General features: G+C 72.7%; 57 protein-coding genes (2 of these 57 only partly in view). 28 read left to right on the top strand and 29 right to left on the bottom strand.

Annotated elements, in window-relative coordinates; translation table 11 throughout:
- On the top strand, positions 1 to 1035 hold the 3' portion of the coding sequence (locus GE115_RS05290) for a YhgE/Pip domain-containing protein (RefSeq protein WP_153683718.1). 474 nt of this gene lie to the left of the window's left edge; 1035 of the gene's 1509 nt are visible here — the last part of the coding sequence; its start codon lies beyond the left edge, outside the window; it ends in the stop codon at positions 1033 to 1035.
- A 161-nt stretch (positions 1036 to 1196) separates the two neighbouring features.
- On the opposite strand, the gene GE115_RS05295 is transcribed toward GE115_RS05290, so the two are convergent.
- The 5 genes from GE115_RS05295 to kynA form a co-directional block, all read right to left on the bottom strand.
- Positions 1197 to 1667 (bottom strand): hypothetical protein, encoded by a 471-nt coding sequence (locus GE115_RS05295; protein ID WP_153683719.1) that lies wholly within the window; start codon positions 1665 to 1667, stop codon positions 1197 to 1199.
- A 243-nt stretch (positions 1668 to 1910) separates the two neighbouring features.
- The gene (locus GE115_RS05300) at positions 1911 to 3491 is read right to left on the bottom strand and encodes an HNH endonuclease signature motif containing protein (protein WP_153683720.1); all 1581 of its coding nucleotides are present in this window, start codon (positions 3489 to 3491) and stop codon (positions 1911 to 1913) included.
- A gap of 95 nt (positions 3492 to 3586) precedes the next feature.
- Entirely contained in the window at positions 3587 to 4846 is a 1260-nt protein-coding gene (locus tag GE115_RS05305; RefSeq protein WP_153683721.1) for a kynureninase, read from the bottom strand.
- On the bottom strand, positions 4843 to 6210 hold the full coding sequence (locus GE115_RS05310) for an amidohydrolase family protein (protein ID WP_153683722.1): 1368 nt from the start codon (positions 6208 to 6210) through the stop codon (positions 4843 to 4845). The genes GE115_RS05305 and GE115_RS05310 overlap by 4 nt, the downstream gene beginning before the upstream one ends.
- A gap of 3 nt (positions 6211 to 6213) precedes the next feature.
- Positions 6214 to 7080, bottom strand: coding sequence for a tryptophan 2,3-dioxygenase (gene kynA, locus GE115_RS05315; protein ID WP_312854919.1), 867 nt, complete (start codon positions 7078 to 7080; stop codon positions 6214 to 6216).
- Between the two features lie 294 nt (positions 7081 to 7374).
- On the opposite strand from kynA, the gene GE115_RS05320 reads away from it, so the two are divergent.
- Positions 7375 to 8010, top strand: a complete 636-nt coding sequence (locus tag GE115_RS05320; RefSeq protein ID WP_153683723.1) for a TetR/AcrR family transcriptional regulator — start codon at positions 7375 to 7377, stop codon at positions 8008 to 8010.
- On the opposite strand, the gene GE115_RS05325 is transcribed toward GE115_RS05320, so the two are convergent.
- From GE115_RS05325 to purD, 3 genes are all read right to left on the bottom strand, one after another.
- Positions 8011 to 8925 (bottom strand): VOC family protein, encoded by a 915-nt coding sequence (locus GE115_RS05325; protein ID WP_153683931.1) that lies wholly within the window; start codon positions 8923 to 8925, stop codon positions 8011 to 8013.
- Positions 8926 to 9095: 170 nt separating this feature from the next.
- Positions 9096 to 10040 (bottom strand): phosphoribosylaminoimidazolesuccinocarboxamide synthase, encoded by a 945-nt coding sequence (locus GE115_RS05330; RefSeq protein ID WP_312854920.1) that lies wholly within the window; start codon positions 10038 to 10040, stop codon positions 9096 to 9098.
- Positions 10041 to 10222: 182 nt separating this feature from the next.
- Positions 10223 to 11551, bottom strand: coding sequence for a phosphoribosylamine--glycine ligase (gene purD / locus GE115_RS05335; RefSeq protein WP_312854921.1), 1329 nt, complete (start codon positions 11549 to 11551; stop codon positions 10223 to 10225).
- A gap of 93 nt (positions 11552 to 11644) precedes the next feature.
- On the opposite strand from purD, the gene GE115_RS05340 reads away from it, so the two are divergent.
- Complete coding sequence (locus GE115_RS05340; protein WP_153683724.1) at positions 11645 to 12019, top strand: sterol carrier family protein; 375 nt, start codon at positions 11645 to 11647, stop codon at positions 12017 to 12019.
- Here GE115_RS05340 and GE115_RS05345 read toward each other — a convergent pair.
- Entirely contained in the window at positions 12016 to 12756 is a 741-nt protein-coding gene (locus GE115_RS05345; protein WP_216648759.1) for an SDR family NAD(P)-dependent oxidoreductase, read from the bottom strand. The genes GE115_RS05340 and GE115_RS05345 overlap by 4 nt on opposite strands.
- Before the next feature lie 83 nt (positions 12757 to 12839).
- Between GE115_RS05345 and GE115_RS05350 the strand changes: the two genes are divergently transcribed.
- Positions 12840 to 13274, top strand: a complete 435-nt coding sequence (locus GE115_RS05350) for a hypothetical protein (protein ID WP_153683726.1) — start codon at positions 12840 to 12842, stop codon at positions 13272 to 13274.
- Between the two features lie 25 nt (positions 13275 to 13299).
- Here the strand turns inward: GE115_RS05350 and GE115_RS05355 are convergent, their stop codons facing one another.
- The 3 genes from GE115_RS05355 to GE115_RS05365 all read right to left on the bottom strand — a co-directional run bounded on the left by GE115_RS05355 (position 13300) and on the right by GE115_RS05365 (position 16364).
- Positions 13300 to 14193, bottom strand: coding sequence for an alpha/beta fold hydrolase (locus tag GE115_RS05355; protein WP_153683727.1), 894 nt, complete (start codon positions 14191 to 14193; stop codon positions 13300 to 13302).
- Between the two features lie 42 nt (positions 14194 to 14235).
- Positions 14236 to 15693, bottom strand: coding sequence for an amidophosphoribosyltransferase (gene purF, locus GE115_RS05360; RefSeq protein WP_153683728.1), 1458 nt, complete (start codon positions 15691 to 15693; stop codon positions 14236 to 14238).
- 140 nt (positions 15694 to 15833) lie between these two features.
- On the bottom strand, positions 15834 to 16364 hold the full coding sequence (locus GE115_RS05365) for a carboxymuconolactone decarboxylase family protein (RefSeq protein WP_153683729.1): 531 nt from the start codon (positions 16362 to 16364) through the stop codon (positions 15834 to 15836).
- 46 nt (positions 16365 to 16410) lie between these two features.
- Here GE115_RS05365 and pdxR point away from each other — a divergent pair, with 46 nt between their 5' ends.
- The gene (pdxR, locus tag GE115_RS05370) at positions 16411 to 17892 is read left to right on the top strand and encodes a MocR-like pyridoxine biosynthesis transcription factor PdxR (protein ID WP_153683730.1); all 1482 of its coding nucleotides are present in this window, start codon (positions 16411 to 16413) and stop codon (positions 17890 to 17892) included.
- Positions 17893 to 17905: 13 nt separating this feature from the next.
- Here the strand turns inward: pdxR and GE115_RS05375 are convergent, their stop codons facing one another.
- The 3 genes from GE115_RS05375 to pdhA are packed head-to-tail and all read right to left on the bottom strand — an operon-like array spanning position 17906 to position 21582.
- Positions 17906 to 19390, bottom strand: a complete 1485-nt coding sequence (locus tag GE115_RS05375) for a dihydrolipoamide acetyltransferase family protein (RefSeq protein ID WP_153683731.1) — start codon at positions 19388 to 19390, stop codon at positions 17906 to 17908.
- Positions 19391 to 20452 carry an alpha-ketoacid dehydrogenase subunit beta gene (locus GE115_RS05380; protein WP_153683732.1) on the bottom strand — a complete coding sequence of 354 codons (1062 nt, stop codon included), beginning with the start codon at positions 20450 to 20452 and terminating at the stop codon, positions 19391 to 19393.
- A complete protein-coding gene (gene pdhA, locus GE115_RS05385; protein WP_312854922.1) occupies positions 20449 to 21582 on the bottom strand; it encodes a pyruvate dehydrogenase (acetyl-transferring) E1 component subunit alpha in 1134 nt (377 codons plus the stop codon). The genes GE115_RS05380 and pdhA overlap by 4 nt, the downstream gene beginning before the upstream one ends.
- 155 nt (positions 21583 to 21737) lie before the next feature.
- Here pdhA and GE115_RS05390 point away from each other — a divergent pair, with 155 nt between their 5' ends.
- Positions 21738 to 22175: an Lrp/AsnC family transcriptional regulator gene (locus GE115_RS05390; RefSeq protein WP_153683733.1), complete on the top strand. Its 438-nt coding sequence runs from the start codon at positions 21738 to 21740 to the stop codon at positions 22173 to 22175.
- Between the two features lie 31 nt (positions 22176 to 22206).
- Here the strand turns inward: GE115_RS05390 and GE115_RS05395 are convergent, their stop codons facing one another.
- Both GE115_RS05395 and GE115_RS05400 read right to left on the bottom strand, forming a co-directional pair.
- A complete protein-coding gene (locus GE115_RS05395; RefSeq protein ID WP_153683734.1) occupies positions 22207 to 22641 on the bottom strand; it encodes a hotdog fold thioesterase in 435 nt (144 codons plus the stop codon).
- Between the two features lie 113 nt (positions 22642 to 22754).
- Complete coding sequence (locus tag GE115_RS05400; RefSeq protein ID WP_153683735.1) at positions 22755 to 23366, bottom strand: zinc-binding alcohol dehydrogenase; 612 nt, start codon at positions 23364 to 23366, stop codon at positions 22755 to 22757.
- 89 nt (positions 23367 to 23455) lie between these two features.
- On the opposite strand from GE115_RS05400, the gene purM reads away from it, so the two are divergent.
- The gene (gene purM / locus GE115_RS05405) at positions 23456 to 24559 is read left to right on the top strand and encodes a phosphoribosylformylglycinamidine cyclo-ligase (protein WP_312854923.1); all 1104 of its coding nucleotides are present in this window, start codon (positions 23456 to 23458) and stop codon (positions 24557 to 24559) included.
- A 5-nt stretch (positions 24560 to 24564) separates the two neighbouring features.
- Positions 24565 to 25353: an LLM class flavin-dependent oxidoreductase gene (locus GE115_RS05410; protein ID WP_312854924.1), complete on the top strand. Its 789-nt coding sequence runs from the start codon at positions 24565 to 24567 to the stop codon at positions 25351 to 25353.
- On the opposite strand, the gene GE115_RS05415 is transcribed toward GE115_RS05410, so the two are convergent.
- Positions 25350 to 25541, bottom strand: coding sequence for a hypothetical protein (locus GE115_RS05415; protein WP_153683736.1), 192 nt, complete (start codon positions 25539 to 25541; stop codon positions 25350 to 25352). The two genes, GE115_RS05410 and GE115_RS05415, sit on opposite strands and share 4 nt — an antisense overlap.
- 60 nt (positions 25542 to 25601) lie before the next feature.
- The gene (locus tag GE115_RS05420; RefSeq protein ID WP_153683737.1) at positions 25602 to 25802 is read right to left on the bottom strand and encodes a DUF3073 domain-containing protein; all 201 of its coding nucleotides are present in this window, start codon (positions 25800 to 25802) and stop codon (positions 25602 to 25604) included.
- Between the two features lie 146 nt (positions 25803 to 25948).
- On the opposite strand from GE115_RS05420, the gene GE115_RS05425 reads away from it, so the two are divergent.
- Positions 25949 to 27130, top strand: coding sequence for an NAD(P)-binding domain-containing protein (locus GE115_RS05425; RefSeq protein ID WP_312854925.1), 1182 nt, complete (start codon positions 25949 to 25951; stop codon positions 27128 to 27130).
- Here GE115_RS05425 and GE115_RS05430 read toward each other — a convergent pair.
- On the bottom strand, positions 27114 to 28004 hold the full coding sequence (locus tag GE115_RS05430; RefSeq protein WP_312854926.1) for an EamA family transporter: 891 nt from the start codon (positions 28002 to 28004) through the stop codon (positions 27114 to 27116). The genes GE115_RS05425 and GE115_RS05430 overlap by 17 nt on opposite strands.
- A gap of 172 nt (positions 28005 to 28176) precedes the next feature.
- On the opposite strand from GE115_RS05430, the gene GE115_RS05435 reads away from it, so the two are divergent.
- The 15 genes from GE115_RS05435 to GE115_RS05505 all read left to right on the top strand — a co-directional run bounded on the left by GE115_RS05435 (position 28177) and on the right by GE115_RS05505 (position 45974).
- Positions 28177 to 30222: a glycoside hydrolase family 127 protein gene (locus GE115_RS05435; RefSeq protein WP_153683738.1), complete on the top strand. Its 2046-nt coding sequence runs from the start codon at positions 28177 to 28179 to the stop codon at positions 30220 to 30222.
- A gap of 46 nt (positions 30223 to 30268) precedes the next feature.
- A complete protein-coding gene (locus GE115_RS05440) occupies positions 30269 to 31966 on the top strand; it encodes an ABC transporter substrate-binding protein (RefSeq protein ID WP_153683739.1) in 1698 nt (565 codons plus the stop codon).
- Between the two features lie 4 nt (positions 31967 to 31970).
- Entirely contained in the window at positions 31971 to 32930 is a 960-nt protein-coding gene (locus GE115_RS05445; protein WP_153683740.1) for an ABC transporter permease, read from the top strand.
- Complete coding sequence (locus GE115_RS05450; protein WP_153683741.1) at positions 32930 to 33925, top strand: ABC transporter permease; 996 nt, start codon at positions 32930 to 32932, stop codon at positions 33923 to 33925. The genes GE115_RS05445 and GE115_RS05450 overlap by 1 nt, the downstream gene beginning before the upstream one ends.
- The gene (locus GE115_RS05455) at positions 33922 to 34785 is read left to right on the top strand and encodes an ABC transporter ATP-binding protein (RefSeq protein WP_153683742.1); all 864 of its coding nucleotides are present in this window, start codon (positions 33922 to 33924) and stop codon (positions 34783 to 34785) included. The genes GE115_RS05450 and GE115_RS05455 overlap by 4 nt, the downstream gene beginning before the upstream one ends.
- Positions 34782 to 35690 (top strand): ABC transporter ATP-binding protein, encoded by a 909-nt coding sequence (locus tag GE115_RS05460; protein ID WP_153683743.1) that lies wholly within the window; start codon positions 34782 to 34784, stop codon positions 35688 to 35690. The genes GE115_RS05455 and GE115_RS05460 overlap by 4 nt, the downstream gene beginning before the upstream one ends.
- On the top strand, positions 35687 to 37108 hold the full coding sequence (locus GE115_RS05465) for an alpha/beta fold hydrolase (RefSeq protein ID WP_153683744.1): 1422 nt from the start codon (positions 35687 to 35689) through the stop codon (positions 37106 to 37108). The genes GE115_RS05460 and GE115_RS05465 overlap by 4 nt, the downstream gene beginning before the upstream one ends.
- On the top strand, positions 37105 to 38586 hold the full coding sequence (locus GE115_RS05470; protein ID WP_246190548.1) for an aminopeptidase P family protein: 1482 nt from the start codon (positions 37105 to 37107) through the stop codon (positions 38584 to 38586). The genes GE115_RS05465 and GE115_RS05470 overlap by 4 nt, the downstream gene beginning before the upstream one ends.
- Before the next feature lie 64 nt (positions 38587 to 38650).
- Positions 38651 to 39319, top strand: coding sequence for a GntR family transcriptional regulator (locus GE115_RS05475; RefSeq protein ID WP_153683745.1), 669 nt, complete (start codon positions 38651 to 38653; stop codon positions 39317 to 39319).
- A gap of 107 nt (positions 39320 to 39426) precedes the next feature.
- Positions 39427 to 40614 (top strand): NAD(P)/FAD-dependent oxidoreductase, encoded by a 1188-nt coding sequence (locus GE115_RS05480; protein ID WP_153683746.1) that lies wholly within the window; start codon positions 39427 to 39429, stop codon positions 40612 to 40614.
- A complete protein-coding gene (locus GE115_RS05485; RefSeq protein WP_153683747.1) occupies positions 40611 to 40934 on the top strand; it encodes a (2Fe-2S)-binding protein in 324 nt (107 codons plus the stop codon). The genes GE115_RS05480 and GE115_RS05485 overlap by 4 nt, the downstream gene beginning before the upstream one ends.
- Positions 40931 to 42442 (top strand): FAD-dependent oxidoreductase, encoded by a 1512-nt coding sequence (locus GE115_RS19075; RefSeq protein WP_153683748.1) that lies wholly within the window; start codon positions 40931 to 40933, stop codon positions 42440 to 42442. The genes GE115_RS05485 and GE115_RS19075 overlap by 4 nt, the downstream gene beginning before the upstream one ends.
- Positions 42439 to 43371, top strand: a complete 933-nt coding sequence (locus tag GE115_RS05495) for a dihydrodipicolinate synthase family protein (protein ID WP_153683749.1) — start codon at positions 42439 to 42441, stop codon at positions 43369 to 43371. The genes GE115_RS19075 and GE115_RS05495 overlap by 4 nt, the downstream gene beginning before the upstream one ends.
- 32 nt (positions 43372 to 43403) lie before the next feature.
- Positions 43404 to 44405 carry a proline racemase family protein gene (locus GE115_RS05500; protein ID WP_153683750.1) on the top strand — a complete coding sequence of 334 codons (1002 nt, stop codon included), beginning with the start codon at positions 43404 to 43406 and terminating at the stop codon, positions 44403 to 44405.
- Positions 44406 to 44441: 36 nt separating this feature from the next.
- Positions 44442 to 45974 carry an aldehyde dehydrogenase (NADP(+)) gene (locus GE115_RS05505; protein ID WP_153683751.1) on the top strand — a complete coding sequence of 511 codons (1533 nt, stop codon included), beginning with the start codon at positions 44442 to 44444 and terminating at the stop codon, positions 45972 to 45974.
- Between the two features lie 29 nt (positions 45975 to 46003).
- Here the strand turns inward: GE115_RS05505 and GE115_RS05510 are convergent, their stop codons facing one another.
- The 3 genes from GE115_RS05510 to GE115_RS05520 are packed head-to-tail and all read right to left on the bottom strand — an operon-like array spanning position 46004 to position 48870.
- Entirely contained in the window at positions 46004 to 48139 is a 2136-nt protein-coding gene (locus GE115_RS05510) for an APC family permease (protein ID WP_376765697.1), read from the bottom strand.
- Between the two features lie 45 nt (positions 48140 to 48184).
- Positions 48185 to 48577, bottom strand: coding sequence for a VOC family protein (locus GE115_RS05515; protein ID WP_153683939.1), 393 nt, complete (start codon positions 48575 to 48577; stop codon positions 48185 to 48187).
- Between the two features lie 5 nt (positions 48578 to 48582).
- The gene (locus GE115_RS05520) at positions 48583 to 48870 is read right to left on the bottom strand and encodes an ArsR/SmtB family transcription factor (RefSeq protein WP_153683752.1); all 288 of its coding nucleotides are present in this window, start codon (positions 48868 to 48870) and stop codon (positions 48583 to 48585) included.
- Between the two features lie 60 nt (positions 48871 to 48930).
- Between GE115_RS05520 and GE115_RS05525 the strand changes: the two genes are divergently transcribed.
- Both GE115_RS05525 and GE115_RS05530 read left to right on the top strand, forming a co-directional pair.
- On the top strand, positions 48931 to 49632 hold the full coding sequence (locus tag GE115_RS05525; RefSeq protein WP_153683753.1) for a copper resistance CopC family protein: 702 nt from the start codon (positions 48931 to 48933) through the stop codon (positions 49630 to 49632).
- Positions 49629 to 49976 carry a hypothetical protein gene (locus tag GE115_RS05530; RefSeq protein ID WP_153683754.1) on the top strand — a complete coding sequence of 116 codons (348 nt, stop codon included), beginning with the start codon at positions 49629 to 49631 and terminating at the stop codon, positions 49974 to 49976. Before GE115_RS05525 ends, GE115_RS05530 begins: the two co-directional genes overlap by 4 nt.
- A gap of 53 nt (positions 49977 to 50029) precedes the next feature.
- On the opposite strand, the gene crcB is transcribed toward GE115_RS05530, so the two are convergent.
- The 5 genes from crcB to GE115_RS05555 are packed head-to-tail and all read right to left on the bottom strand — an operon-like array spanning position 50030 to position 53069.
- Positions 50030 to 50410, bottom strand: a complete 381-nt coding sequence (crcB, locus tag GE115_RS05535; RefSeq protein ID WP_216648760.1) for a fluoride efflux transporter CrcB — start codon at positions 50408 to 50410, stop codon at positions 50030 to 50032.
- On the bottom strand, positions 50407 to 50838 hold the full coding sequence (locus GE115_RS05540; protein ID WP_153683755.1) for a fluoride efflux transporter FluC: 432 nt from the start codon (positions 50836 to 50838) through the stop codon (positions 50407 to 50409). The genes crcB and GE115_RS05540 overlap by 4 nt, the downstream gene beginning before the upstream one ends.
- A 43-nt stretch (positions 50839 to 50881) precedes the next feature.
- Complete coding sequence (locus tag GE115_RS05545; RefSeq protein ID WP_153683756.1) at positions 50882 to 51397, bottom strand: GNAT family N-acetyltransferase; 516 nt, start codon at positions 51395 to 51397, stop codon at positions 50882 to 50884.
- 41 nt (positions 51398 to 51438) lie between these two features.
- Positions 51439 to 52164 (bottom strand): PadR family transcriptional regulator, encoded by a 726-nt coding sequence (locus GE115_RS05550; protein WP_153683757.1) that lies wholly within the window; start codon positions 52162 to 52164, stop codon positions 51439 to 51441.
- A complete protein-coding gene (locus GE115_RS05555) occupies positions 52161 to 53069 on the bottom strand; it encodes a DUF4097 family beta strand repeat-containing protein (protein ID WP_246190549.1) in 909 nt (302 codons plus the stop codon). The genes GE115_RS05550 and GE115_RS05555 overlap by 4 nt, the downstream gene beginning before the upstream one ends.
- 194 nt (positions 53070 to 53263) lie before the next feature.
- Between GE115_RS05555 and GE115_RS05560 the strand changes: the two genes are divergently transcribed.
- Positions 53264 to 54022, top strand: coding sequence for a MerR family transcriptional regulator (locus GE115_RS05560; RefSeq protein ID WP_153683941.1), 759 nt, complete (start codon positions 53264 to 53266; stop codon positions 54020 to 54022).
- Between the two features lie 119 nt (positions 54023 to 54141).
- Here the strand turns inward: GE115_RS05560 and yczE are convergent, their stop codons facing one another.
- A complete protein-coding gene (gene yczE, locus GE115_RS05565; RefSeq protein WP_172979716.1) occupies positions 54142 to 54840 on the bottom strand; it encodes a membrane protein YczE in 699 nt (232 codons plus the stop codon).
- 63 nt (positions 54841 to 54903) lie between these two features.
- Between yczE and yczR the strand changes: the two genes are divergently transcribed.
- On the top strand, positions 54904 to 54949 hold the start of the coding sequence (yczR, locus tag GE115_RS05570; RefSeq protein ID WP_153683759.1) for a MocR-like transcription factor YczR. It continues 1412 nt past the right edge of the window; the window shows 46 of its 1458 coding nt (coding positions 1-46); it begins with the start codon at positions 54904 to 54906; its stop codon lies beyond the right edge, outside the window.

Raw genomic sequence — 54949 nt, forward strand, 5'->3', positions numbered from 1 at the left:
GAGAAGGCGTCGGCGGCGGCCGCCGGAGCCGCGACGCTGGCGCAGAAGAGCACGTCGCTCGCCGCCGGCGTCGGTGGGGCGCACGCGTACGCCTCCGGCACCCACGCGGGCGCCGCGGAACTCTCCACCAAGCTCTCGGCGGCCGTCACCGGCCAGGTGACCGCGCTCGCCGCATCGGAGGCCGCGATCGCCGCGGCCGCCGCCCAGGCGCCGGTCAATGCGAAGTCTCTGGCCGATGCACTCGACAAGCTGGCTTCGGACGCTCCCGACGATGCGGGCCTCCAGCAGCTGAAGGCGCTCTCGGCCGGCGTCAGCGCCCAGATGGACGCGCTCGCGACCTACGCGGGGAGCGCCCCCAAGCTCGCGCAGGGCCTCATCGACGCGAACGCCGGTGCCGGTCGCCTGGCCGCGACGACGAAGGTCATGGTCGGGGGCGACGGCAAGGACTGGCCCGGCACCGCCTACCTGGCCGGTGAGTCGACGGGCGCCCCCGCGCTCGCCGCGGGTGTCGGCGCACTCAGCCAGGGCCTCGCCCAGCTCCGCGACGGCGCGGGAACGCTCTCGTCGAGCACGCAGTCGCTCGCCGCCGGCGCGGGTTCACTCGCCTCGGGCACGCAGTCGCTCGCGACGGGCGCGGCGAGCCTGGACTCGGGCACGCAGGGTCTCGTGGCCGGCGCCACCCGCCTGAGCGACGGCGCGCAGAACCTCGCGGGCGGCACCTCGACCCTCTCGAGCGGTGCGAGCACCCTCGCAACCGGCGTCACGAAGCTGTCCGACGGAGCCTCCGAGCTCGCCGACGGGTCGACGCAGCTCGTGAGCGGATCGTCGCAGCTCGCCGAGGGGTCGAGCGCGCTCGCCGAGGGCACGACCGAGCTCGTCGCCGGCGCCGGTCAGCTCGAGGCGGGTGCCGAAGGCGTGGTGCCTTCGCTCGTGCCCTGGATCCTCGGGGTCGTGCTCGCCGGGGTCATCGCGATCGGCCTGTGGATCGGCCACCGCGTGAACCACCGTTCGCGCATGAGCGTCGCGACCGCGTAGTCGCCGATCGCAACGGCCGCGCCGCACGGGTGACGCGGGAGACTCCGGGCGGGTACCCCCTGTACCTGCCCGGAGTCGTCGTGCCCGGCGCCGGTCGTCGCGACCGGCGCCGGTGGTCGTGCTGCGCCCCGCGTCCCGCGCCCCGCGTCTCGCGGATTCGGTCAGCGGCGGGTGATCGCCCGAAGGATGAGGCCCACGGCGACCGCTGCGGCGGCGCCGACGGCGATCACGAGGCCCGGATTCTCCCGGTACTTCTCCTTCACGTAGCCGACCCCCTCATCGACGAGCCCGCGGCCCGACTCGTAGGCCTGCTGCGCTTGGGCCTGGGCCGCGTCGAGCACCTCGGCGCCAGCCTGCCTGGCCTGCTCCGCGGCGCTCTTCAGGTCGTCGAGGACGTCGTCGACCGTTTCCTTCGTGTCGTCGACCGCCTCGGTCGCGGCATCCTTCGCGGTGCCCATCGCCGAATCGGCGGCACCGTGCACGCGCTTCGCGGCGCGGTCGGCGTTCTCCGCGGCCTGGGCCGCGGCCGCCTGCACGTCGTCCGTCGCGCGAGCGGCGGCATCCTTCACCTGGTCGGCTGCGTCGCGCGCAGCGTTCGTCGCATCCGAGGTCGTGCGGTTCGTGTCCGTCATCATGTCCTCCCGGCGTTCGTGGACGGGGAGCGGCCGATGGGCGCGCTCACCCGTCGGGTGATGCGGCCATGCTACGTCCGGGTCACGGCGAACCGCCGATCGAGGTGGTGGGGTTGTCAGGGGCCCTCACGGGTGGTACCGGCGGCAGACGGCTCGCCTCCCGTTCGTCGTGGAGCGGCGGCGGGCCGCAGAGAACGGTGATGCGGGCTCCTCCCACTCGTCGTCGGAGACAGCGCGGATACGTCAGAACGGTGGCGCGAGCTGGGGGAGAGGTTCGGCAGCTCCGGAGGTCTTGGCTCCACCCGCTCGGATGCGCACCGCCGGGTCGCTTCGATGTCGGCGCCCGCTCGGTGATCGCCATTCGAGGACGCCGTCGCCGAGCTGGCGCACCGACCATGAGGTCTCGTGTTTCAGGTGATGGTGCTGCGGGCAGAGGCTCGCGAGGTTGTCGTGCGCGGTTCGCCCGCCGTCGGCCCAGTCGAGGGTGTGGTCGAGCTCGCAGGCTCGGGCATTGCGGTTGCAGCCGGGGAACCGGCAGGTCTCGTCACGCAGCCGAACCCATTTCGCGAGGTCGGCGGGCGGACGATAGGAACGACGGTCGACGTCGAGGACCGCGCCGGTCACGGGGTGGGTGAGGATCCGCAGGAACGACGGCGCGTGCGCGGCGATGCGGCGTGCGCTCTCGGCATCGATCGGACCATAGCCCTCGAGATACCCCGGCTCGTCGCCGCCGAGGAGCGTCATGACGGGGACGGTGACCGCCACCGTCGGCGAGATCGGCACCGGTGCGGTCGCGTCGGCGCGGCCCGCCTCTGCGGACACCCCGAGCAGGAGATCGACCGCCACGTCGGCGCGCAACTGCTCGAGCGTGCGGTCGGATGTTGCGGCACCGGCACCGGCACCGGCACCGGCCTCAGCACCGACGCCGGCACCGACTGCAGCGCCGACGTCCGCGCCAGCCCCCGCTCCGGCTGCGGTGCTGGCCGCATCGGCAGCGTCGCCGCGGCCCTGGCGGTCGGCATCGCCTTCGCCCGCGGCGCCACGATTGCCGATGCCGTCGGCGGCAACGGCAGGGTGGCGAAGCGAGCGGGCCGACTGGTCGAGGCGACGGTGGATCAACAGCGCCTCGGTCACAGGCAGGAAGAGATGCAGCCACGCCATGCCGTCGGCAGCTGGCTCGAGTTCGACGCGGCGCTCGCCGGTTGCGGCACGGTGCCGTTCGGCAGCCGTCTCGGCCAGCAGCTCTTCGCGCAGCCGCCGGGCGCGACGCCGGAGCGTCGCCGCCGGGACGGTCTCGGAGAGGGCGGCCAGCTCGCCGTCGAGCTCGGCCACGATCGCCTCGTCGTCGACCCCCTCGATCGCCTCGATGATGACGCGAGCGTGCGCCATGGCGAACGCGCCGGACCGCATCGCCGCGAGCGTTCGGGGGAGCTGCGTCGTCAGCACCCACGCATCGGACGCGAACCGCTGCATGGTGCGCTCGGGGATGCGCATGGCGGTGGCGAACTCGGCGATGACGGCGCGGATCGCCAGGTCGCGACGTCGTTCGCCCGAGACGCGCGGCGAGGTGAACGCTTCGGCGGCGGCCACGGCGTGGTCCATCGCCAGGCGCAGCACGTGGATCTGGACGGAGGCGTGCATGGCCGCGATGCGCTGCGCGCTCGCCGCAGCATCGACCAGTCGCGACAGCGTGTCTTGGGCGCGCGCGTACGGCGAGCGATCGTCGGGGCCGGAGCCGGAGCCCGAGGCATCCAGCGAGGTCGAACGGAACGCGAGCGGCGCGGCGATGGTCTCGAAGGGGGTTGCCGCTGCCGCCGTGGTCATGCCATCATTCTAGCGACATTCGAACGTATGTTCGAGTGTTTTCCCCAATGGAAGTGGTTTTCCCCAGCGAAAGGAGGGCCATCGGTGCCGAACCGCTACCCGAGCCCTGCCCGTTCGGCCAGTATGCCGCGCAGCACCTCGACCGTCGCCGTGAAGCCGCGGTGCACCTCCTCGAAGCTCGTCGAGAGCGGCGAGAGCCCGATGCGCAGTCCGCCGGGGTCGCGGTAGTCGGGGATCACGTCGCGCTGCCAGAGCCGCGCGGTCACCTCGCGCATCGCATCGTGGTGCAGGGTGACGTGCCCGCCGCGCTCGGCGGGATCTCCCGGCGACGCGAGCGTGACGCCGAGCGGCGCGAGCCAGGCCTCGGCGAGCTCGATCGCGAACTGCGTGAGGGCGACCGACTTCGCGCGCAGCGCGGCGATGCCGGCCTCCTCGATCATCGCGAGGGTCTCCTCCATCGGCAGCATCGCGACGATCGGCGACGTCCCCGACAGGTACCGGCGGATGCCCGGCACGGGCTGGTACGCCGGCCCCATCCCGAACTGGTCGGCGGTGCCGAACCAGCCCTGGATGGGCTGCTCGAGCACGCGCTGCAGGTCGTCGCGCACGTACGCGAAGGCGGGCGAGCCGGGCCCGCCGTTCAGGTACTTGTAGGTGCATCCGACCGCGAGGTCGAAGCCCCAGGCATCCGCTTTGATCGGTACCGAGCCGGCCGAATGGCAGAGGTCCCACAGGATCAGCGCACCCGCGTCGTGGGCGATCCGCGTGAGCTCGGGGGCATCCGCGAGGTAGGCCGACCGGTACGCGACGTGCGACAGCACGACCAGCGCGGTCTGCGGCCCGGCGACCTCGGCCAGCTGCTCGGGCGTCACGCCCGACGTGAGCTCGACCTCGATCCAGCGCACGCGCAGCCCGCGCTCGCGAGCGATGCCCTCGAGCACGTAGCGGTCGGTCGGGAAATTGTCGGTGTCGAGCACGATCTCGCGCCGGTCCGGATCGCGCGCGACCTGCGCATCGACGGCCGCGCGCGCCAGCTTGTACAGCAGCACCGTCGTCGAGTCGCCGATGACCGTCTGCCCGGCCTTCGCCTCGATCACGGCCCGCCCGATGCGGTCGCCGATCTCGGTCGGGAGCTGCAGCCACGCTTCGTCCCAGCCGCGGATCAACCGGCCGCCCCAGTCGTCGGTCATGAAGCGCTGCATCCGCTCGATGGCGGCGACGGGCGGACGTCCGAGCGAGTTCCCGTCGAAGTAGACGACCTCGGATGCCACGCCCTCGAACCGCTTGCGATAGTGGGCGAGGCCGTCGGCGCGATCCATGCGGCGGGCGTAGGCGAGCAGCGGGTCGAGCGTCATCGGTCGATCGGTTCCAATTCCTCGGCGGGCAGGATTCGGGCGGTGGCGAGCCACGCGCCCAGGTCTTCGATCGCGGCGGGCGGCGGGCCGGCCACGAAGGTCGCGAGTGCCTCGAGCGCGTCGAAGGGGTCGTGCGTGTCGTCGCGTGCGTCGAACGAGCCGCGTGCGCCGGGTGCATCGCGTCGGTCGGGCGATGCGGGTGCGACGGATGCCTCGGGTGCGTCGTGCCCCTCGTGCCCCTCGTGCACCTCGTGCCTCTCGTGCCTCTCGCGCGGGTCGCGTGCGGCGGGTGCGTCTCGTCGGTCGACCGTGACGGATGCCTCGCGCGCGTCGACCGCCTCGCGCGACCGGCTCCGACCGCCGGGCCACGCCGCCGTCATGGCCGAGAGGATCGCCGCCGGGTCGAGACCGGACGCGACGAGCCCGGCCACCTCCCGCGGGTTCACCCCGGCGGGCAGGTCGCCATTGCCGAGGTCGGTGCCGTAGAGCACGACGCCCCCGGCCGCGTGGAAGCGCCGCAGGTTGTCGACGGCACGGTCGTGATCGGCGCCGCCCGCACCCCAGCCGTGGATGTCGAGCGTCGAGATCCACCGCTGCCCGCGGTCGACCGCTTCGGCGATGAGGGCGTCATCGAGCCGTTCGGTCCACGGCGTGTGCGCGAGCGCGTCGATGCCGGCCTCGATCGCGCGCCGCGCCATGTCCTCGCCTTCGACGTGCGCGACGACCGGCAGGCCGGCCGCGCGCGCCGCGCCCACGACGTCGGCGAGCACGTCGTCGCCGAAGACCGGTCCGGCGTCGCTGTTGAGCGTGATCTTGATGACGGATGCCCCGAACGCGGCCTGCTCACGGACCGCGTGGTCGGCCGGGGTCCCGGCGGCATCGTGGCCGTGAACACGACCGTCGCCGGGCCCGTGCGCGCGACGGTCGCCGTGTCCTTGACCGAGACGGTCGCCGTGCCCGTGCCCGTGCCCGTGCTCGGCGACCTCGTGCACCGCGGTCGGCGGCCCCCACCGCCCGAGCGGGTATCCACCGGGTGCGGCGAGCAGCGCGCCCGCGAAGGCGATCCGCGGGACGTCGACCGTGGCCGCGAGGCGGGCGATGACCGCGGGATCCCAGCCGAGGTCGAGCACGGCTGCGATGCCGCCCGCCCGCACTGCGCCGGCGTCGGCGAGCCCGAGGTGCACGTGGTGGTCGCACAACGGCGGCAGCGCGATGCCGACCTCCCCCGGGTGCTCGCCGTTCAGCGAACGGCGAGCGGCCCGCGCGAGCGGCCCGAGGTCGAGCGGCCCGCGACCGAGTTGCCCGCGACCGAGCGGCCCGCGACCGAGCGGCCCGGCCCCTCCGAGATCGTCCGGCCGAGGCATCCGTCAGCCCGGGATCTCGGTTCGCACGGCGTACAGCTCCGGGAAGAACGTGAGCTCGAGCGCGCGCCGCAGGAAGGACGCCCCACTCGACCCGCCGGTGCCGGTCTTGTTGCCGATGATGCGCTCGACCGTCTTCAGGTGCCGGAAGCGCCAGAGCTGGAAGTTGTCCTCGAGGTCGACGAGCTCCTCGCACGTCTCGTACGCGGCCCAGTGGTCGTCGGTGTCGGCGTAGATCGACGCGAACACGGGCACGAGCTCGGGCCGGAACGTCCAGGCGAGCGTCACGTCGCGGTCGAGCACGTCGGCCGGGATCGGGTAACCGGCCCGCGCGAGCAGGCGCAGGAACTCGTCGTACAGGCTCGGCTCCTCGAGCGCCCGTGTGAGGATCGCGCTCGCCGTGGCATCCGATTCGAAGACCTGCAGCATGCGCCGGTTCTTGTTGCCGAGCACGAACTCAACGGCGCGGTACTGGTACGACTGGAACCCACTCGCGTTGCCGAGCACGCCGCGGAACTGGCCGTACTCGGTCGGCGTCAGGGTCGCGAGCACCGACCACTGCTCGGTCAGCGTCTTCTGGATGTGCTTGACCCGCGCGATGCACTTGAGCGCCGGCGCGAGCTCGTCGGCCCGCAGCATCCGGCACGCCGTCTCGAGCTCGTGCAGCACGAGCTTCAGCCACAGCTCGGTGGTCTGGTGCTGCACGATGAACAGCAGCTCGTCGTGGTGCTCGGGCCGCGAGATCGGCCGCTGCGCGGCGAGCAGGGTCGACAGGTCGAGGTATCCGCCGTAGCTCATCCGATCGCTGAAATCGGTGACGACGGATGCCTCGATGTCACGGGTGTTCTCGCTGACGCCCTCGCTGCCGATCACGAGGCCAGCCTACGTCGGCGCGACCGCGGGCGCCCGGTGCGCCGGGGAGAGCGCGGAAGGAGCGCGGGTGAACGGGCGCGGGAAATGGGCGCCGGGGGGATGGGCGCCGGGGGAATGGGCGCGGGGGGAATGGGCGCGGTGCGCGCCCCCTGCCGACCGGAGATCGGCGCTCGCCCACCGCGCCCGGACTCGCCCCCCAGCGAGCCCCAGACGTTCCGCATTCGGGAATCGGAACGCCTCCTCCGCATGATACCGCACCGGGCGGGGCGGGACCGCGCGGAGTAGGCTCGAACGATGAGCTCCGCGACATCAACCCGACGCGACGCCCGGCGGAACCACGAGCGCCTCCTGGCCGAGGCGCGGACCCTCTTCGCCGAGCGGGGCATCGACGCCCCCCTCGACGAACTCGCCACGCGCGCCGGCGTCGGCGCGGGCACCGTGTACCGGCACTTCCCGAGCCGTGACGCCCTGCTGCGCGAACTCTACGACCAGTCCATCGCGATGTTCCACGAGATGGCGCCCGAGATCCACAGCGCGCCGACCGGCTGGCGGTCGATCGAACTCCTGCTCGAACGCCTCAGCGAGTGGATCGCCGCGACGCCGTACCTGCCCGAGCTCATGCGCCGGGTCGCCGAGATCGATCCCCACCACCGGCCGGGGCTCGCGTTCGCCGACGGGCTCGAGAAGGTCATCGAGCGCGCGAAGGCCGAGGGCAGCCTGCGCAGCGATGTCGAGAGCTCCGACCTGAACGTGCTCATCAACATGCTCGGCTCGCTGGGACGCTTCGGCGGCGACTACCTGCCGTTCTGGCGGCGCCAGCTCGCCATCGTGCTCGACGGACTGCGCGCCCGGCCGGGGCTCGAGCCGCTGCCCGGCCCCGCCCAGAGCTTCGACGACTTCGACCGGATGGCGCACCGCCAGACGCGGTAGCTAGTCCTCGGTGCCTGCGCGCCGCACCTCGATGAGGTTGGCCCACGGGTCGTCGAACGCCAGCGTGCGGCCGTCGTCGCGCGTGGCGACGCCGAAGTGGGACATGCGTTCGCCGAGCTCGCCGAGATCGTCGGCGGTCGGCACCACGATCTCGACCTTGCCGAGGCCCAGTGCGAGTTGCCGCCGACCGGCGCCCGCGCTGTTCCACGTGTTCATCGCCATGTGGTGGTGATAGCCGCCGGCAGAGACGAACAGCGCCTGCGAACCGAGGGCCGCGGTCGTCTCGAACCCGAGCCGGTCGACGTAGAACTCACGAGCGCTCGCGACGTCGCCGACCGAGAGGTGCACGTGTCCGACGACGGCGTCGCCGATGCGGATGCCGCCGGCGGAGCCGCCGAGACTCTCCACGGCGCCGTGGCCGCCGTCGCTCGCCGCGGCGGGGTCGCTCGTCGCCGCGGCGAGGCCGGCCTCGGTCAGGTGCTCGCGGAGGTAGTCGTTCGGGTCGAGGAAGACGGTCGCCATCTCGACCTGGCCGTGGGTCCAGCTCCAGGTCGACCGGTCGCGGTCGAAGTAGAGCTCGACGCCGTTGCCCTCGGGGTCGGTGAAGTAGAACGCCTCGCTCACGAGGTGGTCGGCGCTGCCCGTGAACGTGCCCGGGTAGCGCGTCGCGACCGAGTAGATCGCGGTCGCCAGCGCTTCGCGCGAGTCGAAGAGGATCGCGGTGTGGAAGAGGCCGGCGTCGCGCGGCGACGCGTGGCGGAGTTCGGGCGCGTGCTCGAGCACCACGATGGGGGTCCTGCCGCGGCCGAGCACCGCGACGGGCCCGTCGTGGCGCAGCAGGTCGAGGGTCACGCCGTCGCGGTAGTAGCGGATCATGGCGTCGAGGTCGCCGACGCGCAGCGTCACCGCGCCCATGCCGGTGTCGGCCGCGAGCAGTCCGCTGCCGCCGGCCGTCGGGGTTCGCTGGGAGGTCGTCACAGCTCTTCGAACGAGCCGGCGTCACAGGCTATTCCCTGAGACGGTCGCGCAGCGCGGCGCCAGGGCGGCCCGCGAGGCGGCGCCCGCAACTCGGCGCCCGGGCCGCGCTATGCCGTGGCGCCCAGCCGCTCGAGCAGCTCGCGGTAGCGCGCGGCCGTCTGCGCGACGATCTCGTGCGGCAGCGTCGGCGGCTGCTCGGTCGCCTCGCGGTCCCAGTTCGCGGCGAGCCAGTCACGCACGATCTGCTTGTCGAAGCTCGCGAGCCTGGCCGACGTCGGCGCGTCGGTGCGGGCGTACGCCGAGGCATCCCAGTACCGGCTCGAATCGCTCGTGAGCACCTCGTCGGCGAGGGTCACGACCCCGGCCTCGCGGTCGGCGCCGAACTCGAACTTCGTGTCGGCGAGGATGACGCCGCTGGCCTCGGCGATCGCGGACGCGCGCCGGAACACGTCGAGCGACAGCGCACGCAGCTGCTCGGCGACGACCTCGCCGACGAGCTCGACGGTGCGCTCGTATGAGATGTTCTCGTCGTGCTCGCCGAGCGGCGCCTTCCAGGCGGGGGTGTAGATCGGCTCGGGCAGGCGGTCGCCGTTCTCGAGGCCCTCGGGCAGTGGCATCCCGCCGATCGCGCCCGTCGCGACGTACTCCTGGTACCCGCTGCCGGTCAGGTAGCCGCGCACGACGCACTCGATGGGGAACATGTCGAGCGTGCGGCACAGCGTCGCGCGGTCGGCGATCGAAGCGGGCACCTCGGGCACGTCGAGGCGGTCGTCGTCGGCGGACGCGAGGTGGTTGGGCACGTCGGGCAGCCGGTCGAACCACCAGCGCGTGAGCTCGGTGAGCATCGCGCCCTTGCCGGGGATCGCGGGCTCGAGCACCTCGTCGAACGCGCTGACCCGGTCGCTCGCGACGACCAGCACGATGGGCGAGAGCGAGAGGGGGTCGCCGGTCCAGCTGTCATCGTCGTCGAGCGCGGCCGTCGGCACGTACAGGTCGCGGACCTTGCCGGAGTAGACGTGGGTCCAGCCGGGGTGTTCCTGCGATTCACTCACCGTCTCAGTCTAGGCAAGCCCGGCCCGGCCGGCCCTCGGTGTGCTGCCCGCCGTCGCGCCCGCCGGGCCGGCCTCGGCCGCACCGCGCCACTTCGACCGGCTCTGCGCCACTTCACGTGGCGCGGACCACCGCGAAGTGGCGCAGACGCGTGAAATGGCGCGACGCGAAACGGGTGCTCGCGCTACTGCGCGACGCGCGCGGCGATGTCGGTGCGGTACTGCCCGCCCTCGAGCCGGATGCGACCGAGCGCGTCGTAGGCGCGTCGGCGCGCATCGGCGAAGTCGCCGCCGACCGCGACCACGTTCAGCACGCGACCGCCCGTCGCGGCCAGGTGGTGCACGCCGGATCCGTCGTCGACGACCGCGGTCGCCGCGTGCGCGACGTGCACGCCGGGAACGGATGCCGCGTCGTCGACGCCCTCGATGGGGCGGCCGGTGACCGGGGCCTCGGGATACCCCTCGCTCGCGAGCACGACCGTCACCGCGGCATCCGACGAGAAGTCGGGCCGCTCGACGCTGCCGAGCCCGCCCGTCGCGGCGGCCAGCAGCAGGCCCGACAACGGCGTGCGCAGCCGGGGCAGCACGACCTGCGTCTCAGGGTCGCCGAACCGCGCGTTGAACTCGATGACGCGGATGCCGCGGCTCGTGAGGATGAGGCCCGCGTAGAGGAGGCCGATGAACGGGGTCTGCTCGTCGGCGAGCTGCCGCACCGTGGGCAGCGCGATGGTCTCGACGACCTCGTCGACGAACGCGCGCTCGCCGCCGAACGTTCCGCCGCGCCCGTCGGCCGCGTCGGCGAGCCACGGCAGCGGCGAGTACGCGCCCATGCCGCCCGTGTTGGGGCCGGCGTCGCCGTCGTGCAGGCGCTTGTAGTCCTGCGCGGGCGAGAGCGGCAGCACGTTCGTGCCGTCGGAGAGCAGGAACAGCGAGACCTCCTGGCCGTCGAGGAACTCCTCGATCAGCACCGGTCCCTGCTGGAGGTAGTGGGCGGCGTGGGCGAGCGCGGCCGCGCGGTCTTCGGTCACGAGCACGCCCTTGCCGGCGGCCAGGCCGTCGGCCTTGACGACGTACGGGGCGCCGAACTCGTCGAGCGTGCGCTCGGCGGCCTCGAGGGTGTCGGCGAGGGTCGCCCGGCCCGTCGGCACGTTCGCGGCCTCCATGATGCGCTTCGCGAACGTCTTCGAGCCTTCGAGCTGGGCGGCCTGGCGGCCCGGCCCGAACACCGGGATGCCCCGCGCCCGCAGCCGATCGGCGACGCCCGCGACGAGCGGCGCCTCGGGGCCGACGACGACGAGGTCGATGCCGTTGTCGAGGGCGTAGTCGGTGACGACCGACGGGTCGGTCGGGTCGAGCGCGATCGTGTCGACGCTGCCGCGCGCCGACGAGGTCGCACTCGCGGCGATGCCGGCGTTGCCCGGTGCCGCGGTGATCTCGTGCGCCGCCTCTTCGGCGAGGAGGGCGAGGATGATCGCGTGCTCGCGCGCGCCGGAACCGAGGACCAGGATCTTCACCTGCCTAGGCTAACGGGCGCTGCTCGCACGTGCGGCCCCGATGACGCGGCCGTCCGCCCTCCCGCGCGTCCGCCCTCGGGGGAGAATGGACGCATGGCACGAGCACGGATCGGGGACGACGAGGGCCGAGCGGCGGTCGAGGCCTGGCGGGCCGCCGACGCGGCCGGCGAGGCATCCGATCGCGCGACGCTCGCCCTCGCCGTGCGGTACAGCCTGCAGGTGCTCGCCGAACGCTCGCCAGGCGGCACGGTCGAGGTGCGCGTGCCGCCGTTCGCGGCCGTCCAGTGCATCGAGGGCCCGCGCCACACGCGCGGCACGCCGCCGAACGTGATCGAGACGGATGCCGCGACCTGGCTCGCCCTCGCGACCGGCGCGCTCTCATGGGACGAGGGCCGGGCGTCGGGCCGCGTGCATGCGTCGGGGCAGCGCGCCGACCTCGACGGCCTGCTGCCGGTGCCGCTCGGCTAGCTGCGCGCGGGGATGCCCGAGGTGAGTCCGCCATCGACGACCACCTCGGACCCGGTCACGTACGACGCCTCGTCGGACGCCAGGAAGGCGACGACGCGGGCGACCTCGGTTGGGCGCGCCGGGCGGCCCAGGGGGATGTCGAATCCGGCCGGATCCACCCGCGAGGTCATCGGGGTCGGCACGAGGCCCGGGAGCACGGTGTTGACGCGGATGCGGTCGGGCGCGAGCTCGACAGCCAGGGTCTGGCCGAGTCCGCGCAGCCCGGCCTTCGACGCCGCGTAGGCGTGGAGGCCGGCGCGGCCGCGGATGCCGTCGATCGACGACACGTTCACGATCGCGCCGCCGCCTGCGCGCCGCATCGCCGCGACGACGGCCCGGCATCCGAGGAAGGCGCCGGTGAGGTTGACGCCGAGCACCTTCTCCCACTGCGCCGGCGTGGTCTTCTCGAGCGACGCCGCCATCGCCACGCCCGCGTTGTTGACGAGCACGTCGAGGCGACCGTGCTCGCGCGTGACCGTGGCGACCACGTCGCGCCAGGCGCGATCGTCGGTGACGTCGAGCTCGGCCGCGCTCGCGCGCTCGCCCAGGGCGCCGGCGACCGCTGCGGCCCGCTTGCCGGCGACATCCGCCACCACGACGACGTGCCCCGTCTCGTGCAGCCGTCGGGCGATCGCCTCGCCGATGCCCCGTCCGGCGCCCGTGACGATGGCGACGCGCGGCGTCGAGGTATCTGCCATGTGCATCCCGGCCTCCCGGAGTCATCCGAGGCGAAGGTACCAGTCCGAGGGTGAGGCGCCGGCCTGCGTGGGACAATGGAGGGGTGAGTGACACCCCGCGCGAGCCCGAGCACGACCGCGATGCCGTCGTCGGCCCTGACGCCGAAGATGCCGCGGCGGGCGGTGATGCCGCGCTGGTGCCGGCCGATGACGGGTCGGCGCCGGTGGTGGTGCCGATGGTCGTCACGTCCGAGGTCGACGACGAGGCAGTGACCGTGCGCCGTGCGCCGCGCTACGGGCGGTTCATCGTCGCCGGGTTCGTGCTGGGCGCGATCCTCGCGCTCGTGCTCACATTCGCGTTCCCCGAGAACGAGGAGTTCGACCGGGGCCAGGTCTTCGGGTTCCTGCTGCTCGGCCTCGGCACCGTCGGCGTCGCGTTCGGCGCGATCGTCGCGCTCGTCTTCGACAAGGTGCTCTCAGGTCGCGCCGGTACGGCGATCGCCGAACACGAGCACGAGCACGCGCGCGACGGCGACTGAGCGGTCGCGCGGCGGCACCCCGCGCTCATCGCAGCAGCGACCGCACCGCCTCGGCGAACTCGGCCGGAGCTTCCTGCGGCAGGTCGTGGCCGATGCCGGCGAGTTCGCGGAACGTGTACGTTCCGGTGAACTTCGCGCGGTCGAGCGCGGCGCTCGGCCCGCCGACGCCGTCGGCACCCGACTCGAGCACGACCGTCGGCACGACGATGGGCGGTTCGGCCGCGACGGCCGCCTCGATCGCCGCATAGCGCGGGTCGCCCTCGACCAGGCCGAACCGGTGCCGGTAGGAGTGGACGACGACATCGACGAAGTCGGGATTGTCGAGGCTCGGCGCACTCGCCGCGAACGCCTCGGCCGCACCCGCCCACTCGGGTGACCACGTCGTCCAGAGCAGTTCGCAGAGTTCGCGCCGGAAGCGTTCGAGGCCACGTCGGCCGCGCTCGGAGTGGAAGTAGTACTGGTACCAGTAGGTGCGTTCCCACTCGGGTCGCATCGGCTCCTCGCCGAAGCCCGCGCCGAACACGTTGTAGCCGCCGACGGTGACGAGGCCCTTCACCCGGTCGGGGAACAGCGCGGCGACGATGCACGACGCCCGCCCGCCCCAGTCGTAACCGCCGAGGATCGCCCGCTCGACGCCGAGCCCGTCGAGCAGGTCGACGAGATCCTGGGCCAGCGCGGCCTGTTCGCCCGAGCGCATCGTCGAGGCATCCGTGAACCGCGTCGGCCCGGAGCCGCGCAGGTACGGTGCGATCACCCGCAGGCCGGATGCCGCGAGCAGGCCGGCGACCTCGTCGTACGCGCGAACGTCGTACGGGAAGCCGTGCGAGAGCACGACGACCTCGCCCGCCGGATCGCCGGCCTCCTCGTACGCGATCTCGAGGACGGGCGTGACGACGGTGCCGCGGCGCGTGAATCCCATCGCGCCAGTCTGCCGCGACCCCGCGACATCCGACCGCCGATGTCAGCTGAGCTGCGTGCGCTCCAGCCAGCCGAGGTATTCCTCGGTGATGGTGCCCGTCACGTAGTCGCCGGTGAAGCACGACATGTCGAGGTCGGTGATCGAGGTGCCCTCGGTGATCGCGGCCTGCAGGTCGGCGACCTCCTGGTAGATCATGTGGTCGGCGCCCAGCTCGGCCGCGATCTCGGGAATCTTGCGGCCGTGCGCGATGAGCTCCTGACGCGAGGGCATGTTGATGCCGTAGACGTGCGGGAAGCGCACCGGGGGAGCGGCGGAGGTGAACGTGACCTTGTTGGCGCCGGCCGCGCGGGCCATCTCGACGATCTGCTTCGACGTCGTGCCGCGCACGATCGAGTCGTCGACGATGAGGATGTTCTTGCCCTTGAACTCCGTGCCCATGGCGTTCAGCTTCTGGCGCACCGAACGCTTGCGCTCGGCCTGCCCCGGCATGATGAACGTGCGGCCGACGTAGCGGTTCTTGTAGAACCCCTCGCGGTACTCGATGCCGAGCTTCTGCGCCACGTTCATCGCCGCGGGACGCGACGAGTCGGGGATCGGCATGACCACGTCGATGTCGCCGAGCGGCATGTGCTGCGCGACGGTGCCGGCGAGCCGGTCGCCCATGCGCAGGCGGGCCTCGTACACCGAGATGCCGTTCATCACCGAGTCGGGGCGCGCGAGGTACACGTACTCGAACGAGCACGGCACGAGCCGCGGGTTCTGCGCGCACTGGCGCGAGAAGAGCTCGCCGTCGAGCGAGATGAAGACGGCCTCGCCGGGCGCGACGTCGCGCACGATCTCGTAGTCGCCGTTCTCGAGCACGAGCGATTCGGATGCCACGATCCACTCGGGCTTGCCGGCGTCGGTGTGCCGGCGACCGAGGATCAGCGGGCGGATGCCGAACGGGTCGCGGAAGGCGAGGAGGCCGTACCCGGCGATCATCGAGATCACGGCGTACGAGCCCTCGACGCGCTCGTGCACCTGGGTGACCGCGTCGAACACCTGGTCGGGGTCGAGCTCGAGGCCCTTGATCTGGCCCTGCAGCTCGGTCGCGAGCACGTTGAGGAGCATCTCGGTGTCGCTCGTCGAGTTCACGTGCCGGCGGTCGATGCGGAAGAGGTCTTCGCTGAGCTCGCGCGTGTTCGTGAGGTTGCCGTTGTGCACGAGCACGATGCCGTACGGCGCGTTCACGTAGAAGGGCTGCGCCTCCTCTTCGCGCTCGGCCGCGCCCTTGGTCGTATAGCGCACGTGGCCGAGGCCCATATCGCCGAGCAGCGATCGCATGTCGCGCGTGCGGAACGCCTCGCGCACCTGCCCTCGCGCCTTGTTGATGTGGAACACCGGGCCGTCGGCCGTGGCGATGCCCGTCGAGTCCTGCCCGCGGTGCTGCAGGAGGAGCAGGCTGTCGTAGATCTGCTGGTTGACGGGCTCGGTGGAGACGATGCCGACGATGCCGCACATGCGAGCGATGGCTCCTCGGGGGTGGGGATGGCGTCCGAGCTGGACGCGTCCAATCCTCCCACACGCGCGCATGTGCGCCGGCTGGATGCGGAGCCGTGCTCAGGTGAGCGCACCGGTGCGCACGACCGGTATCCGCGGGCTCAGGCGTGCAGCTTCGGCCGCCAGCCGCGGGTCGAGACGGCGAGCTCGTTCCACGCGTTCACGGAGACGAGCAGCGCCAGCAGCGCGGCGAGTTCGTCGTCGGTGAACTGCTCGGATGCCTCGCGCCAGGCCTCGTCGGGCACGTGGGTCTCGGAGAGGCGGGTGACCGCGTCGGCGAGGGCGAACGCGGCCCGCTCGCGCGCCGTGAAGAAGTTCGACTCCGGCCAGACGGCCAGCGCGTAGAGGTGCTGCACGGGCACGCCGGCCTCGCGCGCGTCGCGCGAGTGCAGGTCGACGCAGTAGCTGCAGCCGTTCAACTGCGAGGCGCGCAGGCGCACGAGCTCGCGGAGCGATTTCTCGATGCCGGCGCGGTCGGCCTCGGCTTCGGCCGCGTCGTCGAGCGCGCTGACTGCGCGGACGAACGCGGGCGCGACGCCGTCGAGGTCGAGGCGGCGGGTGGGCGCGACGGGGGATGCGGCGGGCGAGGCGGATGCGGGAGTGGCGGCGATCGTGTCGGTCGTGGCGGTCATGCCTCCACGCTACGAACGCCCGCATCCCCTGGTAACGTCCAATCGCATGGCGACGAATTGGGCCGATTCCGGATTGGACCTCCACGTCGCGCTCGATCCGCACCGCAAGACCGGTTCGCTCGAGGACGCGCTGCGGGAGGCGATCCGCGACGGCCGGCTCGCGCCCGGCACGCGCCTGCCGGCGACGCGCACGCTCGCCGCCGACCTCGGCATCGCCCGCAACAGCGTCGCCGAGGTGTACGCGCGGCTCGTCGGCGAGGGATGGCTCGACGCCAGGGTCGGCGCGGGAACCTGGGTGCGCGAGCGGCCGGCGCCCGCCTTCGCTCCCGTCCCGCAGGCGCGGGTCGACCGGTCGACCCGGTTCGACCTCGACCTGCGGGGCGGTCTGCCCGACGCCTCGGCGTTCCCGCGCTCGGCCTGGCTTGCGGCTGTCGGCCGGGCGCTCGCCGAGACGCCGACCGACGCGCTCGGCTACGGCTCGCCCGACGGCGTGGAGCGACTGCGCGCGGCGCTCGCCGAGTACCTCGCCCGCACCCGGGGCGTGCAGGCCTCGGCCGACGACGTGATCGTCACGCACGGGTTCGGTGGGCTGCTCGGCCTCGTCGCGAGGGCGCTCGCCGCGCGGAGCACGCCCGGCGCGAGCGGCGGGCAAGCCGAGCGCGCCCCGAGCGGTCAGGGCGCCGGGCGGCGCGTCGCCGTCGAGGCCTACGGCCACGTGTCGCACCGAGAGGTGCTCGAGGCCGCCGGACTCGAACTCGTGCCGCTGCCGATCGACGCCGACGGCGCGCGGGTCGACCTGCTCGAGCGGCTCGACGTCTCGGCCGTGCTGCTCACCCCGGCCCACCAGTTCCCGACCGGGGTTCCGCTGTCGCGGTCGCGTCGGGAAGCCCTCGCCGCGTGGGCGATGCGCACGGGCGGCTTCGTCATCGAGGACGACTACGACGGCGAGTTCCGGTTCGACGGCCGGAGCATCGGCGCCTTCCAGCCGCTGGCACCCGAGCGCACGGTCTACAGCGGCACGGCGAGCAAGGCGCTGTCGCCGGCCCTCGGCCTCGGCTGGGGCGTCGTTCCGGCCGAGCTCCGCGACGACGTGCGCGCGGAGCGCGCCCGCACCGGCGGAGCCACCGATGCGCTCGCGCAGCTCGCGCTCGCCGCCCTCATCGCCTCGGGCGGGTACGACCGCAGTGTGCGCGAGCTCCGCAGGCGCTACCGCGGGCGGCGCGAGCGGTTCGAGGAGCTCGTCGCCGAGCGCCTGCCCGACGCGCGGGTCGGCGGCATCGCCGCGGGCATCCAGTGCCTGCTCGAGCTGCCGCCCGGCGTGACGGAGGCCGTCGTCGTCGCCGAGGCATCCGCCCGCGGACTGCGGATCGGCGGCCTCGCCGAGTACGCCGCCGAGGCCGATCTCGCCGCCGACGCGGCGATCGGGTCGTCCGGCCGGCCGGCGCTCGTCGTCGGCATCGGCGCACCGCCCCAGCACCGCTTCGAGCAGGCGATGGCGGTCGTCGTCGCCGCCGTGGATGCTGCGTGACCCGGTCGCTGACTCAGATCCGCGTATACGCGGCCAGCGGGTGCTCGATCGCGTCGACGACGCGGCGCAGGAACCCGGCCGCGTAGCCGCCGTCGCACACGCGGTGGTCGAACACGAGCGAGAGCTGCGCGATGCGGCGCGGGACGACCTGCCCGTCGACGACCCAGGCGCGCTCGAGGACGCGCCCGATGCCGAGGATCGCGACCTCGGGGTGGTTGATGATCGCCGCCGACCCGTCGACGCCGAGCGACCCGTAGTTGTTGAGCGTGAACGTCGAGCCGCGCAGGCGCTCGGGCGGCAGCGAACCGGCCCGGGCCGCCTCGGCGAGGGAGCGCAGCTCCCGGTCGAGCTCGGCGATCGAGAGCCGGTCGGCGCGCGGGATCACCGGCACCATGAGTCCGCGCTCGGTGTCGGCCGCGACGCCGAGGTGCACGCCCTCGAACTTGAGGATGTCGCTGCCGTCGATGCGACCGGCCAGCAACGGGTACTCCGCGAGGGCGAGCAGCACGTACCGCGCGAGGAGCGCCGTGAACGACGGCACGCGCTCACCGGGCGCGGCCATCGCGGGGCGCAGGTTCCACAGGTCGGTCGCGTCGACGTCGACCCAGACGGTCGCCTCGGGGATCTCGGCGCGGCTGCGACCGAGCGTCGCGCTCACCGACTTGCGCAGCATCGACATGCGGTGGCGGGCGGCGACCACGGGGCCGGTGCTCAGCGGCTCACCGGTACTGGGCTCACCACTGCCGAGCGCGTCGATCGGCGAAGCGGATGCCTCCGCCGAGGGCGACGGTGCCGTGGGCGCCGGCGCCGTTCCGGCGGAGGCATCCGCCGCACGTAGCACGTCGGTGCGCGTGATCGCGCCGTCGGAACCCGTGCCGGTCAGCCCGCTGACGTCGACGCCGAGGTCGCGCGCCAGCCTCCGCACGAGCGGCGAGCGCACGGCGACGCGACGACCCGACAACGGTGCGGATGCCGCGGGCGCCCCGCGCCCGACCCGCTGCCCACCGGCCCTCGGCCGGCGTCGCACCGCACCGCCGTGCGACCCGGTGCCGTAGCCGATCAGCACGTTGCCGGAGCCGGCGCGCTCCTCCGCCCGGTAGGCCTCGAGCTCGACGGAAGTGCTGGATGCCTCGGCCGCGTCGCCGGCCCCCACCGGCGGTTCCCCGGCGCGAGGGACCGCTGCCGGGGCGGGGGCCGAGGCATCCGGCACCCCGGTCGAACGATGGGCGGGCACGTCGCCGGCCGCCGGCCCGGCGACCACCTCGAGTACGGGCGCACCCACGGCGATGACCTCGCCGGGCTCGCCGTGCAGCGCGACGACGGTGCCCGCGAACGGAGACGGCAGTTCGACGATGCTCTTGGCGGTCTCGACCTCGGCGATGGCCTGGTCGGTCGCGACGACGTCGCCGACCTGCACGAGCCAGCCCACGAGGGCAGCCTCGGTGAGTCCCTCGCCGAGATCGGGCAGGCGGAAGACCTGCGTGGTGGCGGTCGGCATTCAGTCCTCCCAGTGGAGCGAGTCGACCGCGTCGAGCACGCGGTCGACGTCGGGCAGGTAGTGGCGTTCGAGCTTCGGCGGCGCGAACGGCGTGTCGAATCCGGTCACGCGGCGCACGGGCGCCTCGAGGTGGGTGAAGCAGTGCTCGCCGATGCGAGCCGCGAGCTCGGAGGCGACGCTCGCGAACCCGGGCGCCTCGGCGACGACGACCGCGCGCCCGGTGGCACGAACGGCCTCGAAGATCGTCGCGTCGTCGCACGGCGTGAGGGTGCGCACGTCGACGACCTGGATGCTCCGGCCCTCGGTCTCGGCGACGGCGGCCGCGTCGAGTGCGACCCCGACGGAGGCGCCGTAGGTCACGATCGTGGCATCCGTGCCCTCGCGCACCACGCGCGCCCGGCCGATCTCGGCGGCGTCGACGGGTGCCGTCGTGTCGACCGGCGCCTTCGACCAGTACAGCTTCTTCGGCTCGAGGAACACGACGGGGTCGGGGTGGTGGATCGCCGCGCGCAGCAGCGTGTACGCGTCCTGCGGGGTCGCGGGGCACACGACGGTGAGGCCGGGCGTGTGCACGTAGTACGCCTCCGACGAGTCGCAGTGGTGCTCGACGCCGCCGATGCCGCCGCCGAACGGGATGCGGATCACCATCGGCAGGTGCACGGCGCCGCGCGTGCGGTTCGACATCTTCGCGGCGTGGCTGACGACCTGCTCGAACGCGGGATACGCGAACGCGTCGAACTGCATCTCGACCACGGGCCGCATGCCGTTCATCGCCATGCCGATCGCGGTGCCGACGATGCCCGACTCCGCGAGTGGGGTGTCGAAGCAGCGCGACTCGCCGAAGCGCGCGGTCAGGCCGTCGGTCACGCGGAAGACGCCGCCGAGCGCGCCGACGTCCTCGCCGAACACGAGCACCGAGTCGTCGGCCGCCAGCTCGTCGGCGAGCGCGCGGTTGATCGCACCGGCCATCGTGAGCACGGATGCCTCGGGTGCGGGCGGTCCGGAGGGTGCCGGTCGCGCCGGATGCGCGGTCTCGGACTTCCTCGTCTCGAGCATGGTCATCGTGCCCCCTCCGTGGCACCGGGGCTCGTCGCCCCGGCGGTCGTGCCGGCCATCGCGGCCCGGTCGAGCTCGTCGCGGAGCATCCGCCACTGGCTCTCGAGCTGCGGCGTGCGCTCGGCGTAGACGAAGCGGAACAGGTCCTCGGGGTCGAGCTCGGGCTCGGCGTTCATGGCTTCGCGGAGCGCGGTCGCGACCTGCTCGGCCTCGGCGGCGAAGACCGCTTCGGCCTCATCGTCGATCGCGCCGGCGCCGCGCAGGTGCGCCTGCATGCGCGTCAGCGGGTCGCGCTCGACCCACGCCTGCACGGCCTCGCGGGCGCGGTAGCGGGTGTCGTCGTCGGCGTTGGTGTGCGCCTGCATGCGATACGTGTGCGCCTCGACGAGCGAGGGGCCGCCGCCCGAGCGGGCCCGCTCCACGGCGGTGTCGAGCACCGCGAGGAGGGCGGCCACGTCGTTGCCGTCGACCCGTTCGCCCGGCATCCCGTAGCCGATCGCCTTGTGCGCGAGCGACGGCGCCGCGGTCTGCCGCGACAGCGGCACCGAGATCGCGAACTCGTTGTTCTGCACGAAGAACACGACCGGCACGTGGAACACGGCCGCGAAGTTCATCGCCTCGTGGAAGTCGCCCTCGCTCGTCGCGCCGTCGCCGCACATCGCGAGCACGACGGTCGGCTCGCCGCGCAGCGTCGCGGCGTGCGCGAACCCGACGGCGTGCAGCAGCTGCGTGGCGAGCGGCGTGGCCTGGGGCGCGACGTGGAACTCCTTCGGGTCGTAGCCCGAGTGCCAGTCGCCGCGCAGCAGCACGAGCGACTGCGCCGGGTCGACGCTGCGGGCGATGACCGCGACGGAGTCGCGGTAGGTCGGGAAGAGCCAGTCGTCGTCGCCGAGCGCGAGGGCCGCAGCGACCTGGCAGGCCTCCTGGCCGTGCGACGACGGGTACACCGCGAGCCGGCCCTGGCGCACGAGCGCCGAGCACTGGTCGTTGACCCGCCGGCCCTGCACGAGCGCCCGGTACGCCTCGACGAGGCGCTCGGTCGACGGTGGGGCGTACCGCGGGTCGGAGACCGCCGTGCCGTGCTCGTCGATGAGCTGCACCGGGGTCTCGCGGGGAAGGAGATCGTCGCTGATCACACTGCCTCCAGTGGGGGTAGGGTCATCCACCAGATTGCGCCGGATCGGCTGAAATGTCTGCGCACGAGAGACAGAACGAGACGGATCGGCGCGGATCAGCGATAGTGGTGTCAGGAAGTCCAGCCCGACCGGCGGGCAAGGCGAGAGGGGCGGGCATGGAACCGGATGCACTGGACCGGGCGATCCTCGCCGAGCTGCGACGCGACGGCCGGGCCTCCATGAGCGACATCGCCGCGCGCGTCAACACCTCGCGCGCCAACGCCTACGCGCGCGTCAAGCGGCTGACCGATTCGGGGGTCATCCGCGGCTTCACGGTCCGCACCGACGCGGTGCAGGAGGGCCTGCACTCGACCGCCTACGTGTCGATGCAGGTCGCCCAGGCCGACTGGCAGGACCTGCGCACCCGCCTCGCCGGCATCCCCGAAGTGCGCCACGCGAGCCTCATCGGCGGTGACTTCGACGTGCTGCTGCTCGTACGGGCGCGCGACAACCGCGACCTGCGACGCGTCGTGCTCGAGGAGCTGCAGGCGATCCCGTCGGTGCGATCGACGCGCACGTTCCTCGTCTACGAGGAGCTCGAGACGATCGAATGAAGCCGGGGCGGCGTGCGGCGGGGGAGTGCGCTCAGTACTCCGACGGCTTCGCGAGCACGGCCATCGTGCAGCGCGACACGCACACGAGGCGGCCCTGCTCGTCGGTGATGCGGATGTCCCACACCTGCGTCGTGCGTCCGCGCGTGATCGGCCGGGCCTCGCCGTAGACCCACCCGTCGGCGACCGGGCGGACGTGGTTCGCGTTGATCTCCATGCCCACGCAGTAGTTGCGCTCGGGGTCGACCGTGAAGCTCGCGCCCCAGCTCGCGAGCGTCTCGGCGAGCAGCACGGATGCCCCGCCGTGGAGCACCCCGCCGGGCTGGCGGGTGCGGCCGTCGACGGGCATCCGGCCCTTCAACGAGTCATCCGTCAACTCGGTCATCTCGATGCCGAGCGCGCGGATCGCGGTGCCGTCGCAGCGGGAGTTCGCCCACTCGACGGAGGGCTCGTCGAACCAGATGCTCATGCGCTCGAGTCTCGCACGGCGGCGCAACCCGTGATGTCGCGCAAACTGCGCTCATCCGACCCGAATGGCAGCACATTGCGCGACATCACGGCGAATGGGCGAGGGGTCCGCGGCTACGCGAGCTCGGCGATGATCGGGTGGATGGCGTCGTCGAACGCGGCCGCGTCGGAGCGCAGCGAGTCGGTCACGGCGACGGTCATGCTGCCGATCCACCAGACGCCGACGCCCTGCAACGGCATCACCTCGACGTTCAGCTCGAACGAGTGCGCCCGGCGACCGACCTCGCGTTCGTGTTCGGCGATCGAGCCCGCGTACGCCCGGTACGAGTCGCCGCGGCGCGAGGCCGAGGCCGTGCGGTACTGGTCGTGCGCCCACTCGGCCCACGCCCGCGCCGCCTCGGCGTGCGGCACGATCGCGGCGGCGAGCTCCTCGGCGCCCGTCGTCGGCAGCGCGACCTCGGTGTCGTACGCCGGCACGAGGTCGAGTGGAACGGGCGACGGATGCGCCTCGGGCTCCACCGTCATCGCCCACCACTCGCGCCACTGGCGCTCGAGGGCGTCCTGGCGGTCGGTCGGCAGCCGGTCGCCGACCGGGCCGACGTCACGCAGCCGCGGCAGTTCGACCGGCGAGGCGATCGAGAGCACCTCGCGCAGGTAGAGCGCCAGGAGCACCGCTCGACTGGCGTTCTCCCGGATGACCCACGATGGCCCGCCCCCCGCGTGCATGGCTGAATTCTACGCCCGTCTCCCCCGCGCGCCGGGGTTCGCGGCTCGCGTTCGCAGGCGTGTCGCGCCCGGGCCGGTAGCCTTGGGGGGTGAGCGCGAACTCGTCCTACGCCGCGGCCGGAGTCGACACCGCCGCCGGCGACCTCGCCGTCGAACTGATGAAGGAGGCCGTGGCGAAGACCCACGGCCCGAACGTCGTGGGCGGGGTCGGCGGATTCGCGGGACTCTTCGACCTCTCGTTCGCGAAGGACTACGCGAAGCCCCTGCTCGCGACGTCGACCGACGGCGTCGGCACGAAGATCGCGATCGCGCAGGCGCTCGACGTGCACGACACGATCGGCCAAGACCTGGTCGGCATGGTCGTCGACGACATCGTCGTGGTCGGTGCGACGCCGCTGTTCATGACCGACTACATCGCGTGCGGCAAGGTCGTGCCCGAGCGCATCGCGGCGATCGTCACCGGAATCGCCCGCGCGTGCGCCGAGACCGGCACCGCGCTCGTCGGCGGCGAGACGGCCGAGCACCCGGGCCTCATGGGCGCCGACGACTACGACGTCGCGGGCGCCGCGGTGGGAGTCGTCGAGGCCGACCGCGTGCTGGGCGCCGAACGGGTGCGCGACGGCGACGCGATCCTCGCGATCGCCTCGAGCGGCCTGCACTCCAACGGCTTCTCGCTGGTCAGGCACATCCTCGCGCAGCAGGGCATCTCGTACACGGATGCCTCGGCCGAGCTCGGCACCACGTGGGGCGAGGCGCTCCTCGAGCCGACGAGGCTCTACTCGGGCCAGCTCGTTCAGCTGCTCGCCGGCGCGAACGGCGAGGCCGTGCACGCCCTCTCGCACGTCACGGGCGGCGGACTCGCGGCGAACCTCGCGCGCGTGCTGCCGCGCGGCTCGTGGGCCGAGGTCGACCGCTCGACCTGGTCGCCCGCGCCCGTGTTCCGCGTGCTCAACGACCTCGCGGGCACGACGCTCGAGTCGACCGAGGGCACGTGGAACCTCGGGGTCGGCTTCTTCGCCGCCGTGGATGCCTCGGCCGCCGAGGCCGTGACCGCCGAGCTCGACGCCCTCGGCCTGCCGACGTGGCGGGTCGGCACGGTCGCGGTCGGCGAGCGCGATCTCTCGGGCTTCGAGCAGGGCGCCAAGGGCGTCGACGGCGGGGCCGTTCGGCTCGTCGGGTCGTACGCGAGCTGACGCGCGTGCGCGCCGCGGTCTCGATCGGCATCACCGGGCGTGTGCCCGAGGCCGACGTACGGGCGTTGGCTCCGCGCGTCGAGGCGCTCGGCTTCGATGCCCTCTGGGTCAACGACGTGCCGCACGGGGACTCGCTGGCGGCGCTTCGCGCCGCGGCATCCGTCACCTCGTCGTTGCGGCTCGCGACCGGGGTGGTTCCGCTCGACCGCCGGCCGGTGGCGTCGCTCGAGTTCGCGGGGCTTCCGGCCGACCGGCTGACGCTCGGCATCGGCTCGGGAGGCGCCGAGCGTCCGCTCGCGCTGGTGCGGGAAGGGCTCGACGAGCTGCGCACGCGAACCGACGCGGCGATCGTCGTCGGCGCGCTGGGCCCGCGCATGCGCCGACTCGCCGCCGAGCGTGCCGATGGGCTGCTGCTCAACTGGCTGACGCCCGCCGCAGCGACCGAGGCGATGGCCGACCTGCGACGCGATGCGGGCACCGTTCGGTCGGGCGCGCGTCGGCCACGGGGCATCCTCTACGTGCGCACCATCGCCGACCAGGCGGCACGGCCGGCGCTCGAGGAGGAGGCCGCGCGGTACGCGGCCGTTCCCGCGTACGCGGCGAACTTCGAGCGGCAGGGCGTCGCGGCGATCGACGCGACGCTCGCGACGGCCGACGGGCTCGCCGCGTACGACGTGGTCGACGAGCTCGTGCTCCGTGCGATCACGCCGACCGGGTCACTCGCCGAGTTGCAGCGGTTCGTGGAGACCGTGGCCGAGTGGATCGGGCCGGAGCGCGACGAGTCGACGGGCTAGCGCGCCGAACGCCGGAACGACCCGACCGGGATCATCGGAAGCGCGAGGCTGAGCAGCAGCGCGAGCGGCCACCACTGCGACGTGAGCAGGGCCGCGACCACGCCGAAGAGCGCGATGACGACGACGCTCGCCCACGCGTACGCACGCCGACGACGGGTGAACGACTCGCGGCCGGCTGCATCCGTCATGCTCGCCACCCTAGCGAAGGGCCGCGAGCCGTGTGAAGTGCTCGGTGGTCGGAGATGCGGTCAGCGGTGGGAGCTGTCGCCGGGGACGTACGTGTCGTCGTCGGCGTCGTACTCAGCCCACTTCGCCGCCTCGTCACTGTAATCGTCATGCTGCGAGCTCGTGAGCTCGCGCTCAAGCGCGTTGTAGTCGGTGTTCGGGCTGAAGTACTTCAGCTCTCGAGCGACTTTCGTGTGCTTGGCTTTCTGACGGCCGCGCCCCATGCGTGACCCCCTTACGACTTCTGGCCGGGTGGAATGCACTTCACCCGGCTCGCACTGATAATGAACAATCCCTGCCCACGAGTTTAGCACCGCCGGACCTCCTCCCCTGCGGGCGCTTCACAGGCGCCGCATGCTTCGATAGAGGGGTGACGAGTGTGCCCGAGCGAGTGCGGATCGCGGTGATCGGGGCCGGTCAGGCCGGCCTCTCCGTGGCCTTCTACCTCCGACGGTTCGAGCTCGTCGCCGACGAGGATTTCGTCATGCTCGACCGGGCCCCCGGGCCCGGCGGTGCCTGGCAGCACCGGTGGTCGTCGCTGAAGCTCGGCACCGCGCACCGCGTCAACGACCTGCCCGGCATGGCCGAGCTCGGCCTCAGCTTCGACACCGCCGATCGCTCGCTTCCGGCGAAGGAGGTCGTGGCCGACTACTACGGCCGCTTCGAGGAGCACTTCGACCTGCGGGTGCACCGGCCGATGCAGGTGCGGCGGGTCGAGAACGACGGCGCCGACCTGCGCCTCACCTACGAGGACCACTCGCCGCGGCCCGTCGAGGAGCAGCGCTCGCGCGGCTTCTTCGGCCGCCGCCGCAAGACCTTCGAGGTGGCGGCGCCCTCGTTCCCGCAGCACACGCTGCGCGCGAGCTTCCTCGTCAACGCGACGGGCACCTGGGGCTCGCCGTTCGTGCCGTTCTACCCGGGCATGAGCGACTTCCACGGCCGGCACCTGCACACCTCCGACTTCATCGACGCCGAGGACTTCCGCGACCAGAACGTGGTCGTCGTCGGAGGCGGCACATCGGCGATCGGGTTCATGCTCGAGCTCGAGGGCGTCGCGGCGAACCTCACGTGGGTCTCGCGCCGCCCGATCGACTGGCTCGACCGCCAGGAGCTCGACCTCGAAGGGGCATCCGCCGCCGTCGCGATGCAGGACGAAGCGGCGCGGTCCGGCCGCGCCCTGCCCTCGATCGTCAGCGGCACGGGCGTGCCGAAGAGCCGCCGCATCGCGGCCGGCATCGAGCGCGGCCTGCTCGTCGCCAAGCCGATGTTCGACCGCATCGAGGCCGACCGCGTGGTCTGGAACGACGGCCCGGGCTCGACGAGCACCGAGGCGAAGGCCGACGCGATCATCTGGGCGACGGGGTTCCGCCCCGAGCTGCGCCACCTCTCGCCGCTGCGACTGCGCGAGAAGGCGGGCGGCGTGACGATCGGCCAGGGCGCGTCGTGGTCGGACCCGCGCATCTTCCTCGCGGGCTACGGGCCGCAGGCGTCGACGATCGGCGCGAACCGCGCGGGCCGCATGATCGCGCGGCAGATCATGGCGATGCTGTAGGCGGGAGCGGTGGCGTTGCGCGCTGGGCCGTGCGCACGGCGCCGATGGATGCCGCGACGACGAGTCCGACCGCGACGACCGCGACGCCCGTGAACGTCTGGCCGAGCAGCACGAGCCCGGCGACGGTCGCCATCGCCGGCGCGAGGCTCATCAGCACGGCGAACGTCGACGCCGGCAGGCGCCGCAGGGCGATGAGCTCGAGCGCGTAGGGGATCGACGTGCTGAGCAGCGCGACCGCGGCGCCGAGCGCGAGCACCTCGGGGCGCACGAGCACGGCGCCCGAGGCGGCGACGCCGAACGGCAGGATCGCGACCGCGCCGATCGCGAGCGCGATCGCGAGCCCGTCGAGCCCGGGGAACCCGCGGCCCGTGCGGGCCGACAGGAGGATGTACGCCGCCCAGGTCGCGCCGGTCGCGGCGGCGAGCACGACTCCGAGCGGGTCGAGGTGGCCGAAGCTGCCCTGCCCGAGCAGCGCGACGCCGACCGCGGCCAGCACCGCCCACAGCCAGGCGCTCGCCCGACGGCTCGCGAACACCGACAGCACGAGCGGCCCGAGCACCTCGATCGTGACCGCGGCGCCGAGCGGGATGCGCTCGAGCGAGAGGTAGAAGAGCGCGTTCATCAGGGCGAGCACGAGGCCGAACGCGGTGACCGTCGCCCACGCTCGGCGCGAGTGGCCGCGCAACGTCGGACGGGCGATGAGCAGCAGCACGATCGCCGAGAACACCAGCCGCAGCGCGACCATGCCGATCGCGCCCGTGGTGGGGAAGAGGAGCACGGCGATCGAGGCGCCGACCTCCTGGCACGCCAAGCCGGCGACGACGAACACGACGGCCGCGCCGCGGCCGCTCCTCGCCTCCCGTGCGCTGGTCACGAAGCGACGTTACCTTCCGGATGCCCCGAGCCCGGGTGTTTCGGGCGTGTAACGACCTGCAGGATCTGCGTCCCGGACCTTGACGCGGCCGCCGTGCGGGTGCGTAATATGTCACCCACTATTTCTGTAATATGTCACGTCGTACACCGTCGTACCGAACAGGAGCCCGCGCATGTCCCAGCCAGCACCCGCCGTCCGAGACCTCGGCAGGGCCGCGGCCGTGCGCCCGACCCGCGGCGGTCGCCGCCCGCTCGGCACCGCGGAGGTCGCGATCACGGGCGGATCGCTCGCCGGTTGGCAGGCCCGCAACCGCGGCGCGACGGTCGCGCACGTCGTCGAGCAGCTGCGCCTCGCCGGCAACCTCGACAACCTGCGGCGCATCGCCGAGCCGAACGGCCCGGCCGCGACCGAGCCGTTCCGCGGTCGCTACCCGTTCCTCGACACCGACGTGTTCAAGACGCTCGAGGGCCTCGCGTACGAGCTGGCGCGCGACGGGGCATCCGGGTATGTGGCTTCGCACGGCGGGGCCTCCCGCGACGACGCCGCCGGCGACGAGGCATCCGTTCGCGAGTTCTACGAGGAGGCCGTCGACCTCATCGAGCGCGCGCAGCGCGACGACGGCTACCTCAACAGCCACTTCCAGGCACCCGACATCGAGCGCGAGCCGTGGTCGGATCTCGCCTGGGGGCACGAGCTGTACAACCTCGGGCACCTCATCCAGGCCGCGGTCGCGGCCAACCGCCAGCTCGGCGACGACCGGCTGCTGCGCGTCGCGATCGCGTTCGCGGACCTCGCCGTCGAGCGCTTCGGACCCGACGGCGACCCGCAGGTGTGCGGGCACCCAGAGGTCGAGATGGCGCTCGTCGAGCTCACGCGCGAGACCGGCGACGAGCGCTACCTCGAGCTCGCGAGCCTGTTCGTCGACCGGCGCGGGCACGGCACGGTCGAGCTGAAGATCTTCCCGGCCGAGTACTTCCAGGACGCCGCGCCGCTGCGCGAGCTCGACTCGGTCACCGGCCACGCGGTGCGCATGGCGTACCTCGCGGCGGGCGCCGCCGACATCGCCCTCGAGCGCGGCGACGCCGGGCTGCTCGGCGCCCTCGAGCGGCTCTGGGACGACATGGTCGCCACGAAGCTCTACGTGACGGGCGGCCTCGGCAGCCGGCACTCCGACGAGGCGATCGGCGACCGGTTCGAGCTGCCCAGCGAGCGCTCCTACAGCGAGACCTGCGCCGCCATCGCCGTGATGCAGTGGGCCTGGCGGATGTACCTCGCCGACGGGCAGGCGAAGTACCTCGACGTGTTCGAGACCGTGCTCTACAACGCCTACGCGGTCGGCATCTCCGACGACGGTCGCGCGTTCTTCTACGACAACCCGCTGCAGCGCCGCCCCGACCACCAGCAGCGCACGGGCGCCGAGACGCACGGCGAGCTGCTGCGACGCGGATGGTTCGTCTGCCCGTGCTGCCCGCCCAACATCATCCGCTGGACGGCGCAGCTGCAGGACCACGTCGCCGCGCTCGTCGATGGCGAGCTCCAGCTCGCGCAGTACGCCACGGGGCGCATCGAGGTCGACGGCCTCGCGCTCGAGGTCGAGACCGAGTACCCGTGGGACGCCGCCGTGCGCATCCGGGTCGAGGCCGCCGGCGAGGACGCGCCGCGCCTCGCGCTGCGCGTGCCGGGCTGGTGCCGCGGGGCAACCGTCACCGTGAACGGCGAGCGGCTGGGCGGCGACGGCCGCACGGTCGCGCCCGGCTGGGTGCGCATCGACCGCGCGCTCGCCGCGGGCGACGTGATCGAGCTCGACCTGCCGATACCGGCCCGCGCGCTCGGCGCCGACCCGCGTGTGGACGCGCTGCGCGCCTCGGCCGCGGTCGTGCGCGGACCGATCGTGTACTGCGCCGAGCAGGTCGACCAGGCGGCCGACCTCGACCTCGTCGTGCTGGACCCGGCCGCCGTGCGGGAGGCATCCGCCGACGTCGACCCGATCACGGCCAACACCGACCCGTCGACACGGACGCTGCGCGTCATCGCCGGCGCGGTCGCCGCGCCGACGGGCGGGCTCTACCCCGAGTTCGGCGCGGCCGACGGCGCTGACGCGGCCGACGGCGCCGGGGCGGCCGGCGCTCGCACCCCGACCGAGCTGCGGCTCGTGCCGTACCACCTCTGGGGCAACCGCGGCGCCGACGCCATGCGCGTCTGGCTCCGCACCGCCTGACGAACTCCACACGCACCATCCGAACCCCACCAAGAAGGAGATCCACATGAAGAAAGGCACCGTGTTCATCGGGCTGGCGCTGGCCGGCTCGCTGGCGCTGACGGGCTGCACCGGCGGTTCCGGCGGCTCGGGCGGTTCCGCCTCGGGCGGGCTCAGCGGCGAGCCCGCGACGGGCGGCACGCTCCGCGTGCTCCAGAACGCCGACTTCTCGCACCTCGACCCCGCCCAGGGCTTCGACGGCGGCGTGAACAACTTCTACCGGCTGATCTACCGCACCCTCACCACGCAGGGCGCCGGCGAGGGCGCGGAGGGCACCGAGATCGTGCCCGACCTCGCGACCGAACTCGGCACGCCCAACGAGGACAACACCGTCTGGACCTACACGCTGAAGGACGACGTCTTCTTCGAGGACGGCACGCCCATCACCAGCAAGGACGTGAAGTTCGGCGTCGAGCGCTCGCTCGACCCGTCGATCTCGATCGGCTCGCCCTACGCGAAGATCGTGCTCGACATCCCCGAGGGCTACGAGGGCTACTACCTCTCGGGCCCGCTCGACTCGATCGAGACGCCCGACGACCGCACGATCGTGTTCCACCTGAACCAGCCGTACGCCGACTTCGACGCCGTCGTCGGCCAGGCGCCGTTCACGCCGTTCCCGGCCGACGCCGACGTGACGACGACGAGCATCGACCAGCAGCCGATCGCCTCGGGCCCGTACCGGGTGACCGAGTACCAGCGCGGCAGCACCCTCGTGCTCGAGCGCAACGAGCACTGGGACCCCGAGACCGACGAGGTGCGCACCGCGGCACCCGACTCGTTCGAGTGGACCTTCGGCCTCGACGCCGCGACGATCGACGAGCGCATGATCGCCGGCCAGGGTGAGGACGCCAACGCCATCGCGGGCTCGGTCGCGCCCGCCTCGATCGCGCGCATCCAGACGCCCGAGATCCAGAGCCGCACCGTCGCGGGCCTGCAGGGCTGCACGACGTACATGGGCCTGAACACCACGAAGCCCGGCATGGACAACGTGCTCGTGCGCCAGGCGATCAACGTCGCGATGGACAAGGAGGCGGTGAAGGATGCCACGGGCGGCAGCCAGCTCGCCGACATCGCGACCACGATCATGCCGCCGACCGTCGTCGGGCGCGAGGAGTTCGACCTCTACGGCACCGAGGACCAGACCGGCGACCCCGAGAAGGCCAAGGAACTGCTCGCCGAGGCCGGCTACCCCGACGGCTTCGAGTTCACGCTCGACATCCGCAACCAGCCCAAGATGCAGGCGCAGGCCGAGGCCGTGCAGCAGTCGCTCGCGAAGGCGGGCATCACGGTGAACTTCAACCTCATCGACACCTCGACCTACTACGAGGTCATCGGCACCCTGTCGCAGCAGCACGACGCCGCCATCACGGGCTGGTGCCCCGACTGGCCGACCGGTGCGACCTTCCTGCCGCCGCTGTTCGAGGGCTCGCAGATCTTCGAGAAGGGCAACTCCAACATCGCGCAGCTGAACGACCCGGCGATCAACGAGCGGATGGCCGAGATCCGGCTCATGACCGACGTCGACGAGGCGAACGCCGCGTGGGGTGCGCTCGACGAGCAGATCATGGAGCTCGCGCCCCAGGTGCCGCTGCTCTACGAGAAGACCGTCATGGTCGTCGGCGACAACATCGCGGGCGCGTTCAGCCACGCCGGGTTCTCGGGCGGCATCGACTACGTCTCGGTCGGACTGAAGAGCGCCGAGTAGTCGCATGACCACGGTTCCCAGCGAACTGGCGGTCGAGACCGAGGCGAAGGGGGCACTGCCTTCGGGCGGTGCCCCCACCCCGGCCCGGCGCGTCCTGCACTCGCTCCGCACGTCTCCGGGCGCGATCGCGAGCATCGTGATCATCGTCGCGATCGCCCTCATGGCGATCCTCGCGCCCGTGCTCTCGGCCATCACCGGCTGGGACCCGTACGAGTTCGACCCGACCGCGATCGACTCCGACCTCGGCGGGCTGCCGATCGGGCCGCTCGGCGGGGTGAGCGCCGAGCACTGGTTCGGCGTCGAGCCCGGCAATGGGCGCGACATCTTCATCCGCGTCGCCTACGGCGCGCAGGTGTCGCTGCTGATCGCGGTCAGCGCGACCCTCGTGACGACCACGATCGGCGTCGTGCTGGGCATGATCGCCGGATACTTCGGCGGCATCGCCGACCAGGTGATCTCGCGCGTCATGGACTTCCTGATGGCGTTCCCGACGCTGATCTTCATGATCGCGCTGCTCTCGGCGCTGCCGGCGGGCAACCGGCCCGCGCTGCTCGTGATCGTGCTGAGCATCTTCGGCTGGCCGTACACGGCGCGCATCATCCGGGGGCAGACGATGTCGCTGCGCAACAGCGAGTTCGTCGAGGCCGCCCGCGCCTCGGGCGCGAAGCCGCTGCGCATCGCGTTCCGCGAGGTGCTGCCGAACCTGCGCGGCACGATCATCGTGCTCGCGACCCTCGCGGTGCCGGGCTACATCGGCACCGAGGCGGGGCTCTCGTTCCTGGGCGTCGGCGTGACCCCGCCGACCCCGTCGTGGGGTCAGATGATCTCGACCGCGGTCGGCTGGTACGCGGTCGACCCGATGTACTTCCTGATCCCCGGCACGTTCCTCTTCCTCACGGTCTTCGCGTTCACCGTCCTCGGCGACCACCTGCGCAAGGCCCTCGACACGGGAGACGCCGCCTGATGCTCTTCTACCTGTTGCGGCGCGTGCTCGCCGGCATCCTCGTCCTCTTCCTCATCTCGCTGTTCACGTTCGCGATCTTCTTCTGGCTCTCGCCCGACCCGGCGGTGCAGATCTGCGGCAAGACCTGCACGCCCGAGCGCATCGACCAGATCCGCTCGCAGCTGGGCCTCGACCTGCCCTTCCTCCAGCAGTACTGGCAGTTCGTGAGCGGCATCTTCGTCGGCCGCACCTACGGCGAGGGCGCCGGCGCCATCACCTGCGCGGCGCCGTGCCTCGGCTTCAGCTTCCAGACGAACCAGTCGGTGACCGACATGATCGCCGACCGCATGCCGGTCAGCGTCACGGTCGCCGTCGGGGCCGCGGTGCTCTGGCTGCTCGCGGGCGTCGGCGGAGGCCTCCTCAGCGCCGTCAAGCAGGGCACCGGCTGGGACCGCACGGTCATGTTCGGCGCGCTCGCGGGCATCAGCCTGCCCAACTACTTCGTCGCGCTGCTGCTGCAGTACGTGCTGGTCGTGCAGCTCCAGTGGCTGCCGTTCCCGCACGCCGCGAGCTTCACCGAGGACCCGGTCGCCTGGTTCCAGGCGTACCTGATGCCGTGGCTCGTGCTCGCGTTCGGCTACGCGGCGATGTACTCGCGCATCGTGCGCACGAACGTCATCGACACGCTCGGGCAGAACTTCATGCGGACGGCGAGGGCCAAGGGCCTCGACCAGTCGCTCGTCATGCGCCGGCACGCGCTGCGCCCATCGCTCACGCCGGTGGTGACGCTGTTCGGCATGGACTTCGCGGGACTGCTCGGCGGCGCGCTGATCACCGAGACGGTGTTCGGCCTGAACGGCGTCGGCAAGCTCGCCGCCGACTCGATCACGAAGAACGACCAGCCGGTGATCATGGGCGTCACGCTCCTCGCCGGCCTGCTCGTCGTCATCGGCAACATGGTCGTGGATGTCGCGTACACGGGTCTCGACCCGCGAGTGAGGGTGAGGTCGGCATGAGCATCACGTCCGCAGCACGGACCATCTCGATCCCGGTCGTCGGGGCGCCGCTGCTCGAGGTCGAGCACCTCAGCGTGAGCTTCCCGACCTCGTCGGGCCCGGCGACGGTCGTGCGCGACGCGTCGTTCCGGGTCGACCAGGGCACGACGCTCGGCATCGTCGGCGAGTCGGGGTCGGGCAAGTCGATGACCTCGCTCGCCGTCATGGGACTGCTGCCGCGCGGCGGCACGGCGACGGGCAGCGTGCGACTCTTCGGCCACGAGCTGCTCGGCCGCACCGACCGCGAGCTCCGGCGCATCCGCGGCGACCGCATCGCGATGGTGTTCCAGGACCCGCTCTCGTCGCTGAACCCGTACTACACGATCGGCGTCCAGATCACCGAGGCGTACCGCGCCCACCGCGGCGGCAGCCAGGCGGCTGCGCGCAAGGTCGCGATCGAGGCGCTCGAGCGCGTGCGCATCGCCGACCCCGACCGGCGGATCGACCACTACCCCCACCAGTTCTCGGGGGGCATGCGCCAGCGCATCATGATCGCGATGGCGATCTGCCTCGAGCCCGACCTGATCATCTGCGACGAGCCCACCACGGCGCTCGACGTCACGGTGCAGGCGCAGATCCTCGACCTGCTGGCCGACCTGCAGCGCCAGACCGGCACCGGCATGGTCTTCATCACGCACGATCTCGCCGTGGTCAGCCGCGTCGCCGACGACGTGCTCGTCATGAAGGACGGCGACGAGGTCGAGCGCGGCACGACCGAGCAGATCTTCACGGCGCCGAGGGCCCCGTACACGCGGGCCCTGCTCGACGCGCTGCCGCGCATCGACGACCCGTTCGAGACCCTGAAGGGGGTGCAGGCATGAGCGCCGGTCCGATCCTCGCCGCGCGAGGCGTCACCAAGGAGTTCGTGACCCGCGGCACCGGCAAGGTCGTCGCCGGCAAGGCGCGGTTCACCGCGGTCGACGACGTCAGCTTCGAGGTGCCGCGCGGCGGCACGCTCGGCATCGTCGGCGAGTCCGGCTCGGGCAAGTCGACGACGGCTCGCATCATCGCGAAGCTCATCGAGCCGACGCGCGGCACGCTCGAGTTCGACGGCGAGGATGTCACGTCGGCGACCGGCCGCGCGCTCACGTCGTTCCGGCAGAACGTGCAGGTCGTCTTCCAGGACCCGTACTCGTCGCTGAACCCGAAGCACACGGTCGAGCGCCTGATCTCGGCGCCGCTCGACTACCAGCGCATCACGCCGCCGCAGGGCCGGCGCGCGTTCGTCGCCGAGCTCATGGAGCGGGTCGGGCTGAACCCCGACCACGCCCAGCGCTACCCGTCGCAGTTCTCGGGCGGGCAGGCGCAGCGCATCGGCATCGCGCGGGCGCTGGCCCTGCGCCCGAAGCTCGTGATCTGCGACGAGGCGGTCTCGGCGCTCGACGTGTCGGTGCAGGCCCGGGTCATCAACCTGCTGAACGAGCTGAAGGCCGACCTCGGCCTCAGCTACGTGTTCATCGCGCACGACCTCGCCGTGGTGCGCCAGATCGCCGACACCATCGCGGTCATGCACCGCGGCCGCATCGTCGAGTCGGGCAGCCGCGACGACGTCTTCGAGCGACCGCAGGACGACTACACGAAGTCGCTGCTCGCGGCCGTTCCGCGCATCGATCCCGAGTGGGATCGGCGCAGACTGGAGATGCTGGCCGCGGAGGCGGCCGCCGAGAACGCCGAATCGACCGAGCCGGCCGAGCCGCGGGCTCGCGTCGGGGGAGGAGCCGCATGATCACGGCCGAGTACACGATCCCGGGCATGCACGTGCGCGACCACGTCGAGCGCGTGCCGCTCGACTGGTTCGGCGACCGGGATGCCGCGACCATCGAGGTGTTCGCGCGCGAGCTCGTCGCGCCCGAGCGCCGGAGTGAAGACCTGCCGCTGCTCGTCTACCTGCAGGGCGGACCCGGCGGCAAGGGCCCTCGGCCGACCGCGCCCGACGGATGGATCGGCGAGGCGCTGAAGACCCACCGCGTGGTGCTGCTCGATCAGCGCGGCACGGGCCGGTCGACGCCGATCACGGGTCGCAACATCGGCCGCATCGGCGACGCGCACGCGCAGGCCGAGTACCTCGCGCGCTTCCGCGCCGACTCGATCGTCGCCGATGCGGAGCACCTGCGGAAGGCGATCTTCGGCGCGCGCCGCTGGTCGACGCTGGGCCAGAGCTACGGCGGGTTCCTCACGCTCACCTATCTCTCGCAGGCACCCGAGGGCCTGGCCGCCTGCTACGTCACCGGCGGCCTCGCGTCGATCCACCCCGACGCAACCGAGGTGTACCGGCGCACGTACCCGCGCACCGAGCAGAAGAACCGCGAGTTCTACGCGCGCTACCCGCAGCACGAGGCATCCGTCGCCCGCATCGCCGACGTGCTCGCCGCGTCGGAGGTGCTGCTTCCCGACGGCGACCGGCTCACCGTGCGGCGGCTGCAGAGCCTCGGCATCGACTTCGGCATGAAGCCCGGTTACGAGCGGATGCATCACCTCGTCGACGAGGCGTTCGACGCGGCATCCGGCGAGCTGACCGAGACCTTCCTCTCGCAGGTGACGGTGCGCAGCTCCTACGCCGACAACCCGCTGTTCGCGGTCATGCAGGAGTCGATCTACGGCCACGCCGGCACCGGGCCGACCGCGTGGGCGGCCGAGGCCGAGCGCGCGAGGCATCCGCAGTTCGCGGAGACCGCCCGCCCGCTGCTCTTCACCGGCGAGATGATGTACCCCTGGATGTTCGAGGAGATCCGCACGCTCCGGCCCTTCCGCGACGCGGTCGAGCTGCTCGCGCGGCGCGCCGACTGGTCGCCGCTGTACGACCTCGACCGGCTCGCCGCCAACGAGGTGCCGGTCGCGGCGGCCGTCTACTTCGACGACATGTACGTCGACTCCGGACTGCAGCTCGAGACCGCGCGAGCGGTCGGCAACGTGCAGGCGTGGGTCACCAACGAGTACGAGCACGACGGCATCGGCTCGGAGCGGGTCTTCCCGCGCCTGGTCGAGCTCGTCGCCCAGCGCGGCGGACCGCGCGCCGACGAGGCCCGCGCCGACGAGGCCCGCGCCGACGCATCCCGTGCCGACGCGGCCCGCGCCGACGCATCCCGACCCAACGCATCCCGCGCCGACGCATCCCGACCCGAACCGGAAGGAACCGCGGCATGACCGACACCGCGCACCGCCACGACCACGCCGCCGCGACGAGCATGCCGCAGCCGGCCGAACCCGATCCGCGGTTGCCGCGCCTCGCCGAGATCCCCGCCTTCCTGGAGTACATGGCGACGGGCTGGGGCACGCCCGACCGCACGCCGAACGTCGAACCCGGAGCCGCCGCCGCGGCCGCGAGCCACCGCGCGCGCCTGTCGGCCGAGTTCCCCGGCCGGGTGATCGCCGTCTCGGCGGGCCGTGCGCCCGTGCGCTCCAACGACACCGCGTACGACTTCCGGCCCGACAGCGACTTCTTCTGGCTGACCGGATGCCCCGTCGAGGACGGCGTGCTCGTGCTGACCCCCGCGCCGGGCGGCCACGATGCGACGCTGTACCTGCCGCCGCCCGCGTACCCCGGCGAGGTCGGGTTCTTCCGGGATGCCGCGCACGGCGAGCTGTGGGTCGGCTCGGCGCCGAGCCTCGACGACTGGGCGGGCGCCCTCGACCTCGCGGTGCAGCCGCTCGGCCGGCTCGAGGGGGCGCTTCCCGCGACCGGCGAGCTGCTCGTCGGCGGTGCGCCCGGGCATCCGGTGCTCTCGGCCGGCGGCGGCGGCGCCCGGCCCGGTGCCGCGTCGCCGGCCTCCCGGGAGCTCGGCCGCGTGCTCGCCGAACTGCGCATGATCAAGGACGCGTGGGAGATCCTCGAGCTGCGCCGCGCCGTCGACGCGACGGTCGAGGGCTTCGCCGACGTCATCCGCGAGGTGCCGACCGCGATCGAGCGCGGCGGCGAGCGGTGGCTGCAGGGCACCTTCGACCGGTACGCCCGCACGGCGGGCAACGGCCCGGGCTACGCGACCATCGTCGGCAGCGCCGGCCACGCGCCGACCCTGCACTGGGTGCGCTGCGACGGGCCGGTCGTGCCCGACGAGCTGCTGCTGCTCGACATGGGCGTCGAGACCCGTTCGTACTACACGGCCGACGTCACCCGCACGTTCCCCGCGTCGGGCACGTTCAGCGCCGAACAGCGCGCGGTGCACGACCTCGTCGAGCGCTCGCACCGCGCGGGCCTCGCGGCCGTCGGACCGGGCCGCGCCTTCACCGACTTCCACCACGCCGCGATGGAGGTCATCGCGAACGGACTGCACGACTGGGGACTGCTGCCCGTCTCGGTCGACGAGGCGCTCTCCGACCGGGGCCAGCAGCACCGGCGCTACCTCGTGTGCGGCATCGGGCACCACCTCGGCCTCGACGTGCACGACTGCGCCAGGTCGAGCTACGAGGCATACCAGGGCGCGACGATGCGCGAGGGCATGGTGCTCACGGTCGAGCCCGGTCTCTACTTCCACGCGTTCGACGAGACGCTGCCCCCCGAACTGCGGGGCATCGGCGTTCGCATCGAGGACGATATCTTGATCACGAGCAGTGGTTCCGAGGTGCTCTCCGACGCGTTGCCGCTCGACGCCGGCGGGCTCGAGGAGTGGATGCGCACCCGGTGAGGTCGCGCACGGTTGGTACGGAGCGCACGGATCGCACCGAGCGCACGGAGAAGAGGGGCCGGCGATGAGCCTGCAGATGATCAAGCCGCCCGAGCAGCGCAGCCTGCGTTCGCACGTCGAGCGCGCGCTGTCGGCCGCGATCATCTCGGGCGAGCTCGCGCCGGGCACGCTCCTGACCGTGCCGACGCTCGCGACGCAGTTCGACGTGTCGGCGACGCCCGTGCGCGAGGCCATGCTCGACCTCGAGAGCCGCGGATTCGTCGAGCCGGTGCGCAACAAGGGCTTCCGGGTGACCGAGGTCAGCGACGACGCGCTGCGCGAGCTGGTCGAGGTGCGCCAGCTCCTCGAGCCCCCCGCGATGGAACGGCTCGCCACGATGTTCCCGGCCGACCGCATGGACGAGATGCGGGCGGTGGCGGAGCAGATCGTCGAGGGCGCCGCGTCGGGCGACCTGCAGGCCTACCTCGCGGCCGACCTCGAGTTCCACCTCTCGCTCACGCAGATGCTCGGCAACCGGCTGCTGGTCGACATCGTGAGGGACCTCCGCTCGCGCACGCGCCTGGTGGGCCTCGCCACCATGCTCGAGTCCGACCGGCTCGGCGAGTCGGCCGCCGAGCACCTGCTGCTGCTCGACCACTTCGCCGCGGGCGACGCCGAGGCGGCCCGCGAGCTCATGCACCGGCACATCCACCACACCCTCGGCTGGTGGGCGGGGAACCCCGAGCGGGAGTAGCGGGCACCCCCGGAACGGGGGCGTCGGGGGCGCTTCCATTCGCAATAAATGTGTGACATATTACTGAGGGCGGCAGGGTGCCGCGGTCGGCGACCGAGGAGGGGCGCATGGGATACGACGTCGCGGTCATCGGCGCCGGCATCGTCGGCGCGGCCTGCGCGCGTGCCCTCGCCGCCGAGGGTCTGCGCGTCGTCGTGCTCGAGCGCGACGCGGCCGCATCGGGCACCACCGGCCGCGGCGAGGGCAACCTCCTCGTCTCCGACAAGGGTCCCGGCCCTGAGCTCGTGCTCGCCCAGCGAGCGGCCGCCCTCTGGCCCGGCACCGTCGCCGCCCTCGCCGACGAGCTCGGCCCCGACTTCCCCGCCGTCGAGTACGAGCCCAAGGGCGGGCTCGTCGTGGCGACGACCGAGCAGGGTGCGGAGCCGCTCGCCGCGTTCGCGCAGACCCAGCGCGCCGCCGGTGTGGACGCCCGCGTGATCGGCGTCGACGACGCCCTCGCCCTCGAGCCGCACCTCGCGCGCGGCATCACCGCGGCCGTGCACTACCCCGAGGACGCGCAGGTGCAGCCCGTCGTCGCGACCGAGGCGCTGCTCGCCTCGGCCCGCCGGCACGGCGCCGAGGTGCGCACGGGCGTCGAGGTCACGGGCGCGCTGCGCGATGCGCAGGGCCGGCTCCGCGGCGTCGCGACGACCGCAGGCGAGATCGCGGCCGACCGGGTCGTGCTCGCCGCCGGCCCCTGGACCGGCGAGATCAGCTCGCGCCTCGGCGCCCACCTGCCCGTGCGCCCGCGCCGCGGCATGGTGCTCGTCACGACGCGCATGCCGCACCGCGTGTTCCGCAAGGTCTACGACGGCGACTACTTCGGCGCGACCCAGTCGAGCGACGCGGCGCTGCAGACCTCGAGCGTCGTCGAGTCGACGGCCGCGGGCACCGTGCTCGTCGGCTCGAGCCGCGAGCAGGTCGGCTTCGACGACCGGATGCGGGTCGAGGTGCTGCGCCAGGTCGCAGCCAAGGCGCTCCGGCTGTTCCCCTTCCTCTCGGGCGCGAGCGTCATGCGCGCCTACGGCGGGTTCCGCCCCTACATGCCCGACCACCTGCCCGTGATCGGCGCCGACCACCGGCTCGACGGGCTCTGGCACGCGACCGGCCACGAGGGAGCCGGCATCGGGCTCTCGCTCGCGACGGCCGAGCTCATCGCGGCGGGCATCGCCGGCCGTGCCGCCCCGATCGACCCGTCGCCGTTCTCGCCGCAGCGGGCGAGCCTCGCTCCCCATCTGGCCGAGGAGGCCGCATGAGCGCCCGCATGCTGCCGGCCGGGTCCGACCCGATCCGCCCCGGCCCGACCGCACCCGTCACCATCCACGTCGACGGCGAGCCCGTGACGGGCGCCGCCGGCCAGACCATCGCCGGCATCGTGCTCGCGAACGGCCGCCTCGCGTGGCGGCGCACCTCGTCAGACGGGCGTCCGCGGGGCCTGTTCTGCGGCATCGGGGTCTGCTTCGACTGCATCGTGACCGTGAACGGCGACCGTGACGTGCGCGCCTGCCAGCGCCGCGCGTGCGACGGCGACGTGGTCTCCTCGCAGCACGACGAGCTGCCGGAGGTGCACCGATGACCGAGGTGCTCGTCGTCGGCGCCGGTCCGGCCGGTCTCGCCGCCGCGCTCGCGGCCCGCGCGCGCGGCGCCGCCGTCACCCTGCTCGACGCGGCCGACGAGCTCGGCGGCCAGTACTGGCGCCACCTGCCCCCGCAGCGCCCGGCCGCGCGCGAGCGCGCGCTGCACCACGGCTGGGCCCGCTTCGAGCGGATGCGCCGCGAACTCGAGGCCGACCCGGGTTGCGAGGTGCTCACGAGCGCGCAGGTCTGGGCGATCGAGCCGGCCGACGACGACGGTCGCGTCGGAGCCGACGGTCGCCTCATCGACGGCGGTGATCGCGCGGTCGCCGGCGCCGCGGCGCGGGCCGCGCTCGTCGTGCACGTGCTGGTCGGCCCCGTCGACGGCGCGGATCGCGTGGCGCGGAGCATCCGCCCCGACGCGCTCGTGCTCGCGACGGGCGCGCACGACCGCACCCTCCCGTTCCCCGGCTGGGACCTGCCCGGCGTCTTCACCGCGGGCGCGGCGCAGGCGCTCGCGAAGGGCGAGCGCGTCGCCGTGGGCGAGCGCGTCGTCGTCGCCGGAGCGGGGCCGTTCCTGCTCCCCGTCGCGGCGTCGCTCGCGGCGACGGGCGCCCGGGTCGTCGGCGTGCATGAGGCCAACCGACCCGGACGGCTGGCCGCGGGCTGGCTGCCCCGCCCGTGGGCGCTCATCGGCGCCGTCGGCAAGGCGGGCGAGCTCGCGGGCTACGCGTGGAACCACGTGCGCCACCGCATTCCGTACCGCACCGGCAGCGCGGTCGTCGCGGCGCACGGCACCGACCGCGTCGAGGCGGTCACGATCGCCTCGCTCGACCGCGACTGGCGGCCCATCGCCGGCACCGAGCGCCGCGTCGAGGCCGACGCGGTCTGCGTCAGCCACGGGTTCACGCCACGGCTCGAACTGCCCATCGCGGCCGGCTGCGCGATCACCTCCGACCGGTTCGTCGTCGTGGACGCAGGCCAGGGCACGAGTGTCGCCGGCGTCTACGCGGCGGGCGAGATCACCGGCATCGGCGGCGTCGACGCCGCGCTGGCCGAGGGAGCGGTCGCCGGTCACGTCGCCGCGGGCGGCTCGCCGACCGACGCCGAGATCTCGCGCGAGATGCGCGCCCGGCGCACCACCACCGACTTCGCCGGCCGCATCGAGGCGTCCCACGGCATCCGCTCCGGCTGGACGGCGTGGCTCGACGACGACACGCTCGTCTGCCGCTGCGAGGAGGTGCCGTACGGGCGCCTGCGCGCGACCGGCGACGCGACCTGCTCCACGGGCCTGCGCTCGCTCAAGCTCACGACCCGAGCCGGCCTCGGCATCTGCCAGGGCCGGATCTGCGGACGCACCGTCGAGCACCTGCTCGGCGGCGACGGCGGCTTCGCCGACGGCGTCAGCACCGACCGACGTCCGATCGCCGCACCCGTTCGCCTCGCCGAACTCGCCGGCGCCTCGGCACCGAACCGCCCCGAAGGGCATCTACGAAAGGAAACCCCATGACCGACCGCTTCGACCTCGGCGGCGTCGTCGTCGCCACGACGCTCGCGTTCAAGGAAGACGCCGCCGCCCCGGCCGGACTCGCCGTCGACTACGACCGGTTCGCCGAGCACTGCGACTTCCTGATCAGCAACGGATGCCGCGGCGTCGGCCCGAACGGATCGCTCGGCGAGTACTCCTCGCTCACCGACGAGGAGCGCCGCAAGGTCATCCAGGTCGCCGTCGAGGCGGTCGGCGGGCGCGGCCTCGTCGTCGCCGGCGTGCACGGCGTCGGCTGGCACCAGGCCGTGAAGTGGGCCGAGTACGCCAAGGAGGACGGCGCCGACGGCGTGCTCGCGCTGCCCCCGACGATCTACCGCGCCAACCGCGCCGAGGTCATCGAGCACTACACGCGCATCAACGAGGTCGGCCTGCCGATCATGCTCTACAACAACCCGATCGACACCAAGGTCGACCTCACGCCCGACCTCGTCGCCGAGCTCTTCGAGCTCGAGAACGTCGTCGCGATCAAGGAGTTCACGACCGACATCCGCCGCGTGCTCGAGATCCAGGAGCTCTGCGGCATCGACGTCATCGCGGGCGCCGACGACCTGCTCTTCGAGTCGCTCGTGGTGGGTGCGACGGGCTGGTTCGCGGGCTACCCGAACGCCTTCCCGAAGGAGGCCGTCGAGATCTACAACCTGGTGCAGGCCGGCGAGATCGCCGCCGCGCGCGACCTCTACAAGGGCCTCGTCGCGGTGTTCCGCTGGGACTCGAAGACCGAGTTCGTGCAGGCCATCAAGCTGTCGATCGACATCGCCGGCCAGAGCTACGGTGGACCGACCCGTCCGCCGCGCGGCCCGCTCTCGGCCGAGCACGAGGCGATCGTGCGGCGTGACACGCTGAAGGCACTGGAGTACGCGGCGAGCCGCGACCTCGTCTCGGCCCGCTGACGGGCCGAACCGAACCGGCAGGAGATCCACCCATGCGTTCGAACCGAGTGATCACGGCGGTCGACTCGCACACCGAGGGGATGCCGACGCGCGTCGTGACCGGCGGCGTCGGCGTCATCCCCGGCGCGACGATGAACGAGAAGCGCCTGCACTTCATGGCGAACCTCGACGACCTTCGGCTCTTCCTCATGAACGAGCCGCGCGGGCACGCCGCGATGAGCGGGGCGATCCTCCAGCCGCCGACGCGCCCCGACTGCGACTGGGGCGTCGTCTACATCGAGGTGTCGGGCTGCCTGCCGATGTGCGGGCACGGCACCATCGGCGTCGCGACCGTGCTCGTCGAGACGGGCATGGTGCCGGTGGTGGAGCCCGTGACCGAGATCCGGCTCGACACCCCGGCCGGTCTCGTGATCGCGCGCGTGCAGGTGACCGACGGCCACGCCGACTCGGTCACCATCGAGAACGTGCCGAGCTACGTCGACGTGCTGGATGCCTCGGTCGAGGTGCCCGGCTACGGGTCGGTGCCGTACTCCATGGCGTTCGGCGGCAACTTCTACGCGATGGTCGACCTCGACGACGTGGGCCTGCCCTTCGACCGTTCCCGGCAGCAGGAGATCCTGAACGCCGGTCTCGCCATCATGGATGCGATCAACGAGCAGGCGCCGCCGAGGCATCCCACCATCGACGGACTCGACCACTGCCACCACGTCGAGTTCATCGCCCCGGGCTCGAACGCGCAGCTCTCGCGGCACGCGATGGCGATCCATCCCGGATGGTTCGACCGGTCGCCGTGCGGCACGGGGACCTCGGCGCGCATGGCCGAGCTCTGGGCCCGCGGCGAGCTCGCGCTCGACACCGACTTCGTCAACGAGTCGTTCATCGGCAGCCGGTTCGTCGGCCGACTCGTCGCCGAGACCGAGATCGACGGTCGGCCGGCCGTGATCCCGACCATCACCGGGCGCGCGTGGGTGACGGGCATGGGCCAGTACCTGCTCGATCCGAGCGATCCCTTCCCCACCGGCTTCCAGTTCTAAGCGCGCCACGCACCTCGCACGCACCAGGAGACCCGCATGACCGAATCCCAGGACCTCGCCGCCGTCGCGGCCGCCGCATCCGCCGCAGCCGGCCCGTTCGCCGACGCGTCGCCGGCCGACCGGGCGCGCGCCCTCGTCGCCGTCGCCGACGCGCTCGACGCCGCGGCCGACGAGCTCGTGTCGATCGCGATGCGCGAGACGGGGCTCGGCGAACCGCGCCTGCGCGGCGAGCTCACCCGCACGAGTGTCCAGCTGCGGCTCTTCGCCGAGACCGTGCTCGACGGCACGTACCTCGACGTGCGCATCGACGACGCCGACCCCGACTTCGTGCTCGGCGCGCGCGCCGAGGTGCGGCGGATGCTGGTGCCGGTCGGCCCGGTCGTCAACTTCGCGGCCTCGAACTTCCCGTTCGCGTTCTCGGTCGCCGGTGGCGACACCGCGTCGGCGCTCGCCGCCGGATGCCCCGTCGTGCTCAAGGCCCACCCGGGCCACCCCGAGCTGTCGCGCGCGACGGCCGCGACCGTGCGCGACGCGCTCGCGGCGGCCGGACTGCCCGACGGCGTGTTCCAGCTGGTCGAGGGCGTCGAGGCGGGTGTCGCGATCCTGCAGGACCCGCGCATCCGCGCCGCCTCGTTCACGGGTTCGCTGCGCGCCGGCCGGCACCTCGCCGACCTCGCCGCCGCGCGGCCGTCGCCGATCCCGTTCTACGGCGAGCTCGGCAGCGTGAACCCCGTCTTCGTCACGCGCGCCGCGATCGACGAGCGCGCCGCCGAGCTCGCGGCCGGGTACGTCGCGAGCGTGAGCGGCTCCGCCGGGCAGCTGTGCACGAAGCCCGGCGTCGTGTTCGTCCCCGCCGGAGCCGAAGCCGCCGACCGGCTCGTCGCACGCGTCGCCGAGGCGGCGGCCGGCCTCGCCGAGCACCGGCTGCTGAACCCCGGCATCACCCGCGGCTTCGCGGCACGCCGCGGCGAGGTGCTCGGCGCGCCCGGCGTCGTCGCGGTCGCCGAGGGCGCACTGCGCGTCGACGCCGACGAGCAGGGCTGGGCGACGCCGACGATCCTGCGGGTGTCGCTCGACGACTTCCGTGCGTCGCGGGAGCAGCTGGCCGAGGAGGCGTTCGGACCGCTGTCGATCCTCGTCGAGGTGCCCGACGGCGCCGACCTCGCCGACCTCGTCGACGAGTTCCTCGAGGGCGAGCTCACCGCCACGGTGCACCTGGGTGCCGACGAGGCATCCGGAGCCGAGCATGATGCGAGCCGCGCGCTCGTGCGTGCGCTGGCCGACCGCGTGGGCCGCGTGCTCGTCGGCGGCTGGCCGACCGGCGTCGCCGTGACGCCCGCGATGCAGCACGGCGGACCGTGGCCCGCGACGACGGACGCCGGCGGATCAACGTCGGTCGGCACGGCTGCGATCTCGAGGTTCCTGCGGCCGGTCGCGTACCAGTCGGTGCCCGACGCGCTGCTGCCGCCCGCGTTGCAGGACGCGAACCCGTGGAACGTGCCGCAGCGCCGGTCGCCGGCCGGGCAGTCGCGCGGATGGGGCGCGACGGCCGCCGCGGCGATCGCCTGATCGCTGCCGTCGCAGCGACGGCCTGACCGCTACGGCTTGCGGGCCCCGCCCGGCTCGCGCACCTCGCGGCGGGGCACCGGCCGCACGGGCCGCACGGGCTCGCCGCGTCGGTCCTGGCCCGGCAGCGGCCGCGATCGCCGGCCGTAGATCAGGTCGGAGGAGTCGAGCAGCCACGGCACGAGCGCGACGGTCACGCCGTGCACGAGCATCAGCTTCTGCCGGATGCGCCGCGCCTTGTGGTTGTGCAGGATGTTCTCCCACCAGTGCCCGACGATGTACTGCGGCATGTAGACCGTCACGACCTCCGAGCCGTGCTCGGCGCGGTGCTGCTTGAGGTAGGCGATCAGCGGGTGGCTGAGATCGCGGTACGGCGACGACAGGATCCGCAGCTTCACGTGGATGTTCTGCTTGACCCAGTCCTTCTTCAGCTGCTTCGTCTGCGCCTCGTCGATCGACACGTGGACGGCCTCGAGCGAGTCGTGGCGGGCCGCGATGGCGTAGTCGAGGGCCTTCAGCGTCGGCTTCTGCATGCGGCCGACGAGCACGATCGCGTGGTCGCCCTGCGCGCCGAACGTCGTCACCGGGTCGACCTCGATCTCCTTCTCGACGTCGCGGTAGTAGCGGTTCACGCCGAGCATGAGCAGGAACAGGATCGGCATCAGCACGAAGACGATCCAGGCGCCGTGGGTGAACTTCGTGACCGTGACGACGCTGAGCACGACCGCGGTCATGGCGGCGCCGATGGCGTTGATGACGAGCGCGCGCTGCATCGCGCCGCGCGTGAGCGGCCGGTCGTCGGGCGAGGCGTCGGCGGGAGGCCGGCGAGGCGCCGGCTTCCGCGAACCGGCGGGATGCCGCATCCGGGCGAGCTCGCGCAGCCAGTGCCGCACCATGCCGGTCTGGCCGAGCGTGAACGACACGAACACGCCGATGATGTAGAGCTGGATGAGCACGGTCAGGTTCGCCTGGAAGACCACCAGGATGACCGATGCCGCCAGCGCGAGGATCAGCACGCCGTTCGAGTAGATCAGGCGGTCGCCGCGCGTCGACAGCGACTTCGGCGCGTACCCGTCGCGCGCGAGCACCGAGCCGAGCAGCGGGAAGCCGTTGAACGCCGTGTTCGCCGCGAGCAGCAGCACCAGGGCGGTGGTCGCCTGGATCAGGTAGAAGAACACGGTGTCGTCGCCGAACGTGGCCGCGGCGACCTGGGCCATGAGGCTGCGCTGCGGTTCGGTCTCGCATCCCGCCCAGCCGATCAGGTCGCAGGGCACCTCGGCGTAGTGCACGTCGGAGATGAGGGCCATCGCCGTGAGCCCCGCGAACAGCGTGATCGCGATGCCGCCCATCGCGACGAGCGTGAGCTGCGCATTGCGGATCTTCGGCACGCGGAACGCGGGCACGCCGTTCGAGATGGCCTCGACGCCCGTCAGGGCGGAGCATCCGCTCGCGAAGCTGCGCAGCAGCAGCAGCAGCAGCAGCAGCACGACCGCCGCCTGCGTGAGCGACTCCGCGTGCACCTCGTACCCGGCCGACTCGGCGACGGGTGCGTCGCCGAACGCCGTGCGCGTGAGCCCGACGACGATCATCACGAACACGCTGCCGATGAAGAGGTAGGTGGGCACGGCGAACGCCTTCGATGACTCGCTGACGCCGCGCAGGTTGATCGCGGCGAGGATCACGACGAAGGCGACGGCGAGCTCGACCCGCCAGGGCGCGAGCTCGGGGATCGCCGAGATGATGTTGTCGACGCCCGAGGCCACCGACACGACGACGGTCATCACGTAGTCGACGAGCAATGCGGATGCCACGACGAGGCCGGCCTTCTCGCCGAGGTTGCGGTGCGCGACCTCGTAGTCGCCGCCGCCCGACGGGTACGCGCGGATCAGCTGCCGGTAGCTCGCGACGACCGTCACGAGCAGCACGACGACCGCCACCGCGACCCAGGGCGCGAAGCTCAGGAACGCGAGGCCGCCGACGAGCAGGATCATCACGAGCTCCTGCGGGGCGTACGCCACCGAGGAGAGCGGGTCGCTCGCGAAGATGGGGAGCGCGAGCTTCTTGGGCAGGAGCTGCCCCTCGAGCTTCTCGGTCGGCAGAGGATCGCCGATGATCCAGTGCTTCGGCGATTTCAGCTCAGCGGGCGGTGCATCCGCCTCATTCGTCACGGCGGATGACACTACTCCCGCCGTGACCGGTGTCAAGTCGGCGGATCAACCGACGTGCATGCTGGCGATCTGGATGAGGTTGCCGCAGGTGTCGTCGAAGACGGCGCTGGTCACGGGGCCCATCGTCATCGGCGGCTGGGTGAACTCGACGCCCGCGGCGACGAGCCGCTCGTATTCGGCCTGCGCGTCGTCGACGGCGAACGAGGTGGCGGGCAACCCGTCGGCCCGGAGCGCCTCGCGGAACGGGCCGACGGCCGGGTGGTCGCTCGGCTCGAGCAGCAGCTCGACGCCGTCGGGCGCGTCGGGGGAGACGACGGTGAGCCAGCGGTGCTCGCCCGCGGGCAGGTCGGTCTTCGTCACGAAGCCGAGGACGTCGGTGTAGAACTCGAGGGCCTTCGCCTGGTCGTCGACGAAGACGCTGGTCACGTTGATGCGCATGGTGGTCACTCCGATTCGGTCAGTGGTCGGCCCCACCCCTGCCACGCCGACCGCAGCGGGTCGAGGTCGAGGTGGTGCACGCGGGTGCGGCCGATGCGGCGGGTCTGGACGAGCCCCGCCTGCTCGAGCACCGCGAGGTGCTTCGCGACGGCCTGTCGCGAGACGGCGATGCCGTGGCCCTGCATGAGCCGCACGCACAGCTCGAACAGCGACTGGTCGTCGCGTGCCGCGAGTTCGTCGATCAGGATGCGCCGGGTGGGATCGGCGATCGCCCGGAACACCGCATCGTCCATGCGCCCAGAATAGGCAACCATTCGGTTACCTGTCAAGGTCGGGTTGCTACCCTGAGCGCCATGACCAGCACCCCCTCCGCCGCCGCGCGCGGCCACCGTCTCGCCCGACTCGTGGGCACCGCGCTCGCGGCCGGCGTGCTCCTCGGGTTCGCGGGCGCCGCAGCCCCCGCCCTCGCGCACGACGAGCTGCTCGGCTCGACGCCCGAGCCGGGGCAGGTGCTCGAGACCGCCCCCGACGAGGTGCTGCTCACCTTCTCCGGCGACGTCATCGCCGTCGGCAGCGTCATCGAGGTCGTCGACCACCACGGCGAGGCGGTCGAGTCCGGCGAGACGACCGTGCTCGGGCCCGAGGTCTCGGCCGCGCTGCCGACCGACCTCTCCGGCGACTACCAGGTGCGCTGGCGCGTGGTCTCGAGCGACGGGCACCCGATCGAGGGCACCATCGACTTCGGCGTCGGCTCGGATGCCACGGGCGTCTGGGAGTCGCAGCCGCCGCACGACGGCGCCGGCGAGGAAGAGGCCGGCGCCCAGGGTGCCGGCTCCGGCGAGGATTCGGCCGACGCCGGCGACGATGCCGCTGCGGACGCCCCGAACGGCTGGGCCGTCGCCGGGTTCGTGGTCGCCGCGCTCGCCGTGGTCGGCCTCGTGATCGCGCTGATCGTCAAGGCGACGCGGCGCACGCCGGGCGGGCCGGGTGCGGCGGGCGGCCCGTCTGGCCCGGGTGCGTCGGGCGGGTCCGGCACGACGGACGACCGCGCATGACGGATGCCTCGACCTGGGTGCCCGTGAAGCGCGACGACGGCGAGACCGTCGGCTACGTCGAACCGCTGACCCCCGACTTCGGCGAGGTGCTGCCCCGCAACCGCCTCGGTCATGTCGTCGGCGAGCCGCAGCCGTACATCGACGCCGAGGACCTGCTCGTCGAGCGCGGCATCGGCGAACTCGCCGAGCACTGGCACCTCGACGGTGCCGCGCAGGCGCTGGCGATCGCCGAGCTCTCGCCCGCGGGCATCGTGCTGCGCGACGCCCTGCTCGCCAAGGCGCTCGTGCCGACCGCGGACGTGCACGTGCCCTGGCCCGACCTCGACGGGCGCCTGAGCCGTTGAGCGGCTGATCCGTTGAGCGGCTGAGCCGCTGTGCGGCCCGTCGGTGCCGGGCCTCAGCGCGCGAGGAGGTAGGCGACCGCGCACGCGACGAGGCCGAACGCGAACGTGGCCCCGACGTTGAGCGCCGCTGCGCGCCAGCGACCCGTCGCAGCCAGCTCGATCGACTCGACGCTCCAGGTGCTGAAGGTCGTGAGGCCGCCGCAGAACCCGGTGACGAGGATGAGCCGCACGTCGTCGCCGAGCGCGGCGCGCTCGGCCAGGCCGATCACCAGGCCCGCCACCGCGGACCCTCCCACGTTCGCGATGAGGATGCCCCACGGCAGCCGGCCCGGGCGCACCGGCAGCGCCCGCGACAGGGCGAAGCGCGCGACCGCGCCCAGTGCACCGGCGACGAGCACTGCGGCGGCGACCCATGGCGCGAGGGACGCGGTCACGGCGCGGCATCCGATCGGGTGGTTCGCGGCGCGGCGGCGGCCGCGCGTCGGCGTCGCTCCCGGCCGATGCCGAGCCGCAGGCCGGCAGCCGCGAGCACCAGGCCGCCGATGACGGAGGCGGCCGTGTACCCGGCCGCGAGCCACCACTGCCGGTCCGTTCCGATCAGCACGAGTGACGCCATGACGGCCGAGAGCGTGGTGAAGGAGCCGAGCACGCCCGCACCGATGCCGGCCTTCAGCCAGGACGGCGTCGTCGGACGGGTCCAGAGCCCGCCGGCCAGGATCCCCAACACGAATGCGCCGACCAGGTTCACGAGCAGCGTCGAGAACGGGAACCCGGTGTCGTCGTGCGGCAGCAGCAGGTCGGCACCGAGTCGCAACCCGGTGCCGAGGAGTCCGCCTGCGAAGACGGCGAGGTACGCCCCCACGCTGTCGAGCGTACGCGCCGGCTGCCCCGCGAGCCCGCCGCGCTCAGCCCGCCGGGCGGTGGACCCAGACGTTCGAGGTCTCCCAGTTGCCCTTGGGGTACTCGAACTCCTCCTCGCCCTCGAGCGTGAAGCCGACCTTGCGGCAGATCGCGTTGGATGCGGCGTTGTTCACGCGCGGGTACGCGTAGACCGCGACCGCTCCGTGCGTCGCGCGCGCGTCGTCGAGCACGGCCCGCAGTGCGGCCGTCGCGAGGCCCCGACCCTGGTGCGCGGTCTCGATCGACCAGCCGGTCTCGAGCGCGCCGTCGTGGTGCCCGTCGGCCCAGGTGCCGATCGTGCCGACGCCCTCGGGATGGTCGGGCGTGACGACCCGGAACATGCGGGCCGTGCCCTCCTCCCAGAGGCGGAGGTAGCGTGCGTGCCGGGCCGCGAGCGCTTCGTCGGATTCGGGCCCGCCGAGGAACTCGGTCATCTCGGCCGTGTTGCTGCGGCGCAGGGTCTCGAGGTCGTCGTCGGCCCACTGGCGCAACTGCACGGGGCTCGGCGCGTCGATGCTCATGCGACCAGCCAAGCACCGACCGCCGACATCCGTGCCGGCGCTCAGCGCTGCAGGTCGGCGAGGAGGGCCGCGCGCACCTCGGCCAGCCGCGTGCGCAGCATCGCCACCGACTCGGGCGACACGCGTGCGCGGTGCGCCTGCGTGCGCAGGTCTGTGCGCACCTGCTGGCGGAACTCGGCCAGCACGAGGTCGGCCTCGTGCACGGCGCGGTTCGTCTCGGTCTGCAGGTTGGTCGTGCCGCCGGATGCTCCGGCCGAAGCCGAGCCGGCTGCGCCGCCCGCGCCTGCCGCGTCCGCGCCGCCCGAATCGGCACCGCCGCCGGCATCCGTACCGCCTGGCGAACCCATCGTCGTGCGCGTCGAGCGCTTCGCCGAGCGCTTCGCCTCCCGGGCCGCGCTCGCGAGCTCGGCCCGCAGCGTGCGCATGGCCTCGTCGACCTCGGCGCGCACGCCGTCGGCGAGGCGGCGGACGGAGTCGGTCACCTCGTCCTCGATGGCATCGAGTTCGTGCCTGCGGCCCTCGAGCTCGGCGCGACCGGCGTCGGTGATCGAGTACACGGTCTTGCGGCCGTCGGCGGTCTTCGTGACGAGCCCCTCCTCCTCGAGCTTGGAGAGCCGCGGGTAGATCGTGCCGGCGCTCGGGGAGTACGTGCCGCCGAATCGCTCGGACAGGGCCTGGATCAGCTCGTACCCGTGCCGGGCGTGCTCGTCGAGCAGGGCCAGGAGGTAGAGCCTGAGGCTGCCGTGGGCGAAGACGGGCGGGGTCATCCGTCGGCCCGCGCTTCGCCGTCGCCGGACTCGGGGGCGCCCGTGGCCTCCGTGGCATCCGTCGTGCCGGTGGTCGCCGACTCGCCGCCGTTCGCGTGCACGCGAGCCCGGCGCATGACCGAGATGTTGCCCGACACGCTGTTGGCGCCGAGTTCGAGCCAGTGCCCGGCCAGCTCGCCGGTGACGTGCTCGAAGCCCTTGCCGAGCACGCCCTTGAAGCGCGAGTCGTCGATCAGGATGCTGCCTCCCACGGTGTTGACGCGGTACCGCGCGCCGGCGCCCTCGTCGAAGCGCACCGTGAGATCTCCCGAGATGGAGTTCGTGTCGATGCGCGAGGGGGTGCCGTGAGCGTCGACGATCAGGTCGCCCGAGACCGTGTCGGCGACGAACGCGACGATCTCGCCCGAGGCGACCACGTCGCCGGTCACGGTGTGGGCCGTGACACGCCCCTCGTGGTTGCCCGCCGAGAGCTCGCCCGACACGCCCGTGAGCTCGATGTCGCCCGAGTGGTTGTCGACGACGACGTCGCCCGAGACGGTGCTGAACTTGGCGTCGCCGTCGAAGCCCGAGACGAGCGCATCGCCCGAGACGACGCCGAGCCGCAGGGCGACCTGGCGCGGCGCGAGGATGGAGACCTCGGCCTTGGCGCTGCCGGCGAATCCCTTGAAGGCGTCGACGAAGTTGTCCCAGCGCAGCTGGGGGTGGTCGATCTCGAGGCGGTCGCCGTCGATCGAGACCGCGAGTTCCTTGCCGGTGACGCCCGATATCTCGATGCGAGCGCCGGGTTCGTCGTGGGCGATCACGTCGACCTTGCCGCCGATGAGGGTGACCTTCAGGTGTCGGACGAGCTCGAGGTCGATCACCCGGCTCTCGCCGGGTGCGATGATCCACTTCTCGAGGGACATTGGGTGCTCCTTGCTGTCGGCCGGACGTCGTGGCATCCGATTCGCGATATATCGCGTCTTGCGTAACAACACGATATATCGCGTTTGCGACCGGTGCAACCGGGATCGCGAAGTTCCGCTTGACCTTGACGTTGCGTCAAGTTCTAGCGTGGTATCCGTACCCGCGACGGATGACTCGGAAGGGAGCCGCACAGATGGACTGGTCGATCCAGGAGGTGGCGAAGCTGGCGGGCACCACCAGCCGCACGCTCCGCCACTACGACGACCTCGGCCTGCTGCCGCCCAGCCGGGTGGCCGCGAACGGCTACCGCCACTACGACCAGGCCTCGCTCGTGCGCCTCCAGCGGATCCTGCTGCTGCGCGAGCTCGGCCTCGGGCTCCCGGCGATCGCCGAGGTGCTCGCAGGCGAGGCATCCGAGGTGCATGCCCTCGCCGGCCACCTCGCGTGGCTCCGGCAGGAACAGGAACGACTGGCGCGACAGGTCGCGTCGGTCGAGAAGACCATGCACGCCCTGGAAGGAGGTGAACAGATCATGGCTCAAGACATGTTCGATGGATTCGATCACACGCAGTACCGCGAGGAGGTCGTCGAGCGCTGGGGCGCCGACGCGTACGAACGCAGCGACCGCTGGTGGCGCGGCATGAGCGACGATGAGAAGCGCGCCTGGCAGGCGCGCACCGCGGCGCTCGGCGCCGACTGGACGGATGCCGCGACCCGCGGCGTCGACCCGGCCTCGGCTGAGGCGCAGGCACTCGCGAAGCGTCACGTCGAGTGGCTGACCGGCATCCCCGGTACGCCGACCGCGGCTCCCGGCGGCGACGTGAAGGGCTACGTGCTCGGCCTCGGCGAGATGTACGTCGCCGACCCGCGCTTCGCGGCCAACTACGGCGGCACCGACGGTGCCGAGTTCGTGCGCGACGCGCTGCGCGTCTACGCGGAGGCGAACCTGTAGGCCGGTGCACCGATCCGGTGGACCGGTGCCGGAGTGCCGGAGTGCCCGAGTGCCGGAGTGCCGGAGAACCACGACCCCCGAGGTGTCCCGCCTCGGGGGTCGCGGTGGTGCGTGGCCCGTCAGTCCGCCGTCCGCGCCGGTGCGGCGGTCGCCGGCTGGCCGGCCTCCGCCGCGGCCACGGCGTCGGCCTGCCGCTGGCCCGCGCGCCGGATCGCGAAGAGCGGGATCGTCCACCCGCAGAGCGGCCCGATCGCGACGGCGAACAGCACGGTTCCGAGCCCGACGTCGCCGCCGAGGAGCCAGCCCATCGCGAGCACGATGACCTCGATGCCGGTGCGAACGATCCAGATCCGCCACCCGGTGACGCGGTGCAGGCCGGTCATCAGCCCGTCGCGCGGGCCGGGGCCGAAGCTCGCGCCCAGGTAGAGCCCGGTCGCGACGGCCAGCAGCACGATGCCGCCGGGCAGCAGCAGGATGCGCGCCCACAGGTCGAGGCCCTCGGGGATCAGCGCGAGCCCGACGTCGGCCGCAGGCCCGACGAGCAGGGCGTTCATGATCGTGCCGAACCCCGGGCGCTGTCGGAGCGGAATCCACAGCAGCAGCACCACGCCGCTCGTGAGGACGGTGATCACGCCGAAGCTGAGACCGGTGTGCATGGAGAGGCCTTGGGTCAGCACGTCCCACGGCGAGACTCCGAGGGCGCCGCGGACGATCATCGAGATCGCGATGCCGTAGAGGAACAGCCCCACGAACAGTTGCACGAGGCGGCGCGCCAGGATGGGCGCGGGATCGTCGAACGAGGGCAGGCGGCGAGGCATGACGACCATCCAATTCCAGAATTGGCCTTCCGGCAAGAGGCCAATCTGTCTAAGGTGGCTCACATGTCGGATGTCACGCTCAGCGCCCGCGCGCTCGAGAACCTGCTCG

The sequence above is a fragment of the Agromyces agglutinans genome, from assembly GCF_009647605.1.
Taxonomy (GTDB): Bacteria; Actinomycetota; Actinomycetes; order Actinomycetales; family Microbacteriaceae; genus Agromyces; species Agromyces agglutinans.

Excerpts from the sequence above, each read along its gene's own strand:
- GE115_RS05295 (WP_153683719.1), bottom strand. The coding sequence starts at position 1,667 with ATGACGGACACGAACCGCACGACCTCGGATGCGACGAACGCTGCGCGC.
- GE115_RS05300 (WP_153683720.1), bottom strand. The coding sequence starts at position 3,491 with ATGACCACGGCGGCAGCGGCAACCCCCTTCGAGACCATCGCCGCGCCG.
- GE115_RS05305 (WP_153683721.1), bottom strand. The coding sequence starts at position 4,846 with ATGACGCTCGACCCGCTGCTCGCCTACGCCCGCCGCATGGATCGCGCC.
- GE115_RS05310 (WP_153683722.1), bottom strand. The coding sequence starts at position 6,210 with ATGCCTCGGCCGGACGATCTCGGAGGGGCCGGGCCGCTCGGTCGCGGG.
- GE115_RS05320 (WP_153683723.1), top strand. The coding sequence starts at position 7,375 with ATGAGCTCCGCGACATCAACCCGACGCGACGCCCGGCGGAACCACGAG.
- GE115_RS05325 (WP_153683931.1), bottom strand. The coding sequence starts at position 8,925 with ATGGGCGCGGTGACGCTGCGCGTCGGCGACCTCGACGCCATGATCCGC.
- GE115_RS05340 (WP_153683724.1), top strand. The coding sequence starts at position 11,645 with ATGGCACGAGCACGGATCGGGGACGACGAGGGCCGAGCGGCGGTCGAG.
- GE115_RS05345 (WP_216648759.1), bottom strand. The coding sequence starts at position 12,756 with ATGGCAGATACCTCGACGCCGCGCGTCGCCATCGTCACGGGCGCCGGA.
- GE115_RS05355 (WP_153683727.1), bottom strand. The coding sequence starts at position 14,193 with ATGGGATTCACGCGCCGCGGCACCGTCGTCACGCCCGTCCTCGAGATC.
- purF (WP_153683728.1), bottom strand. The coding sequence starts at position 15,693 with ATGTGCGGCATCGTCGGCATCGTCTCCACCGAGCCCGTCAACCAGCAG.
- GE115_RS05365 (WP_153683729.1), bottom strand. The coding sequence starts at position 16,364 with ATGACCGCCACGACCGACACGATCGCCGCCACTCCCGCATCCGCCTCG.
- pdxR (WP_153683730.1), top strand. The coding sequence starts at position 16,411 with ATGGCGACGAATTGGGCCGATTCCGGATTGGACCTCCACGTCGCGCTC.
- GE115_RS05375 (WP_153683731.1), bottom strand. The coding sequence starts at position 19,390 with ATGCCGACCGCCACCACGCAGGTCTTCCGCCTGCCCGATCTCGGCGAG.
- GE115_RS05380 (WP_153683732.1), bottom strand. The coding sequence starts at position 20,452 with ATGACCATGCTCGAGACGAGGAAGTCCGAGACCGCGCATCCGGCGCGA.
- GE115_RS05390 (WP_153683733.1), top strand. The coding sequence starts at position 21,738 with ATGGAACCGGATGCACTGGACCGGGCGATCCTCGCCGAGCTGCGACGC.
- GE115_RS05395 (WP_153683734.1), bottom strand. The coding sequence starts at position 22,641 with ATGAGCATCTGGTTCGACGAGCCCTCCGTCGAGTGGGCGAACTCCCGC.
- GE115_RS05400 (WP_153683735.1), bottom strand. The coding sequence starts at position 23,366 with ATGCACGCGGGGGGCGGGCCATCGTGGGTCATCCGGGAGAACGCCAGT.
- GE115_RS05415 (WP_153683736.1), bottom strand. The coding sequence starts at position 25,541 with ATGACGGATGCAGCCGGCCGCGAGTCGTTCACCCGTCGTCGGCGTGCG.
- GE115_RS05420 (WP_153683737.1), bottom strand. The coding sequence starts at position 25,802 with ATGGGGCGCGGCCGTCAGAAAGCCAAGCACACGAAAGTCGCTCGAGAG.
- GE115_RS05435 (WP_153683738.1), top strand. The coding sequence starts at position 28,177 with ATGTCCCAGCCAGCACCCGCCGTCCGAGACCTCGGCAGGGCCGCGGCC.
- GE115_RS05440 (WP_153683739.1), top strand. The coding sequence starts at position 30,269 with ATGAAGAAAGGCACCGTGTTCATCGGGCTGGCGCTGGCCGGCTCGCTG.
- GE115_RS05445 (WP_153683740.1), top strand. The coding sequence starts at position 31,971 with ATGACCACGGTTCCCAGCGAACTGGCGGTCGAGACCGAGGCGAAGGGG.
- GE115_RS05450 (WP_153683741.1), top strand. The coding sequence starts at position 32,930 with ATGCTCTTCTACCTGTTGCGGCGCGTGCTCGCCGGCATCCTCGTCCTC.
- GE115_RS05455 (WP_153683742.1), top strand. The coding sequence starts at position 33,922 with ATGAGCATCACGTCCGCAGCACGGACCATCTCGATCCCGGTCGTCGGG.
- GE115_RS05460 (WP_153683743.1), top strand. The coding sequence starts at position 34,782 with ATGAGCGCCGGTCCGATCCTCGCCGCGCGAGGCGTCACCAAGGAGTTC.
- GE115_RS05465 (WP_153683744.1), top strand. The coding sequence starts at position 35,687 with ATGATCACGGCCGAGTACACGATCCCGGGCATGCACGTGCGCGACCAC.
- GE115_RS05470 (WP_246190548.1), top strand. The coding sequence starts at position 37,105 with ATGACCGACACCGCGCACCGCCACGACCACGCCGCCGCGACGAGCATG.
- GE115_RS05475 (WP_153683745.1), top strand. The coding sequence starts at position 38,651 with ATGAGCCTGCAGATGATCAAGCCGCCCGAGCAGCGCAGCCTGCGTTCG.
- GE115_RS05480 (WP_153683746.1), top strand. The coding sequence starts at position 39,427 with ATGGGATACGACGTCGCGGTCATCGGCGCCGGCATCGTCGGCGCGGCC.
- GE115_RS05485 (WP_153683747.1), top strand. The coding sequence starts at position 40,611 with ATGAGCGCCCGCATGCTGCCGGCCGGGTCCGACCCGATCCGCCCCGGC.
- GE115_RS19075 (WP_153683748.1), top strand. The coding sequence starts at position 40,931 with ATGACCGAGGTGCTCGTCGTCGGCGCCGGTCCGGCCGGTCTCGCCGCC.
- GE115_RS05495 (WP_153683749.1), top strand. The coding sequence starts at position 42,439 with ATGACCGACCGCTTCGACCTCGGCGGCGTCGTCGTCGCCACGACGCTC.
- GE115_RS05500 (WP_153683750.1), top strand. The coding sequence starts at position 43,404 with ATGCGTTCGAACCGAGTGATCACGGCGGTCGACTCGCACACCGAGGGG.
- GE115_RS05505 (WP_153683751.1), top strand. The coding sequence starts at position 44,442 with ATGACCGAATCCCAGGACCTCGCCGCCGTCGCGGCCGCCGCATCCGCC.
- GE115_RS05515 (WP_153683939.1), bottom strand. The coding sequence starts at position 48,577 with ATGCGCATCAACGTGACCAGCGTCTTCGTCGACGACCAGGCGAAGGCC.
- GE115_RS05520 (WP_153683752.1), bottom strand. The coding sequence starts at position 48,870 with ATGGACGATGCGGTGTTCCGGGCGATCGCCGATCCCACCCGGCGCATC.
- GE115_RS05525 (WP_153683753.1), top strand. The coding sequence starts at position 48,931 with ATGACCAGCACCCCCTCCGCCGCCGCGCGCGGCCACCGTCTCGCCCGA.
- GE115_RS05530 (WP_153683754.1), top strand. The coding sequence starts at position 49,629 with ATGACGGATGCCTCGACCTGGGTGCCCGTGAAGCGCGACGACGGCGAG.
- GE115_RS05545 (WP_153683756.1), bottom strand. The coding sequence starts at position 51,397 with ATGAGCATCGACGCGCCGAGCCCCGTGCAGTTGCGCCAGTGGGCCGAC.
- GE115_RS05550 (WP_153683757.1), bottom strand. The coding sequence starts at position 52,164 with ATGACCCCGCCCGTCTTCGCCCACGGCAGCCTCAGGCTCTACCTCCTG.
- GE115_RS05555 (WP_246190549.1), bottom strand. The coding sequence starts at position 53,069 with ATGTCCCTCGAGAAGTGGATCATCGCACCCGGCGAGAGCCGGGTGATC.
- GE115_RS05560 (WP_153683941.1), top strand. The coding sequence starts at position 53,264 with ATGGACTGGTCGATCCAGGAGGTGGCGAAGCTGGCGGGCACCACCAGC.
- yczE (WP_172979716.1), bottom strand. The coding sequence starts at position 54,840 with ATGCCTCGCCGCCTGCCCTCGTTCGACGATCCCGCGCCCATCCTGGCG.